The sequence below is a fragment of the Amycolatopsis sp. CA-128772 genome (assembly GCF_002904295.1).
In the GTDB taxonomy this organism is placed as follows: Bacteria; Actinomycetota; Actinomycetes; order Mycobacteriales; family Pseudonocardiaceae; genus Amycolatopsis.
The window spans coordinates 8,607-56,497 of record NZ_PPHG01000068.1 but is presented as its reverse complement, the minus strand read 5'-3'; the positions used below and the strand labels follow the sequence as shown (position 1 = coordinate 56,497).

The window sequence follows — 47,891 nt, the reverse complement described above, 5'->3', positions numbered from 1 at the left end:
GCCACCACCGCAAGCGTCCCGACCGCCTCCACCACCCCCGGCACCTGGCCGAGCAGGACGAACCCCATCACCCCCGCCGTCACCGGCAGCAGCGCCAGCAGCGTCGCGAACCGGGCCTGGCCCACCCGCCGCAGCACCACCTGGTCCAGCGCGTACGGCACCACCGTCGACAGCACCCCCACCCCGACCCCCAGCAGCAGCAACCGTGGCGAAGACCACACCTGTCCCGTCCCCCACGCCAGCGGCGACAGCACCAGCGTCCCCGCCGCGAAGCCGATCGCCAGGCTGTCGATGCCGTCGCCGCCCACCGCCACTCGCTTGCCCAGCAGGATGTAGCCCGCCCAAGCGGCCGCTGCGCCCAGGGCGAACGCCACTCCCCAGAAGCTGCCGTCGAGGCGGACGTCCGCGATCGCCACCACGCCCGCCGCCACCAGGAGGAGGGCCAGGACGTCCCGCAGGGTGCGGGAGCCCAGGGCCGCCACCACCACCGGGCCCGCGAACTCCATCGCCACCGCCGTGCCCAGCGGGAGCCTCGCGATCGCCTCGTAGAACAGCACGTTCATGCCCGCCGTCACCACGCCGAACACGATCGCCAGGAGCAGCCGCCTGCCCCGCCAGGCCGCGCGGCCTGGGCGGCGCCAGGCCAGCAGGACCACCGCCGCGCCCAGGCAGCGCAGCCAGGCCACCCCCGACGGCGTCGCGTGGCCGAAAAGCTCGACCGCGACCGCCGCGCCGGCGTACATCGAAATTCCGCTGAGAACGAACAAGAGCGGAGCGGGTACCGCGGAAAGCCGTCGCGGCGAAGTCACCGTACTCACAGCCCCATGGTGCCTGACCACGGAAAACGTAACTCTCCGGGTATTCGTCTCCTGGAATGCGGGATCCGGTTACGGCATCCGGGGTAAATCGACGTGACTCAGGTCCCACCGGCGCGGGAACACTTGCGAGCCGCGAAACGTCTGGAACAGTGGAAGCACGAACACGCGGAGCCGGAGGCGATCGCCGCCACCGGCAGCAGTCCCGAAGTGGGCGTAGCTGGATCGATGGCACCGGGCGACCGGTGCCGGGACGGAGGGAGACCCCCATGACATCGCCGACGCTCACCCGCCCCGAACTGACCGCCGCCGACCGCTGTGACCGGTGCGGCGCAGCAGCTCAGGTACGAGCCATCCTCTCGGGAGGTGGCGAACTGCTCTTCTGCGGACACCACGCCCGCGAGCACGAGGCCAAGCTCAAGGAACTGTCCGCCGACATCCAGCGGTAACCTCCGGACAACGAAAGGCGGCCGGTGCGCACAGGCACCGGCCGCCTTTCTGCATCTTGCAGATTGCGTGTCCGATATCACGTTATGGCCGCGAACCGCAGTGATTACGGACACGAAAGCAGACAGAAAATCAGACAGAATCCAGCACGACTTCGAACGCCACCTCGGCCGCACCCAGCAGTCGCCCGTCGGCCCCCAGTGCCGAGCTCACGATCCGGGTGCCGCCGACCGCGCGGCTCACCAGGCTCCGCCGCCGGACCTCCGCGCCGACGTGCCGCAGGACCGCCTCCGGCAGCACCGTCAGCAGGTCGCCGAGGATCACCAGCTGCGGCCCCAGCAGGTTGACGACGTTGATCAGCCCCAGCGTCAGCCACTCGGCGAACTCCGCGAGCCGCGTCATCGACGCCTCGGGGTCGCGGCCCAGCTCGCGCAGTTCGAACAGGATCGCCCCGCGCGCGGTGTCCTCGGCCAGCCCGAGCGCCCGGCACAACGCCGCTTCGCCGACCTCGGTCTCCCAGCAGCCGCTGCTGCCGCAGTAGCAGGCCCGGCCGTCCGGGCGGATCACCATGTGCCCGATCTCGCCGACGTACCCCGAGCCGCCGCGCAGCGCCGCCCCTTCGGCGATGACGCCGCCGCCGACGCCGACGTCCGCCGAGATGTACACGATGTCGGACGCCCCGCGGGCGGCCCCGCGCAGGTGCTCGGCCACCGCGCCGAACTCCGCGTCGTTGCCGACCAGGATCGGGATCTGCAGCACCCCGCCGAGCCGCTCGCCCAGCGCCACGTCGGTCCAGCGCAGGTTCGGGGCCTCGTGCACGTGCCCGTCCGCGCGCCGGACGACGCCGGGCACCGACACCCCGGCCGCCACCGGGGTCACGTCGAGGTCGCCGGCCAAGATGGCCGTCGACTCGATGATGTGGGTGATGACCTCCTCGGGCTGACCCATCCGGCCGCGCAGGTTCCAGCTGTTGCGGCCCAGGATCTGCCCGCCCAGCCCGACCAGCGCGATCGCGACGTGCTCGACCTGCAGGTCGACCGCGAGCACGACCGCCGCGTGGGGCTGGGGCAGGACCAGGAGCGAGGGGCGGCCCGCCCCTCGTCCCGGCCTCGGCACCTTCTCCTCGACGACGCCGGCTTCGGCGAGCCCGTCGACGAGGGTCTTGATCGTGCTCCGGTTGAGCCCCAGCTCGGCGGCCAGGGTCGCCCGGGTGCTCGGCCCGCTGACGTGCAGCAGGCGGAGCAAGGTAGTGCGGTTGTGCCGGCGCACCTCGTCCGGTCGTGCAACGGGTGTGCTGGTCACGGGCTTTATCATCCCATGCTGGTTCAGCGCGCCGACGCAGCCGCTCGGCGCCGGGACAGCGCGTCCACCGTGGCGGCGAGCAGCAGGACCAGACCGGTGACGATGTTCACCACCGCGGCGGTCTGCTTGAGCAGGCCCAGCCCGTTGATGACGACGGCGATCACGAGACCACCGACCACGGCGTCGGCCACCCGGCCCTTGCCGCCGAACAGCGACGTGCCGCCGATGACCGCGGCGCCCACCGAGAACAGCAGCGTGTTCAGGCCACCGGACTGCGGGCTGACCGAACCGACCTTCGACGCGGCGACGATGCCGCCGATCGCCGCGATCGCCGAGCCGATGACGAACACGCTCGCGCGGATCTTCGGCACGTCGATACCGGCGCGGCGGGCCGCTTCCTTGTTGCCGCCGACCGCGTAGACGTAGCGGCCGTAGCGGGTGCGGTTGAGCACGTAGGTCCCGGCCACCAGCAGCACCAGCATCAGCGGGATGACGTACGGGATGCCCTGGATGGTGACGACCGCCTTGTTCTGCGAGCGGTCGACGGTCAGCAGCCAGGTGCCCAGCGCCGAGAAGACGACGAGCGCGGCGACCTTGATCAGCACCAGCGACGTCGGCTGGACGACCAGGCCGCGCTGGAGCCGCTTGAAGTGGCTGAGCAGCGTCACCACGGCGAAGCCGCCGGCGGCGACGACGAAGAAGATCCAGCTGCCCAGGACGCTCAGGTTGCCGTTGGCGATCTTGTACAGGACGTCGGAGTTGGTGATGCCGATCGTGCCGCCCTCACCGATGAACTGCAGCAGGACACCCTGCCACACGATGAACAGCGCCAGCGTCACGACGAAGGACGGCATGCCGATCTTCGACACGAGGAAGCCGGTGATGCAGCCGATCGCGGTGCCGACGCAGATGGCGAGCAGGATCTCCAGCCACGCGTTGGCCGGGACCCCGATCGCGACGATCAGCAGGCCGACCAGCGACAGCGCGGAACCGGCCCAGATCCGCTGGTAGGCCGACAGCAGCATGGCCACCGCGAGGACCGCGATGAAGGTGATGAACACGCCGTTGCCCATCGAGCCCAGCAGGTTCCCGGCGTGCACGTAGTGCAGGGCCATCACCGACGCGGCGACACCGGAGGCCACCCCGGCGGCCAGGTCGATCTCGCCGAGGAGCAGCACGAAGACGATGCCCATCGCGATGATGATCACGCCGGCGCCCTGCGGGAAGACGTTCGCGATGTTCGCGAGGGTGAGGAAGTTGTCCGACAGCGCGGTGAACAGGATGACGAGCACGAGCAGGCCGAACAGCGACGGCAGCGCGCCGAGCTCGCCGGCCCGCAGGCGGGCGAAGTAGTCGCGGACCGCTTCGCCGGTTGACATCGATGTCGTGTCGATGCCGAAGTCGGAGATCGCCGCGGTGGGGTTCTGGGTGTGCGCCAGGGCTTCCGAGGCCGGGGTGGCCGCCTCGTGCTTGGCAGGGGTTTCAGTCATTTCCGGTTCTCTCTTCGCACTCACAGGACCACGGCTTCGGGCCGGGCCAGGCCGAGGTCACCGGAGCGACCGGCGGTGATGAGCTCCACGACCTGGCCGTGGGTGACGTCCTTCGTGTGCACCTCGGCGACGAGCCGGCCGAGGTAGAGCACGGCGATGCGGTCGGCGACCTCGAACACGTCGGCCATGTTGTGGCTGATCAGCACGACGCCCAGGCCCTGCTCGGCGAGCCGGCGGACCAGATCGAGCACCTGCCGGGTCTGCGCGACACCGAGCGCGGCGGTCGGCTCGTCGAGCACGACGACCTTGCTGTTCCACAGCACCGACTTCGCGATGGCCACGGTCTGCCGCTGGCCACCGGACAGCGAGGAGACGGGGGTGCGCACGGACTTGACCGTGCGGACCGAGAGGGAGGCCAGGGTTTCGCGGGCCGCCTTCTCCATGCTCGCTTCGTCCAGCTTCCACGAGCTGCCGCGCTCGCGACCGAGGAACATGTTCTGGACGATGTCGAGGTTGTCGGCGAGCGCGAGGTCCTGGTAGACGACCTCGATACCGAGGTCGGCCGCGTCCTTCGGCCCGCGGATGTGGGCGTCCTGCCCGTTGAACCGCACGGCCCCCGAGTCGTACGGGTGGATGCCGGCGATGCACTTGACGAGGGTCGACTTGCCGGCGCCGTTGTCGCCGACCAGCGCGGTCACTTCCCCCGCACGCACGTCGAAGTCCACGTCGTGGAGGACGTGGACGGGGCCGAAGCTCTTGTTCAGGCCCTTGATTTCGAGAATGGGCTCACTCATGGATGGGCTTTCTCCGAATTTCTCTTCCCTGTGCCGCCGCTCGGGTCAGGTGTGCGACGGGCCTTGCGCCCCGTGGGTCCGAACCCGACTGCGTCGGGTGGCTTCGCCTCCGTCGCAATCGGCTCCGCCGATTCTTGAAGCGAGGGGTGGGGACCGGGCCGGGACGCGCCGTCGGGGTGCGCGTCCCGGCCCGGCTGTTCATGGGTACTGCGGGCGGCTCAGGAGATGCCGAGCGAGCTGCACTTGGCGGCGAGGTCGCCACCGCAGATCTCGGACGCCTTCACGTAGCCCTGGGTGACGACGGTCTTGATGTCCTTCGCCAGGATCGTCGTCGGGTTCAGCAGCACGGACTTGATGTCCCGGTTGTTCTTCGGGTCGTGCAGCTTGCCCGTCGCGATGGCGTCGGCCCCGGCCTTGTCGCCCTTGGCCAGGGCGGCAGCCAGCTTCGCGCTCGCCTCGGCCTCTTCCTTGATCGGCTTGAACACGGTCATGTACTGCTCGCCGCGCATGACCGCCATCAGGCCGTCGGCGGTGGCGTCCTGGCCGGTGACCGGGATCTTGCCGTTCAGGCCGTTCTTCTTGAGGATGGTGATGACCGCGCCGGCCAGGCCGTCGTTCGCCGCGACGACGCCGTCGACCTTGCCGCCGTTGGCCTGGAAGATCTGCTCGAACGTCGTGCCGCCGAGCTGGTTGTCCCAGTCGTTGATCGGCTGCTTCTGGATCCGCTTCAGGGTGCCCGCCGAGAACAGCGGCTCGAGGACGGAGTCCTGGCCCTTGGTGAACAGGGTCGCGTTGTTGTCGGTCGGGGCGCCCTCGATCTGGACGACACCCGCGCCGGCCTTGTCCTTCAGCGCGTCCGCCATGGCCTGGCCCTGGAGCTGGCCGACCTTCTCGTTGTCGAACGAGACGTAGTACTCGGCGCTGCCGCCGAGGCTCGGGCGGTCGTAGTTGATGACCGGGATGCCCGCGGTCTTCGCCTTGGCCTCGACGGCGGCACCGACGGCCGGGTCGGACGGGGCGATGATCAGGACCTTGACGCCCGAGCTGATGAAGCCGTCGGCCAGGGTCGAGAACTTCTGGGCGTCGCCCTGGGCGTTCTGGACGTCGGCCTCGAAGCCCTGCGCCGAGAGGGCGGCCTGCAGCATCGGCTTGTCGAAGGCTTCCCAGCGGGCCGAGCTGGCGGTCTCCGGCAGGATGACGCCGACCTTGCCGGAGGCACCGCCGCCGGCGGCCGGGGCGGACGAGGAAGCGGAGCTGCTCCCCGTGCCCCCGCTGTTCGAACTGTTGGCACCGCAAGCGGTCAGCACCAGGCCGGTGCTCACCGTGGCGGCGAGGAGGGTAAGGGTTCTGCTGCGCATCCTCGTTCCTTCCGGATCCAAGCATTGGTGACGAGCGGCCGTCGGCGTGTGCGTCGGGCCTGCGTGGCGGTGATCCGGGGAGGCCCGGCGCACCGTCGCGCATATGTTGTGGGCGACAACATATGCCGCTGAGCGGCTGCGGGGAAGATAGCTGGATCGATTAAATGACACCAATTGGACACGGTTCGGCAACACGGGCTGAACCTCGCCCGGAAAGAGTAGATCCGCTGACGATGTGATCGTCAGCACTCACCCTTAGTTACATCGACGTTTCACCGGGGCACCGGGTTGCTCCGGTGGTGTGCACCGAGCGCAACCCGTGCCGAGTCCACGGCGCGCGTCCGTGATGGGTCGCCGGCTTGCGGGTTCCGGCCGTCATCGTGCCCGAAAGGTCCCGGAACGGGGGACGGGCGGGCAGCCCGGTGGTGACAGCGCAATACAGAGCGTCACAAGCTCGGCCGGGCGAGGACGACCGGCCCTGGGAACGGACGGTGATCACCGGAACTTCAGCCTCCCGGGCGACAGCGGGCGCCGTCCGGGAGGCGGGCAGCCCTACCAGGACCGCAGCGTGACGATCCGTTCCTCCAGCTGTTCGACGGTCGCCATCGCGGTCACCGGGCCGCCGCACACGCGCCGCAGCTCGTTGTGGATCGCGCCGTGCGGCTTCTTCGTCCGGTGGTGGTACATCCCCACCAGCGCGTTCAGCTCCTTGCGCAACGCGCCGAGCCGCTCGCTCACCGACTGGGGCCGGGCCACCGGCGGCGGCGCCTCCTCCTTGGCCGGCTTGCGGCGCTTCTCGTCCGCGATCTGCTCTTCCTGCCGCTTCCGCAGCAGGGCCCGGACCTGGTCCGGCTCCAGCAGGCCCGGCAGGCCGAGGTACTCCTGCTCCTCGTCCGAGCCCGAGAACACCGCCGTGCCGAACGAGTTGCCGTCGTAGATGACCTGGTCGAGCTCGGCCGAGGCGCCCAGCGAGGTGAACGCCTTCTCCTCCTCGCCCGGCTCGTCCTCGGTGCGGTTGGCCTGGGCCAGGAGCTCGTCCTCCCAGCCCTCCTTCTCGCGGTGCGGCTTGCCCAGCACGTGGTCGCGCTGCGCCTCCAGCTCGCTGGCCAGCTCCAGCAGCACCGGCACGGACGGCAGGAACACGCTCGCCGTCTCGCCCTTCTTGCGCGCCCGCACGTACCGGCCGATCGCCTGGGCGAAGAACAACGGCGTCGACGCGCTCGTCGCATACACGCCCACCGCCAGCCGCGGGACGTCGACGCCCTCCGAGACCATCCGGACCGCCACGATCCAGCGCTCGTTCGTCTCCGAGAACTCCTTGATCCGGCCCGAGGCCTTCGGGTCGTCGGAGAGGACCAGCGTCGGCATCTCGCCCGAGAGGCGTTCCAGGATCTTCGCGTACGCGCGCGCCGACTCCTGGTCCGTCGCGATGACCAGGCCGCCCGCGTCCGGCACGCTCTGGCGGACCTGCGACAGCCGCGTGTCGGCGGCCTGCAGCACCGCCGGGATCCACTCGCCCGACGGGTCCAGCGCCGTGCGCCACGCCCGGGCGTTCTGCTCCGCCGTCAGCGGCTCGCCGAGCCGGGCCGTGAACTCCTCGCCCGCGCTCGTGCGCCAGGACGCCTCGCCCGAATACGCCAGGAAGACGACCGGCCGGACCACGCCGTCGGCCAGCGCGTCGGCGTAGCCGTAGGAGTGGTCGGCCTTGCTGCGCTGGAAGCCGCCCGAGTCCGGCTCGTACGTCACGAACGGGATGGCCGAATCATCCGACCGGAACGGCGTCCCGGTCAGCGACAGGCGCCGCACGGCCGGGGTGAACGCCTCGCGGATCGCGTCACCCCAGGACTTCGCGTCGCCGCCGTGGTGGATCTCGTCGAGGATGACCAGCGTCTTGCGGTTCTCCGTGCGCACCCGGTGCAGCGTCGGGTGCGCCGCGACCTGCGCGTACGTCAGCGCGACCCCGTTGTAGTCGGACGAGGTGACGCCGGTGGTGTTGCGGAAGTTCGAGTCGATGGCGATGCCGGCCGCCGCGGCCGAGGCCGCCCACTGGTGCTTCAGGTGCTCGGTCGGCGTGACGATGGTGACCGCCTCGATCGTGCGGTCGCTGAGCAGCTCCGCGGCGATCCGCAGGCCGAACACCGTCTTGCCGGCGCCGGGCGTCGCCACCGCGAGGAAGTCCTTCGGCTTCTGCGTCAGGTACTTGGTGAGCGCCCGCCGCTGCCACGCCCGCAGCGGGCGCGCGGTCGAGTCCTTCTCCGCGGGAGGCGCCCCGAGCTGCGTCTCCGTCATGCCGGTCCTCCCCCTCGCTCATGCCTTTGACGTGCGAAAACCCTCACTGTGGTACCGACTTCTGCTGCATTGATCGGCCGGCGACTGCGGTGAGGGCACTGGACCGAGTCTACCGGCCGGGTCCGACAGTTCCGGGCACCGGCACGGGTGATGTCCGCCGACACGCCCGGCCGCAGGGGGTGTGACGAGCCAAATCAGCACGGATGGACCATGCTGGGACACGTCATGGGTGAGGTGCAGCCGTCCGCAGCGACGAAGGTGGCCCGCAAGGGGCCGTGGCGGCTCGTCACGCGCACCTTCGCCAAGGCTTGGGAAGGCAACGTCTTCTCCGAGGCCGCCGAGGCGGCCTTCTGGCAGACGCTGTCGCTGCCGCCGCTGCTGCTCGGCCTGCTCGGCAGCCTGGGCTTCGTCGGCGAGTGGTTCGGCCAGGACGTGGTCACCGCGGTGCACGACCGGATCATCGGCTTCTGCCGGACGGTCTTCAGCCAGAACGCGGTCCACGACATCATCGAACCGACCGTCAACAGCATCCTCACCGTCGGCAAGGGCGAGATCGTCTCGGTCGGCTTCCTCATCTCGCTGTGGGCCGGTTCGTCGGCGATGTCGTCGTTCGTGGACGCGATCACCGTCGCGCACGACCAGTACGGCGTCCGCAACGACGTCTGGCAGCGGATCTTCGCGCTGCTGCTCTACCTGTGCGGCCTGGTCATCCTGGTGGTCGGGCTGCCGCTGCTGGCGATCGGCCCGGACCTGCTGCCGGAGTTCTTCCCGGCCGCCTGGCGCCCGACCGTGACGTCGTGGGTGAGCGCGCTGTACTTCCCGGCGCTCGGCGCGATGATCACCCTCGCGCTGACCACGTTGTACAAGCTCGCGCTGCCGCGGAAGCTGCCGTGGCACCGCGGGCTGCCCGGCGCGGTGCTCGCCATGGTCGTGTTCCTGCTGTCCTCGGTCGGCCTGCGCGTCTACCTGAACTGGATCACCAAGACCGGCTACACCTACGGCGCGCTGGCCGCGCCGATCGCCTTCCTGCTGCTGATGTTCTTCATCGGCCTGGCCGTCGTCGGCGGCGCGTACTTCAACAGCGCCATCCAGGAACTGTGGCCGGCCAAGGCGACGCGGCGGCAGCGGCGCAAGTGGCGGCGGCTGGAGATGGAACGCGCGTCGGAGCGGCTGCGTTCGGAAGAGGGCCGCAAGCTGTGGGACCGCTCGACCACGCCGCTGCGGCGCCCGCACGCCGAAGAGGCCGCCGCCAACGGCGCCGGGCCCGAGCCGTCCGAAGAGGACACGTCGTCACCGAGCGCGCCGGAGCCGGCACCCAGCGCTGCCCCGGGTCGCGGGTCCTCCGAAGGTACGACCCGGAATCCACCCTCAGACTGAGTCGCTCCTCAGGTCGGGCATGGCACGCTTCCCCCGTCACTGACGCAGGCGTCGGTCGCCGCGTCATTCCCGAGGGGGTTTTCACGTCATGTCCGTGCTGGCCAGACTGAGCCTGCGCAACCGGAGCCTGATCGGCCTGCTCGCGCTGGTGGTCGTCGGCTTCGGCGCCTTCGCGCTGCCGCAGCTCAAACAGCAGCTCTTCCCGTCCCTGCAGTTCCCGCAGGCCCAGATCGTCACCGCGTACCCGGGGGCGTCGCCGGACGCGGTCGACCGGCAGGTCTCCGAGCCGCTCGAAGGCGGGCTCCAGGGGCTGAAGGGCCTCGAGCAGGTCACGTCGACGTCGTCGGACGGCGTCTCGCGGGTCGTCGCGCAGTTCGAGTTCGGCACGGACATCGACGCCGCCGTCTCGCAGATCCAGCAGGTGGTCAACCAGGTCCGGCCGCGGCTGCCGCAGAACTCCGAGCCCGCCGTGTCCGCGGGCAGCACCGACGACCTGCCGGTGGTGCTCATCGCCGCGGGCACCACCGGGGACCCGCAGGCGCTCGCGCCCGCGCTGACCGACCAGGTCGCGCCGGAGCTGCGGAAGATCGACGGCGTCCGCACGGTGACCGTCACCGGCGTGCAGCAGCCCCGGGTGACCATCGCGCTCGACTACGCGAAGCTGGCCGCCGCGGGCGTGGACCCGGCCTCGGTCGCGAGCACGCTGCAGACCGCGGGCGCCGCGGTGCCGGCCGGGACGCTGACCGAAAACGGCAAGACGCTGTCGGTGCAGGTCGGCGGCGGACAGACCACTGTGGACACGCTGCGCAACCTGTACCTGACGCCGAGCGCCGCCGGCCGCACCGCCACCCCGGCGCGGGGTCCGGTCAAGCTGGGTGACGTCGCCGACGTCCAGTCCGGGTTCGCGCCGCCGACGTCGATCACGCGCACCAACGGCAAGCCGAGCCTCGGCCTCTCGGTCACCATGGTGGAGAACGGGAACGCGGTCGCGATCTCCGACGCCGTCCGCGGCAAGCTGCCGGACCTGGCGAAGAAGACCGGCGCCGAGATGAGCGTCGTGTTCGACCAGGGCACCCCGGTGAAGGACGCGATCAGCGGCCTGACCACCGAGGGCCTGCTGGGGCTGGCGTTCGCGGTCATCGTCATCCTGCTGTTCCTGCTGTCGGTGCGCTCGACGCTGGTGACCGCGGTGTCGATCCCGCTGTCGGTGGTGGTCGCGCTGATCGCGCTGTGGACCGGCGACCTGTCGCTCAACCTGCTCACCCTCGGCGCGCTGACCATCGCGATCGGCCGGGTGGTCGACGACTCGATCGTCGTGCTGGAGAACATCAAGCGGCACCTCGCGTACGGCGAGGAAAAGGAACGCGCGGTGCTCGACGGCGTCCGCGAGGTGGCCGGCGCGGTCACTTCGTCCACGTTGACGACCGTCGCGGTGTTCCTGCCGATCGCGTTCGTCGGCGGCTTCGTCGGCGAGCTGTTCTCGCCCTTCGCGATCACGGTGACGGTGGCGCTGCTGGCGTCGCTGCTCGTGTCGCTGACCGTGGTTCCCGTGCTGGCGTACTGGTTCCTGAAGCAGCCGGCCGTCCCGGCGGACGCCGTCGAGGCCGAGCGGGCGCGCGAAGCGGCCGTCGAGAAGGAGCGTCGCAGCATCCTGCAGCGCGCCTACCTGCCGGTGATCCGGTTCGCGACGCGGCGGCGGCTGACCGTCGTGCTGCTCGCCCTGCTGATCTTCGCCGGCACGGTCGGGCTGGCGACGCGGCTGAACACGAACTTCCTGGACCAGTCCGGCGGCACCACGCTCAACATGACGCAGAAGCTGCCCGCCGGCACCAGCGTCGAGGCGAAGGAGAAGGCGGCCACGACCGTCGAGCAGGCCCTGGCGGCCGAGTCCGCGGTGCAGACGTACCAGGTCAGCATCGGCGGGGGTGGCGCCTTCGGCTTCGGCGGCGGGACCAACACGAGCATCTCCGTCACCGTCGCCAAGGGCACCGACCTCGACGCGCTCTCGGACCGGCTGCGGTCCAAGCTGACCTCGCGGCCCGAGCTGGGCGAGATCAAGATCGGCGCGGACGCGTCCGGGTTCAACTCCGACCAGGTCTCGGTGACGGTGACCGCGCCGTCGGAGGCCGCGCTGAAGCCGGCGTCCGACCAGGTGGTGCAGGCGCTGCGCGGGGTGTCCGGGCTGACCGAGGTGTCGAGCGACCTGGCCGTCGGTTCGCCGCGGGTGCAGGTCGAGGTGGACGACGCCGCGGCCGCCGCGCGCGGGCTGTCCGCCAGCACCATCGGGCAGATCGCCAACCAGGCGATCGCCGGGCGCACGGTGACGCAGCTGCCGGTCGGCGGGCAGCGCACGGACATCGTGTTGCGGGCCGGAACGGCTCCGGTCACGGTCGACCAGGTTCGCGGGTTGCCGATCCCAGGCCCGGGCGGCGTCGTCCGGCTCGACGAGGTGGCCAAGGTGTCCACTGTGGATGGACCGGCGTCGGTGCGGCGCACCGGCGGCGACCTGAGCACCACGGTGACGGCGAAGAACACCGGTGACGACCTGACCAAGACCACGGCGGACATCAAGTCCAAACTGGACGGTGTGGCGTTCACCGGCGGGGCGGCGTACTCGCTCGGCGGGGTGAGCCAGGACCAGCAGGAGGCGTTCTCGAACCTGTTCCTGGCGCTGCTCGCGGCCATCGCGATCGTGTTCCTGATCATGGTGGCGACGTTCCGGAGCCTGATCCAGCCGCTGATCCTGCTCGTGTCGATCCCGTTCGCGGCGACCGGCGCGATCGGGCTGCTGCTGGCCACCGGCACCGCGCTCGGCCTGCCGTCCCTGATCGGCATGCTGATGCTGGTCGGCATCGTGGTGACCAACGCGATCGTGCTGATCGACCTGATCAACCAGTACCGCGCGGAGGGGATGAGCGTCGCCGACGCTGTCACCGAAGGCGGCCGGCGCCGGCTGCGGCCGATCCTGATGACCGCGGCGGCGACCATCTTCGCCCTGGTCCCGATGGCGCTGGGCATCACCGGCCAGGGCGGGTTCATCGGCCAGCCCCTGGCGATCGTGGTGATCGGCGGCCTGGTCAGCTCGACCCTGCTGACCCTGGTCCTGGTCCCGACCCTCTACACGATGGTCGAGACCCGCAAGGAACGCCGCCGCGTCCGTCGCGAGGCCAGACGGACACCGGCGAAGGCACCGGAGTCGGAGTCCCTGGACCCCGCCCCGACCGCCTGAGTCACCCACGAAGGCCCGGCACTTTCACGTGAAAGTGCCGGGCCTTCGGCGTTCACGGCCTGAAGCGGTAGGTCTTGCTGTCCCAGAGGATGCAGATGCTCGGGGCCATGACCACCACGCGGAGCGTGTTGTCCCGCTCGTCGAAGTCGATGCCTTCGACCTCGAACGAGCCCGAGCAGCCGCTGCGGAGCGGAACCTGAACCCGGAACTCGCGTGATCTGAGCCGGAACTCGCGTGATTGGGGCCGTAACTCGCCGGTTACGGCCCCAATCACGTGAGTTACGGCTTCAATCACGCGAGTTACGGGTTACTGGCGGAAGCGGTAGGTCCTGCTGTCCCAGAGGATGCAGATGCTCGGGGCCATGACCACCACGCGGAGCGTGTTGTCCCGCTCGTCGAAGTCGATGCCTTCGACCTCGAACGCGCCCGAGCAGCCGCTGCGGAGGGGGAGCTGGCCCAGGGAGGTGACGTGGGCGGTGACGTCCGAGCCGGACAGCGGGCCGGCCAGGTCGACCTGGAGCAGGGGTTTCGTCGTGCCGAAGAGGCTGCCGTCCGGGTCGTCGGACGCGCAGAGCAGGCGGGTCGCGGTCTGGAAGTCGCAGCCCTGGACGTCGCGGACCGGGTGGTCGAGGCGGATCGCCGACGCGTACGGCAGGTTCTGCGCCGGGTCCTTGGCCACCACGCCGGGCATCGGGTGCACCAGGAGCCGGTCCATGGTGCCCCACTCCCCCGCCACCAGCCAGCGCACGTCGGGCGACACCGCGGCGAAGGAGTTGTTGTTCGCTTCCCACGACTCGAGGTTGTGCTTGTAGTTCGCCCACGAGCCGTCCGGGGCCTGGACGCGGAACAGCTTCGCGCCCCGGTCGTCACGCTGGTAGGGCTCGACGTACCAGCCCTGGGCCGAACCCGGGTCGCCGACGTGGTTCCAGCCCTGGGCGTTCAGGTCGGCCGGGATCGTGCCGATCCCGGTGTAGCGGATCGTCGTGCCCGACGGGCGCACGATCGTCGCGAGGCCCTGGCTCTCGTCGAGGGCCCGGGCGTTGTCGGAGCCGACCTCCGTCCAGCCGGTGACGGCCTGCGCCAGCGCGGGCGAGACCACGGCCAGCAGGGCGACGAGGGTGAGCACGATCCCGGTTCTGCGCATGTGCGACTCCGGTGGGTGAGGGAACCTGGTCCGGAGGATGTACCAGGACTCCCGCACCCGGCACACCCGCCGAATGAAGGTTTTTCACGTTTGTTCGACGACTTGTCCGATTCCGGACAGGTCGAAACCCCGGCGGGGACACCCCGCCGGGGCTCAGGCCCGGTTCACTTGCCCGGGCGGAGACTGTCGTAGATCTCCTTGCAGGCCGGGCAGACCGGCGACCCGGGCTTCGGCGACTTCGTCACCGGGAAGACCTCGCCGCACAGCGCCACCACGTGAGTGCCCATGACCGCGCTCTCGGCGATCTTGTTCTTCTTCACGTAGTGGAACATCTTCGGGGTGTCGTCGTCGGTGGTGTCCGTGCCCTCGGGCGTGGTCTCCGGCTTCGTCAGCGTCTCGGTGCTCACCCGGCCATTGTGCCCGAGACCCGCGCGAAGGGTCCCCGGCCTGGCAGGATCCCCGGCATGTTCCAGAAGGTGCTCGCGACGTTCGGCTCGGGCGGGGCGCGGATCGACGCCCGCCTGCTCGACCGCACCGCCGTCCCCGGCCGCCCGCTGCACGGCGAGGTGCTGCTCCTCGGCGGCGAGGTCGACCAGGAGATCAACGGGCTCGCGGTGACGCTGCTGGCCCGCGTCCAGGTGCCCGGCGGCGAGAAGACCGAAGACCTCCCGTTCGGCACCCAGCACCTGGTGGGTGCCGAGGTCATCCGGGCCGGGCAGCAGGTGCGCGTCCCGTTCGAGGTGCCGCTGCCCTGGGAGACGCCGGTGACCAGCGTCTACGCCAAGCCGCTGACCGGGATGGCGGTCGGCGTCCGGGCCGAGCTCGACCTGGCCGCCGCGGTCAGCGACCCGTTCGACGCCGACGCCGTCGCGGTCGAGCCGCTCCCCGCGCAGAAGCGCATCCTCGACGCGCTGAGCCGGCTCGGCTTCACCTTCCGCGAGGCGGTCCTCGAGCAGGGCCGGGTCGACGGCGCCCGCCAGCAGCTGCCGTTCTTCCAGGAGATCCGCTTCGCGCCTTCGCCGCGCTTCGCGAGCGCCTTCTCCCAGGTCGCGGTCACCTTCCTGACGTCGGCCGAGCGCACCGACGTCGTACTGGAGGTCACCAAGCGGGTCCGGGTCAGCAAGACCGGCGGGTTCGGCGGCCGCGGCCAGGACTTCCTCGGAATGTTCACGATGAAGCCGGACTTTGACTGGGAGAAGCAGCTCGAAGGGTGGCTCGACCTCCTCGCCCGGCCGCGCGGGATCTTCGACTGATGGAGTGGCCCGACGCCGTCGCCGCGCTGAACGGCACGTCCGCTGCGTGGCCGCGGCTGCAGGCCCGGTACGCCGAGCCCCACCGCCGCTACCACACGCTCACCCACGCGGCCGCCGTCGCGCGTGACTCGGCCTGGCTGGCCGGCGGCCTCGGCGACACCGATCGCGCGATCGTCGCCGTCGCGGCTTGGACCCACGACGTCGTGTACGACGCGAAGCCCGGCGAAGACGAACGCGCCAGCGCCGCCTGGGCCCGCGAAGCCCTGTCAGGAGTCTCCGAAGCGCACGTCGAGCGCGTCGAGGGCCTGATCCTCGCCACGATCAAGCACGACGCACCGCCGGACGACCTCTTGGCCACCGCCCTGCTCGACGCCGACCTCGCCGTCCTCGGCGCGTCCGAAGAGCGGTACGCGGCGTACGCCCGCGGAGTGCGCGAGGAGTACGCGAAGTACCCCGACGACGTCTGGCGCGAAGGCCGCATCGAAGTCCTGGAACGCATGCTCGCGCGCGAGCTCTACCGCAGCGAAGCCGCGCGGACACGCTGGGCGAGCGCCGCCGCGGAGAACCTCACCGCCGAGCTGACCCACTGGCGCCGGGCGCGGGGCGATCACCGATGATGGTCTCTCGTGACTACCGCACTCTCGCTGCACGAAGAGGTCGCCTCGGCGCTGCGTGACGGGCACCCCGTCGTCGCGCTGGAGAGCACCATCCTGTCCCACGGCCTGCCGCCGGGCCGCAACCTCGACGTCGCCCGCCGGCTCGAAGGCGTGGTCCGCGACGGCGGCGCCGTCCCGGCCACGATCGCGGTGCTCGACGGGCGGGTCGTGGTCGGCCTCTCCCCCGCCGAGCTCGAGCGCGTCTGCGCGCCGGACGCCGGCCTGGACAAGCTCTCGCTGCGCGACCTCGGCCCGGCCGTCGGCCTCGGCCGCTCGGGCGCGACGACCGTGGCGAGCACGTCGGCGCTGGCCGCCGCGGCCGGGATCGGCGTGTTCGCCACCGGCGGGCTCGGCGGCGTGCACGTCGGGGCGGCGCAGTCCTGGGACGTCTCGGCCGACCTCGGCGTGCTGGCGAAGGTGCCGACGGTGGTCGTCTGCTCCGGGGTGAAGTCCGTGCTCGACATCCCGGCCACCCTCGAGGTGCTGGAGACGAACTCGGTGCCGGTGCTGGGCTACCGCACCGACGACTTCCCGGCGTTCTACCTGCGCTCGTCGGGACACCAGGTCGGCTGGCGGGTCGACGACCCGAAGCAGGCGGCCGCCGTGATCGACGCGCACCGCGCCTACGCGAGTTCCGGTGTCCTGCTGGCGAATCCGATCCCCGCGGCGTCCGAAATGGACAAAGAACTGCACGACCGGCTGCTCGCCGAGGGGCTCGCGCTCGTCGAAGAGCAGGGCGTGCACGGCGCCGAGGTCACGCCGGTGCTGCTGGAGCACTTCCACACCGCGAGCGGCGGTGTGAGCATCGACGCGAACGAAGCGCTGGTGCTGAACAACGCCAAGCTGGCCACCGAGGTCGCGGTGGCGCTGGCATGAGTGGCATCGTGGTGGTCGGCGACGCGGCCCTGGACGTGATCGCCCGGCACGACAAGCCGTTGCCGCACGGCGGCGACGCCCGCGCGAAGATCCGGTTCACCGGCGGCGGCTCGGGCGCCAACACGGCGCTGTGGCTGCGGCACCTCGGCGCGGAGACGACGCTGCTCGCGCGGATCGGCGACGACCCGGGCGGCCGGCTCATCCGGGCCGAGCTGGAGGCGGCGGGCGTGCGGTGCGCGTTCGCCGTCGACCCCGAGGCGCCGACGTGCTGCGTCGTCGTCATGGTCGACGGGTCCGGGCAGCGCAGCATGCTGGCCGACCGGGGCGCGAACCAGCGCTTCGCGCCCGCCGACGTCACGCCCGAGGCGCTCGAAGGGGCGAGCCACCTGCACCTGTCCGGGTACGTGCTGCTCGACCCGCCGTCGCGCGCGGCCGGGCTCGCCGCGCTGGCCGCGGCGAAGGAAGCCGGGCTGACGACGTCCGTCGACCCCCAAGCAGCCGCGCACATCACCGACCCGGCCGCGTTCCTGGCCGACGTCCGCGGCGTCGACCTGCTGATGCCGAACACCGAAGAGCTGGTCGCGCTGACCGGTTCGGCCGACCCGGCCTCGGCGAAGGAACTGCTCGGCACGGTCGGCGCAGTCGTGGTCACGGCGGGCCTCGAAGGCGCCAGCTGGGTCGGCGCGGACGGCGTCACCAGCGTCCCGGCGGTCGAGGCGGAGTGCATCGACTCGACCGGTGCGGGCGACGCCTTCGACGCCGGCGTGCTCACCGGCTGGCTGGCCGGCGAGTCCACTGTGGACGTCCTACGGCACGGAACCCGCCTGGGCGCGCTCGCCGTCGGGAAGGTAGGCCCCCAGCCCGGGTGAGAGAAGCGGCACTTTCACGTGAAAGTGCCGCGTTTCAGCCGTCGATGACGCGGTGGCTGGTGCCTTCGATCGCCTTCGCCTCGTGCCGGTAGGTGTTCACCTGCTCGGACTTGCGGGGCGGGCGGTCGTTGGCGATCAGCACCGCGATCCACGGCAGCGGCACCGAGATCGCGAGGAACCCCAGCGCCAGCCACCAGGTGTGGTAGGTCAGCCCGGCGAGGATCAGGCACGGGATCCGGCAGGCCATCATGATCACGTACTTGCGCTTGCGCGCGGCGAACTGCTCTTCGTACGACGGGGCCGCCCCGGTGATCAGCACCGGGTCCGAGTCCTTGGCGGGCGTGGTCACTGCACCACCTCCGCTGTCCATCGTCCCACTTGCGCGGTTCATCCGACACCTGGGTGACGCATCTTGCTCAACGCCGCCACGACGAGGGTTTCGATGCCGGTGCGCAGGGTCGGGTGCAGGACCGGGGCGAACCGCGGCGAGTGGTTCGACGGGATGTCGCGCTCGAACCGGCCCTCGGTCATCGCCGTGATCACCGTCTGCGGGTCGTAGCCGCCGACCAGCCAGAACACCGACGGCACGCCGGCCGCGCGGCCGAACTCGCTGAAGTCCTCACTGCCGGTGATCAGGGGCGCCGGCAGCACGACGTCGGTGCCGAAGTGGCCGCGGAACGCCTCGGTGAGCGCGTCGTTGGCGGCTTCGTCGTTCTCGGTGATCGGGTAGGCGCCGGACCGCTCGACGTCCGGCGGCTTCGGCGCCCCGGCCGTGGCCGCCTCGCCGTGGACGATCCGCTCGACCGCGGCCAGCACCCGCTCGCGCACGGCCTGGTCGAACGACCGGACGTTGACCTCCAGGACGGCGTCGTCGGCGATCACGTTGGCCGCGGTGCCCACGTGCAGCGAACCGACCGTGACCACGGCCGAGTCGGTGGCGGCGATCTCCCGCGAGACGATCGTCTGCAGCTTGAGCACCACGGACGCGGCCAGCACGGCCGGGTCGACGGTGGTCTCCGGGCGCGAACCGTGCCCGCCGCGCCCGTGCAGGGTGACGCGCAGCGTGTCGGTCGCGGCCATGATCACGCCGGGCCGGGTGAGCACCCAGCCGGCCGGGCCGGGCACCAGGTGCTGCCCGAACACGACGTCGGGCTTCCCCGCGATGTCGAACAGGCCGTCGCGGACCATCGCCGACGCGCCGCCCGCGCTCTCCTCCCCCGGCTGAAACACCACCAGCAGCGTGCCGGACCACGTGTCGCGCCCCTTCGCGAGCAGCGCGGCGGCGCCGGAGAGCCAGGTGGCGTGCATGTCGTGCCCGCAGGCGTGCATCACCGGGACGTCGGTGCCGTGCTCGTCGGTGCCGCGGGCGGTGCTGGCGTAGGACAGCCCGGTCTTCTCCTCGACCGGCAGCGCGTCGATGTCGGCCCGCAGCAGCACCGCCGGTCCCTCGCCGTTGCGCAGCACGCCCAGCACGCCGGTGCCGGCGATGCCGGTGTGCACCTCGTAGCCGTCCGCCTCCAGCCGCCGGGCCAGCTCGGCCGCCGTGCGGGTCTCGGCGAAGGAGAGCTCCGGGTGCCGGTGGAGGTCGATGTACAGCGCTTCGAGTTCGGGCAGCGCCGCGTCGAGCGGGGCGAGGACGCGTTCAAGGGTCACGGGGGCCATCGTGGCAGCATTACCCACCGTGAGCACGCGAAGCGCATTGCCCGACCTGTCCGACGACGTCTGCGCGCGGCTGCGCGAGGCCTTCCGGCGCACCGCCTACGACGCCGACGGCGTGGTGGCGGCCCTCGGCGGGGCCGCGCACGCGGCGCTGGGCCGAGGCGAGCCGGTGCCGGCCGAACGCGCGAGCCGGGACGCGGGTGACCTCGGCACGCTGATCCGGCTGTTCCTGCTCGGCGGCACCGAGCCGGAGACCGCCGTCAAGGCCGCCTTCGCGCCCCTCTCCCCCGAAGACGCCGTCGCCGCCGGGGTGCTGGCGGGCGTCGACAGCGGCTACCGCGCCGCGCTGGACATCCGGCCGCACGGCGACGAGGAAGGCTCCTGGTGGGTCGTCTCCGACCTCGACGCCGACGTGCTGGGCACCACGGTGCCCGAAGACCACGTACTCGGCGTCGGCCACGCGTCGCTGTCGCTGATCCGCGCGACCAGCCGGCGTCCGGTCGGCACGCTGCTCGACCTGGGCACCGGCAACGGCGTCCAGGCGCTGCACGCGACCCGGCACGCCCAGCGCGTCACCGCGACCGACGTCTCGGCGCGGGCCCTGGCCCTGGCCGCGGCGACCTTCCGGCTCAACGAACTGGACGTCGAGCTGGTCCGCGGCGAGTGGTTCGCCCCGGTCGCGCGGCGGCGGTTCGACCAGGTGGTCTGCAACCCGCCGTTCGTGGTCGGCCCGGCGCGGGTCGACTACACCTACCGCGACTCCGGGCTGGCCGGCGACGACGCGAGCGCGCTGGTCGTGCGGCAGCTGCCCGGCTTCCTCAACGACGGCGGTACCGGCCACCTGCTCGCCTCCTGGCTGCACACCTCCCGCGAGGACTGGGCCGACCGGGTGAGCCGCTGGCTGCCCGCCGAGACCGACGCCTGGTTCGTGCAGCGGGACGTCGCCGATCCGGCGCTCTACGTCGGCACGTGGCTGCGGGACGCGGGCCTCGACCCGCGCTCGCCGGAGGGCCGGGCGAAGGCGGCGGCGTGGCTGGACTGGTTCGCCGCGAACGACGTCCGGGGCATCGGCTTCGGGTTCGTCACGCTGCGGCGGGCGGCCGGGCGGACGCCGACGGTGGTGTGCGAGGACCTGCGCCAGGCCTACGACGACCCGCTGGGTCCGGAAGCGGCCGGCTGGCTCGACCGGGTGGAATGGTTGCGCGAATCGGGTGATTCATTACTCGATGTCCGTTTTGTGGTCCCCGACACGGTTTTGCTGGAAAGCGTCGACGAACCCGGCGACGAGGGCTGGGCGACGACCATCCGGCGGCTGCACCGCACCGACGGGCCGGGCTGGCAGCACGAGGTCGACGAGCTGGCCACCCGGCTGCTGGCGGGCTGCCGCGGCGCCCTGCCCCTGGAGGACCTGATCGAGCTCTTGGCGGCCGCGCAGGGCCTTTCGTCCGAAGAGCTGGCCGCCGCCGCGCTGCCCGTCGTCCGCGAGCTCGTCCGGCACGGGATGCTCGTCCCGGCGGACCGGTGAGGGCGGTCGCGGCCCGCGTCACGCGGGCGGACGTGACGGTCGACGGCGCGGTCGTCGGCGCGATCGACGAGCCGGGTTTGCTTGTGCTGCTGGGAATCCACGTCGACGACGACGCCGCGAAGGCGGCCACGATGGCGCGCAAACTCCACGAACTGCGACTGTTGCGCGGCGAGGAATCATGCGCCACGGCGAATGCGCCACTGCTCGTGGTGAGCCAGTTCACCCTCTACGGCGACACGAAGAAAGGGCGCCGGCCGTCGTGGACACAGGCCGCCCGGCCGGAGGTCGCGGAGCCGTTGGTGGACACCGTCGTAGCCGAGCTGCGCGGCCGCGGCGCCGCCGTGGCGACGGGGCGGTTCGGGGCGATGATGGCGGTCTCCAGCGTGAACGACGGTCCGTTCACGGTTGTCGTAGAGGTCTAGACCACTGCCCTCCGGTTCGATTTCCGCCGGATTCATAGGGAATTCTCAGGTTTCCCCGTCACGGAACGTTCTCAGCAAAAGCTCAGCATTGGTTGAGCAACCGGATCGCTCCGGCAGCCGTCTTCTCCGGTGACGAGCCGGGAACGTTTTGGGAACCCGGAGCGTTGTGCCAGATGTCCAGCCAAGCCGGCCGGACCGGCGTCCCGGGATCCACAGGCCCCGGTGCGCGGGTACGCACCCGGTGGACGACCGCAGCAGCACGTTCAGCCCGTGACCGGGGAGGCAGAATGTCAGTCCAGACTCTCGAACGCGAGTCGCGCGGGATTCGCGAGCGCATCCCGGCTCAGGTGTCCGAGGAGCCGCCGCCGGTGAGCATGGGGATGCTCACCGACGCCGACCTCGACGCCCAGAGCCCCGCCGCCGACCTCGTCCGCGTCTACCTCAACGGCATCGGCAAGACGGCCCTGCTCAGCGCGGCCGACGAGGTCGAGCTGGCCAAGCGCATCGAGGCCGGGGTCTTCGCCCAGCACATGCTGGACACCGCGGAAGAGCTCACCGCGAAGCGCCGCACCGAGCTGGCCGCCCTGGTCCGCGACGGGCACGTGGCGAAGAACCACCTGCTGGAGGCCAACCTCCGCCTGGTGGTCTCGCTCGCCAAGCGCTACACCGGCCGGGGGATGCCGCTGCTCGACCTGATCCAGGAGGGGAACCTGGGTCTGATCCGCGCGGTGGAGAAGTTCGACTACTCCAAGGGGTTCAAGTTCTCGACGTACGCCACGTGGTGGATCCGCCAGGCGATCACCCGGGGCATGGCCGACCAGGGCCGCACCATCCGGCTGCCGGTCCACCTGGTGGAACAGGTGAACAAGCTGGCCCGCATCAAGCGCGACCTGCACCAGCAGCTCGGCCGCGACGCGACGCACGAGGAGCTGGCGGCCGAGTCGGGCATCCCGGCGCACAAGATCTCGGACCTGCTCGACCACTCGCGTGACCCGGTAAGCCTCGACATGCCGGTCGGCACCGAGGAAGACGCCCCGCTGGGCGACTTCATCGAGGACTCCGAGGCGACGGACGCGGAGAGCGCCGTGATCTCGGGCCTCCTGCAGGACGACCTGCGCCGCGTCCTCGCGACGCTGGACGACCGCGAGCAGCACGTGATCCGCCTGCGCTACGGCCTTGACGACGGCCAGCCGCGCACGCTCGACCAGATCGGCAAGCACTTCGGGCTCTCCCGCGAGCGCGTCCGCCAGATCGAGCGCGAGGTCATGTCGAAGCTGCGCCAGGGCGAGCGGGCGGACCGCCTCCGCGCGTACGCGAGCTGATTGTTTTTCGACTGAGGGCGGGTGCGGCGACGCACCCGCCCTCAGTCATTTCCCCGGCCCGCCACCGGCGTTCGGCCGGCCTCGAAAATCTTCCACGAAAAGCGGGTTTCACCGTTCACCACCGTGGGTAGCAAACCTCCGCCAGCACCCGTTCGGCGGCGTTGACTTATGACCTGCGTCACGCGAGCCTCGAAGTGTTCGGCGCAGGCCTCGCGACCGGGTGTGCACGCACCCGGAAGCTTCCCCCGGGAGGTCGGGTCCGTCGGGGTGGACCCGGCCTCCCGACCAGCTCCCCGCGCACACCCGGCTGAGGTCGCCACCCGGACGGTCGGCTCGCGCACCCAGGCGGTCGGTTCAAGCCTGTAGGACCCACCGCTTTCAAATGCCCAACCGGCAGCAGCGGCACCACCGTCCGTAGTGAACAATCGGGCTTCGGGGTGGTGGGCCCAGAAGAGCCGCGTGGGGTGGCCCACAGTGACCGGATGCCTCTTCGGCGTACCGTTCCCCGGCGCATAAGGTGGACCGATCCCGGAGCTGGCAAAGGAGCCTGGCAGTGCCGTCCACCACGTTTCAGCACACCGAAGTCCTCCCGCTGGGCAAGGACACGACCACCGAATACCGCCTGGTCACCGACGAGGGCGTCGAGACCGTCGAAGCCGCCGGGCGGAAGTTCCTGAAGGTCGATCCCCAAGCGCTGACCACCCTCGCGCGCACCGCCATCACCGACATCCAGCACCTGTTGCGCACGTCACACCTGCAGCAGCTGCGCGCCATCGTCGACGACCCCGAAGCCAGCGGGAACGACCGGTTCGTCGCCATGGACCTGCTGCGCAACGCCGCCATCTCGGCCGGCGGGGTTCTCCCCATGTGCCAGGACACCGGGACAGCCATCGTCATCGGCAAGCGCGGCGAGGGCGTTCTCACCGGCGGTGACGACGAGCGTGCACTCTCCCAGGGCATCTTCGACGCCTACCAGCAGCTGAACCTGCGGTACTCGCAGATGGCTCCGGTCACCTTCTGGGACGAGCGCAACACCGGCACCAATCTGCCCGCGCAGATCGAGCTGTACCACAAAGACGGTCAGCAAGACCCGGCCTACGAGTTCCTCTTCATGGCCAAGGGTGGCGGCAGCGCCAACAAGACGTTCCTCTATCAGGAAACCAAAGCCGTCCTGAACCCGAAGCGGCTCGCGCGGTTCCTCGACGAGAAGCTGCGCAGCCTCGGCACCGCCGCCTGCCCGCCGTACCACCTCGCGATCGTCGTCGGCGGGATGTCCGCCGAGTTCAACCTCAAGGTCGCGAAGCTCGCCTCCGCGCGCTACCTCGACACCCTGCCGCAGGAGGGCTCCGAGCTCGGGCACGCCTTCCGCGACCCCGACCTCGAGCAGCAGGTCCTCGAGATGACCCGGCAGTTCGGGATCGGCGCGCAGTTCGGCGGGAAGTACTTCTGCCACGACGTCCGGGTCATCCGGCTGCCGCGCCACGGCGCCAGCTGCCCGGTCGGCATCGCCGTCTCCTGCTCCGCGGACCGGCAGGCCAAGGCCAAGATCACCGCCGACGGCGTCTTCATCGAGCAGCTCGAGCGCGATCCCGCCCGCTTTTTGCCCGACGTCACCGAGGAAGACCTCTCCGACGACGTCGTCGCCGTCGACCTCAACCGGCCGATGGCCGAGATCCGGGCCCAGCTCGCGCAGCTGCCCGTCAAGACGCGGCTTTCGCTCACCGGGCCGCTCGTCGTCGCCCGGGACATCGCGCACGCGAAGATCGCCGAGCGTCTCGACGCCGGTGAGGAGATGCCGGACTACCTGAAGGACCACCCGGTCTACTACGCCGGCCCGGCGAAGACGCCGGAGGGCTACGCGTCCGGCTCGTTCGGACCCACGACGGCCGGGCGGATGGACTCCTACGTCGAGCAGTTCCAGGCCGCCGGCGGCTCGCTCGTCATGCTGGCCAAGGGAAACCGTTCGAAGCAGGTGACGAACGCCTGCCAGGCGCACGGCGGGTTCTACCTCGGCTCCATCGGCGGGCCGGCCGCCCGGCTCGCGCAGGACTGCATCAAGCAGGTGGACGTCCTCGAGTACGCCGAGCTCGGCATGGAAGCCGTCTGGAAGATCGAGGTCGAGGACTTCCCGGCGTTCATCGTCATCGACGACAAGGGCAACGACTTCTTCGCCAGCACCGGCGATCCGGTGCTGCAGATCAGCTTCCGCTGACGCACGGAAACGGGGACACCGGCCCGCCGCCGGTGTCCCCGTTTCCCACGCTCAGCCGACGCGCTCGATCCGCGCGCGCCGGATGAGGAACTTGCCGGGCTCCCGGACCTGCTCGAAGGCCGCGTTGTTCAGCAGCGTGCAGCTGCCCGACACCGAAGTCACCTCGACCGTCGTGGACTTCGAGTTGTCCAAATTGGTCACCTTGAGCTTCGTCCCGGCCGGGAACTGGTTGCTCGACGCGGCCGGGGCGCCGCCCTCGCCGGAGAGCGTCACCGTCGAACCGGGACAGACGACCTGGCCCACCGCGCCGCCGGCGGCGGCGTCCTGCTTCTTCTGCTGACCCGGCGCCTGCGCCTTACCCGGCGCGTTGCCGGAGTTGCCGGGCGCCGCCGCGGCCTGGCCGTTGCCGGCCGCCACGTTCGCCGTGCAGCCCGCCACCTGCCGCCGCTGCTGGATCAGGTCGACCACGGCCTGGCGGTTGGCGATCCGCGCGGCCGACTGCGCGTCCGGGGCCGCCTGCTGGCCCGCGATGAAGGTCAGGTTGTTCTGCAGCGCGGTGTCGAGTCCCGCGCAGTTCTCCTTGGGCGCTTCGGCCGCGTTGCCCGCGGGACTGCTCAGCGCGATGGCGGTCGCGGTGACGCCGGCGACGCCCAGCAACGCGGCCAATCCGACGGTCGCCTGCTTGCGGTGCCGGCCACTGCTCAACCGGGGCATGGGCCCCTCCTCTCTGATCGCCACCTCACTCCGGGACACGGCCCGGTCACGGCGGCGGTTCAGCGGGAGGCCCGACAATTTTCGACAACTTCGACGACAGCACCGTCGTGGTCCGGACCACTGGTCGTCGAATGTCCACACGGGACAGGCCGTGACCGCGGGCGATCCGGGGCCACGGCCTCGCGCTCACTTCGGCGGCGTGGTCTTCAGCACCACCGTGCGCTGGTCCAGCGGCGCGGCCAGGGCGACCGAGATCACCGGGTAGCGGATGTCCATCGTGCACATCTGCCCGGTCTGCGCCTTGGTCTCGCTCAGGTTGACGACGACGTGACCGGCCGTCTGCTCGGCCGCCTCGCCGAGCGCGTGGCCGCAGCCGCCTTCCTGGGCGCGGATGTCGAGGATCGTGCCGCCGTTGGACGTCCACACCTCGTGCGGGAACCCGGCGGGCAGCGCGGTCGCGTCGATCTTGGCCGCCGGCACCGGGGTGCTGCCCTCGGGCACGGTGAGCCGGGGCTTGCCCGGCGGGTTGGGCTGCGGCACCACCGGGTCACCCGGTGACGGCGGTACCGACGGCGAGGCCGGCGTCGACACGCTGCCCGTGGGCGCCGTGGAAACGCCGCCCGCGGCGGGCTGGCTGGTGGGCAGGTCCGGGCCGGCACAGGCCGTGGCCAGCAGCAGGAACGCTCCTGTCCCGACCACCTTCGCTGAGTACCTCATGCCCCGAAGACGGAACGCGGGCGCCGCGGGGTTGCACGGGACCCGGACCGCCGCGGGATCAGCCCTGGCGGAGGACGACCGTGCGGCTGCCGAGCGGCGCGGAGAGCACCAGGGGCACCTTGATCTCGCGGATGTAGTCCGGGCACATCTGCCCCTTGGGCGCCGACGTGACGGCGACCAGCACGACCACCTGCTGCGCGGTCTGGTCACCGACGTGGGCCGAGATGCGGCGGCAGCCGCCCTCCTCGGCCTGCAGGGTCAGCGTCCGCCCGTCGAGGCTGCGGACCAGGCTGCGCGGGTAGCCCTCGGGCAGCCCGCGGGCGTCGACCTGCGACTCGGCGATCACATCGTCGCCCGGCGCGATGCCCTGGGTCGGCCGCCCGACGGTTCGCGAGGGCGGCGGGCCGAGCGTCGGGGTCAGGGTCGCGGGAGCCGACGCCGACGCCGACGCCGTGGGCGGCTCGGACGATCCGGGGCCGCTCGCCGCCGGCGCCCCGGCGCCGGAATTCGCCGCGCAGGCCGTCACCGTGAGCAGCAGCAGGCCCGTGCCCAGCACTTTCACCGTGGTACGCATACCTGCCAGACGGAACGGACCCCCGCCGGGTTGCATCGCCGGCTCAGCCGACCCGGCCGAGGCGGGGTCCGACCCGGCCTCGGGTGGTGACCTTCCCGCCGCGGGAGCGACCGATCGCGTGCTCAAGCGGCTCGGTGCGCAGATCCGGGTGGCTCGCCCCAGCCACCGGCCTCGCCCGCCTCAGTCGACCCGGCCGAGGCGGGTCATGAAGCTGAGCCGGTCGCCGCGGTAGAGGGAACGGACACGCTCGAACGGTGCGCCGTCCGGGCCCCAGGCGATGCGGTGCGTGAGCAGCATCGGCAGGGCCGGGTTGGTGCCGATCAGCAGGGCTTCGCGCGGGGTGGCCAGCACGGTCTCCACGCGCTCCTCGGCGCCGTCGAACACCACGCCGAGCCGCTCGCTCAGGCACGCGTAGAGCGACTGGCCGGGGTCGAACACGTCCAGCAGGTCCGGGAACCGCTCGACGAGGAGATATGTCGACTCCAGCCCGACGCGTTCCTCGTCGGCCAGCAGGACCCGCTCGATGTGGTACACCTCGGCGTCCGACGTCACCTGCAGGTCGGCGGCCAAGGCGCGGCCGGCCAGGCGCCGCTCCAGCGTGATGACGTTGCGGCCGGGCCGGATGCCCTGGCGCCGGAGCCCCTCGGTGTAGCTCACCAGGGCCAGGGGCTGGACGAGCTTCGGGCCGGCGACGTAGGTGCCGCTGCCCTGGCGGCGGCTGAGCTTGCCCTCGAGCACCAGCTCGCCGACCGCCTGCCGTACGGTCGCCCTCGACACTTCGAACCGTTCGCACAGTTCGCGTTCCGTGGGCAGGGCCGCGCCTTCGCCGAGTTCCGCGATCACCGCCAGCAGCTCGACCTTGACCGCGTAGTACCGCGGGACACGGCCGTGTTCGGGAATCCCGTCGAGAACGGGGCCGTCGGCGGACAGGCGGTCATGACGCGAAGGGGCGGGCACGGAATCGACCCTATTCGGTTCCCCGTGCGCTGTGGTTCCCTGTGGCGCGCAACACGGCTCACCCCTTGGAGGATCACCCGGATGCGTCCGACCCCGCTGCTACGCCGGCTCGGCCTCGCCGACGCCGTTTTCCTGGGCCTGGGCTCGATGATCGGGGCCGGCGTGTTCGCCGCGTTCGCCCCGGCCGCGCGCGCCGCGGGGGCCGGTCTGCTCATCGCCTTGGTGCTCGCGGCCGTGGTCGCCTACTGCAACGCGACGTCGTCGGCGCGGCTGGCCGCGATTCACCCCGAATCCGGCGGAACCTACGTGTACGGCCGGGAACGGCTCGGTGAATTCTGGGGATTTCTGGCCGGCTGGGGATTCGTCACCGGGAAGACGGCCAGCTGTGCCGCGATGACGCTGACCGTCGTCGCCTACGCCGCCCCCGGGCTCGGGCAGCCGTGGCGGAGCGCGCTCGCCGTCGCGGTGGTCGCCGCGCTCACCGCCGTCAACTACTTCGGCGTGCACCGCTCGGCGCTGGCGACCCGGGTGATCGTGTCGTGCACCCTGCTCGTGCTGACCGCGGCGGGGGTGGCGATGGCCGCCGGGCCGTCCGCCGGCGGCCCGCTCGTCGCGTGGCCGGGTGGCGGGGGCGTGCTGGAGGCGGCCGGGCTGCTCTTCTTCGCCTTCGCCGGGTACGCGCGGCTCGCGACGCTCGGCGAGGAGGTCCGCGACCCGGCCCGGACCATCCCCCGCGCCATCCCGCTCGCCCTCGGCATCACCCTGGTGGTCTACGCCGCCCTGGCGGTGCTGCTGCTCGTCCGGCTCGGCCCGGCCGCCCTGGCCGCGAGCCCGGACCCGATCGCGGCGGCCGTCCCGGGGTGGCTCGCCCCGGTCGTCCGGGTGGGCGCGGCCCTCGCCGCCCTCGGCTCGCTGCTCGCGCTCATCCTCGGCGTCTCGCGCACGACGCTGGCGATGAGCCGCGACGGCCACCTCCCCCGGTTCCTCGCCGCCGTGCACCCGCGCTACCACGTGCCGCACCGGGCCGAACTCGCCGTCGGGCTCGTCGTCGCCGTGCTCGCCGCGTCGCTCGACCTGCGGGCCGCGATCGGCTTTTCGTCCTTCGCCGTCCTGACGTACTACGCCATCGCCAACGCCGCCGCGCTCACCCTGCGCGGGAAAGCGCTGCCGGTCGCCGTCCTCGGCCTGGCCGGGTGCGTGGTGCTGGCGTTCAGCCTGCCCCTGCCGTCGGTGCTGGCCGGTTTCGGCGCGCTGTTGCTGGGCAGTCTGGGCTACGGTGTTCGCCGGTTACGCCGGTGAGAAATCACCCAACTGCCCGAAACATCCGAAGAAAGTCGGTTGTCCCGGTCCTGCTCACCTGGTGTAGTCATGGGGCCGCTGACGGCAACGGTCTCCACTGTGGACACTGGAAGGACTGATCCCCTTGGCTCCCAAGCGCTGGTTCACCCTGCTCAGAAACGCCACCACCGCACTGGCCGCGGTCGCCGCGGCCGCGTCGTTCGCCACCCCGGCGATCGCCACCGCCGCCCAGCCGCCGTCCACGGACGTCGTCGGCGGCACCCGGGCGGCCCAGGGCGAGTTCCCGTTCATGGTCCGGCTTTCGATGGGCTGCGGCGGCGCGCTCTACACCAAGCAGATCGTGCTGACCGCAGCGCACTGCGTCAGCCGGACGGGTTCGAACACCTCGATCACCGCGACCGTCGGCGTCGTCGACCTGCAGAGCACCAGCGCGCAGAAGATCCGCTCCACCTACGTCTACCAGTCCCCCACCTACGGCAGCTCGACCGGCGGCGACTGGGCGCTGATCAAGCTGGCCAGCCCGGTGAGCGGGCTCTCGACCATGCCCATCGCGACGACCAGCGCGTACAACAACGGCACGTTCACCGTGGCCGGCTGGGGCGCGGCCCGCGAAGGCGGCGCGCAGCAGCGGTACCTGCTCAAGGCGACCGTCCCGTTCGTCGACGACGCCACCTGCGCCGCCCAGGGCGGCAGCTACCCCGACCTGATCCCGAGCGCGGAGATCTGCGCGGGCAACCTCGCCTCCGGCGGTGTCGACACCTGCCAGGGCGACTCGGGCGGCCCGATGTTCCGCCGGGACAACGCCGGCGCCTGGATCCAGGTCGGCATCGTCTCCTGGGGTGACGGCTGCGCCCGGGCGCACGCTCCCGGCGTCTACACCGAGGTGAGCACGTTCGCGTCGAAGATCGCCGCCGCGGCCGCCACGCTGTAACCGGTTCCGCACGAAGAGCGGGCCCTCCGCCGCGGCGGAGGGCCCGATCTTCGTTCAGCGGGTCTTGTCCAATCGGGACAGTGCTTCCTCGTAGCCGGTGACGAGCTCGGCGACGACGTCGGCGACCGGGCGGACCCCGCTCATCCGGCCGACGATCTGCCCCACCGGCATCGACACCACGCTGGGGTCGTTCGCCGCGTGGATCCGGTTGTGGGCGTGGGAAACCAGCAGGTTCTGCAGCGGCATCGGCAACGGCTCGGGCGCGTCGGCCGCGGCCCACGCCTCGGTCCAGCGGGTCTTGAGCAGCCGGGCCGGCTTGCCGGTGTAGATCCGCGTCCGCACGGTGTCGGACGACGACGCCGCGACGAGCGCCTGCTGCATCGCCACCGATTCGCCCATCGTCTGCAGGTACTCCTCGGTGGCGAGCCACATCGAGCCCATCCAGACGCCGGACGCGCCGAGCGCGAGCGCCGCGGCGACCTGGCGCCCGGAGCCGATCCCGCCCGCGGCGAGCACCGGCACGTCGACGGCGTCGACGATCTCCGGCACCAGCACCATGGACGCGATCTCGCCGGTGTGGCCGCCGGCCTCGTACCCCTGCGCCACCACGAAGTCGACGCCGTTTTCGACGTGCCGGACCGCGTGCTCGGCCTTCCCGGCCAGCGCCGCCACGGGCACCCCGCGATCGTGGCACTGGCCGATCACGTCCGCCGGCGGCGAACCGAGCGCGTTGGCGATCAGCTTGATCGGGTGGTTGAGCGCGACCTCGACGTGCGAGCGGGCGACCGAGTGCAGCCAGCCGAGCACGCCCGCGCGCTCGTCGGTGTCCTCCGGCAGCGGTGGGACCGACAGCTCGTCCAGCACGCGGTCGACGAACGCGCGGTGCCCGTCCGGGATCATCTTCGCCAGGTCGACCTGGGTGCCCTCGGCGGGCACCTTCGCCGGCATGACGATGTCGACGCCGTACGGTTTCCCGCCGGTGTTCTCGTCCATCCAGGTGAGCACCCGGTCGAGCTCGGCGGCGTCGTTGAACCGCACGCAGCCGAGCACGCCGAGCCCGCCGGCGCGGCTCAGCGCCGCGGCGACGTGCTCCGACGGGGTGAACCCGATGATCGGCAGGTCGATGCCGAGCCGGTCGCACAGGGATGTCCGCACGGTGTCTTCCCTCCTCCCGGAAGCGGCACTTTCACGTGAAAGTGCCGCTTCCGGATCAGTAGCCAGCGGGCTCAGACGGGCTGGGCCGCGGCCGGTTCGTGCTCGGCGGCGTAGCGCTGGGCCCACGGGTAGTCCGGCTTGCCGCTGGGCGAGCGGCCGATCTCGCCGGCCAGCCACACCGTGCGCGGCACCTTGTACCCGGCGATCCGGCCGCGGACGTGCTCTTCGAGCGCGGCGAGGTCGCCCTCGGCGCCTTCGCGCAGCTGCACGACGGCGGCGACGCGCTGGCCGAGCCGCTCGTCCGGGACGCCGATGACCAGGGCGTCGAAGACGTCCGGGTGCGACTTGAGCGCGCCTTCGACCTCTTCCGGGTAGACCTTTTCCCCACCCGTGTTGACGCACTGCGAGCCGCGGCCGAGCAGGGTGACCGTGCCGTCGTCTTCGTAACGGGCGTAGTCGCCCGGGACGACGTACCGGACGCCGTCGACCTCGACGAAGATCTTCTTGCTCTTCTCGGGGTCGTTGTAGTAGCCGAGCGGGACGTGCCCGCGGCGGCCGATCAGCCCGGTCGCGCCGGGCTTCTTCTCGACGATGTTCCCGTCTTCGTCGAGCAGGACGGCGTCCTGGCCGAAGGTCACCCGCGGGCCGGCGCTGTGGTCGGCCCCCTTGGCCACCGCGCCGATCCCGGTGAAGCCGCTCTCCGACGCGCCGATCGCGTCGGTGACCAGCGCGTGGGGCGGCACGAGCTCGACGAACTGCTGCTTCACCGTCTGCGAGAACAGCGCGGCGTGGCTGGACACCGCGACGATCGACGAAGCGTCGTAGTCGCCCTCGTGGTAGGCCTCGATGAGCGGCCGGGCCATCGCGTCGCCGACGATCGTGAGGACCTGGACCTTGTGCTTCTGCACGGCCTTCCAGATCTCGTGGGCGTCGAAGTGGGGCACGAAGACCACCGGGCTGCCGGTGAACAGCGCACCGAAGGCGGCCCACTGCGCGGCGCCGTGGATCAGCGGCGCGGCGGGCAGCCGGCTCAGGCTCCCGGCCTTGCCCTGCTCGGCGAGCGTCCATTCGTCCGGGACGTACTCGCCGGTGACGAAGTTGATCCCGCCGCCGAGCGCGCGCCAGACGTCCTCCTGCCGCCAGAGCACGCCCTTCGGGTAGCCCGTGGTGCCGCCGGTGTAGAGGATGTAGTGGTCGTCGCCGCTGCGCTCCCCGAAGTCCCGCTCGGGGCTCTGCGCTTCGAGGGCGGCTTCGTAGTCGACGCCGCCGTAGCTCTCGTAGTCGCCGTCGCTACCGTCTTCGATCACGACAACGTGTTTCAGTTTCGGCGTCTCGGGCCGGACGGCGGCGACCTTGCCGGCGTAGCTGCGTTCGTGCACGAGGGCGACGAGCTCGGCGTCGTTGAAGAGGTAGACGAGCTCGCCGTGCACGTACCGGTAGTTGACGTTGACGGCGATGGCGCGCAGCTTGTACGCCGCGATCATCGCCTCCAGGGCCTCGATCGAGTTGCGGGAGTAGACCCCGATGTGGGAGCCCCGTCCCACGCCGCGCGCGGCGAGGTGGTGGGCGAGCCGGTTGGCCCGCGCATCCAGTTCGGCGAAGGTGACCTGCCGGTCGCCGCACACGACCGCGACGCGCTCCGGCACGGCGTCGACGGCGTGCTCCAGAAGATCCGCGATGTTGAGTGCCACGCCCTCAAAGTAGAACATGTTATCGTTCCGGGCAATGGCACTGCTCCTTCAGGAGGTCTTCCGTGGGTGAACCGCACGCGCTGGTGACACAGGAGGGCCAGACCCTCGTCGTCACGATGAACCGGCCCGAGGCGCGCAACGCGATCACCGGCGAGATGATGTCGATCATGGTCGACGCCTGGGACCGCGTCGACGCGGACGATTCGATCCGCAGCTGCGTCCTGACCGGCGCGGGCGGCGCGTTCTGCGCGGGTGCGGACCTGAAGTCGATGTCCCGCAATTCGCCGTCGGAGTCGTTCGCGTCGGGCAAGTTCGACCCTTCGCGGATCCCCGGCCTCCTGAAGGGCCGCCGGTTGACGAAGCCGCTGATCGCGGCGGTCGAGGGCCCGGCGATCGCGGGCGGGACGGAGATCCTCCAGGGCACGGACATCCGGGTGGCGGGCTCTTCGGCACGCTTCGGCGTGTCGGAGGCGCGGTGGGGCCTGTTCCCGATGGGCGGCTCGGCGGTCCGGCTGCCACGCCAGATCCCGTACACGGTGGCGGCGGACATCCTGCTGACCGGACGCCATTTGTCCGCTTCGGAGGCGTTGGCGATCGGCCTGATCGGGCACGTGGTCCCGGACGGTTCGGCGCTGGCGAAGGCTCTGGAACTGGCTTCGCTCGTCAACGCGAACGGGCCGCTGGCCGTGCGGGCCATCCTGCGGACGATCCGGGACACCGAGGGGCTGCACGAGGAAGAGGCGTTCAAGCTGGACTCGCAGTACGGCATCGAGGTGTTCGCTTCGGAGGACGCCAAGGAAGGGCCGCGGGCGTTCTCGGAGAAGCGGAAGCCGGACTTCGAAGGTCGTTGAGTTCGCCGTTTTCGCGACCGCCGAACGGCGTCATGGAGCCAAGTGCGCCCCACCGACGGGCAACACACGTCACGGATGCCCTTCACAGAGCACCGAGGCGGCCGGTCCCGACACACCGTCGACATCATCACTCATTTGCTTGTCACCCATTGACGCTCCTTCCGCTGACGGATGTCGATCCCGACCCCGTCCCCGAGGATCGGTTCGCACCAAAGGGACAACGAGTGAAAGCCGCTCAAGCCCACGATGATGACTACAGTTGCCCTCCGAGCGCGAGGCACCCACGCTTCCCCCCACCCCGCTCCGCCGGCTCGGTCCGCGTCGCGCTGGTACGACTTACTAGAACGCGTTCCATGAAACAACTACGGCTCCTGTGGTGAACTTGCCCGCAGAACAAGAACATGTTTCACTCAAGGACGTGACCGAGACACCGCTTGCGGCACCGCTGAACGTCGGCTTCGACTACACCCGCTCGACCGGGCCCGTCCTCGGCCGGTTCGTCACCGCGCTGCGTGACCACCGCATCGAAGGCATCCGGGGCAGCGACGGGCGCGTGCACGTCCCGCCCGTCGAGTACGACCCCGTCACCGCCGAACAGCTCGGCGAGTTCGTGCCGGTCGCCGAAGAGGGCACCGTTGTCTCCTGGTCGTGGTGCCCGGAGCCGCTGGACGGGCAGCCGCTGAGCCGGCCGTTCGCGTGGGCGCTCGTCAAGCTCGACGGGGCCGACACCCCGATGCTGCACGCCGTGGACGCCGGCTCGCCGTCGAACATCCACAGTGGACAGCGGGTGCGGGTCCGCTGGGCCGAGGAGACCGTCGGGCACATCCGCGACATCGCCTACTTCCTGCCGGTGGACGCCGAGGACACCACGCCCACCGAGCCCGCTCCCCCGGTCGCCGAGCGCGAAGAAGGCGCGCCGATCAGCGTCGTCATCACGCCGGTGCACCTCAAGTACCTGCACTCCGCCTCCCCCGAAGAGAGCACCTACCTGCGCGGGCTCGCCGAAGGCAAGATGGTCGGCCAGCGCTGCCCGGCCTGCGAGAAGGTCTACATCCCGCCGCGCGGCGCGTGCCCGACCGACGGCGTGCCGACCACCGACGAGGTCGAACTGCCCGACACCGGCATCGTCACGACGTTCTGCATCGTCAACGTCCCGTTCTTGGGCCAGCGGCTCAAGCCGCCGTACGTCGCCGCGTACATCCTGCTCGACGGCGCCGACATCGCCTTCCTGCACCTCGTCCTCGGCTGCGCCGCCGAAGACGTCAAGATGGGCATGCGGGTGCGCGCCGCGTGGAAGCCGCGCGACGAGTGGTGGACGTCGCTGGAGAACATCAGCCACTTCGAGCCGACCGGTGAGCCGGACGCGGCTTACGAAACCTTCGCCCACCACCTGTGAGGTCCTGATGCCAGACGTCGCCATCGCGGGCTTCGCGAAGGCCCCCAACGTCCGCGAGACCGAGGGCACCACCAACGGCGTGGAAATGCTCGTCCCCATCTTCGCCGAGGTCTTCGCGCAGACCGGGCTGTCCAAACAGGACATCGGCTTCTGGTGCTCCGGCTCGTCGGACTACCTGGCCGGGCGGGCGTTCTCGTTCATCGCCGCGGTCGACGCGATCGGTGCGTTCCCGCCGATCCACGAGTCGCACGTCGAGATGGACGCCGCCTGGGCGCTCTACGAAGCCTGGCTGAAGATCAGGATGGGCGAGGTCGAGACCGCGCTCGTCTACGGCTTCGGCAAGTCCAGCGCCGGGCAGCTGCGCCGGGTGCTCGCCCTGCAGCTAGACCCGTACGTCGTCACCCCGCTGTGGCCGGACTCGGTGTCGATCGCCGGGATCCAGGCCCGGCTCGGCCTGGAGGCCGGGCTCTGGTCCGAAAAGGACCTCGCCGAGGTGGCCGCCCGCGGCTCGGGCCGGGACGTCGCCGAGCTGCTCGACGCGCCGTACTTCGCGGATCCCCTGCGCCGGCACGACATCGCGCCGATCACGGACGGCGCCGCCGTCATCGTGCTGTCCACTGTGGAACGCGCCCGCGACATCGTCGAGCGGCCCGCGGTGATCACCGGGATCGAGCACCGCGTCGACTCCCCCGTGCTCGGCGCCCGCAACCTGACGCGGTCGCCGTCCACGGAGGCGGCCGCGAAGGCCCTCGACCTCGACGGCGCCGACCTCGCCGAGCTGCACGCGCCGTTCACGCACCAGGAGCTGATCCTGCGGTCCGCGCTCGGGCTCGGCGACGGCGTGAAGATCAACCCGTCCGGGGGCGCGCTCGCCGCGAACCCGATGTTCTCCGCCGGTCTCGCCCGCATCGGCGAGGCGGCGGCCCGGATCCACAGCGGCGAATCCCGCAAGGCCGTGGCGCACGCGACGAGCGGCCCGGCCCTGCAACAGAACCTGGTGACCGTGCTGGAGGCCCGATGACCAAGCAGCTCACCGCCGTGCTCGGCACCGGCCAGACGCACCACCGCGCCAAGCGCCAGGACGTCTCGATGCCGGGACTGCTGCGCGAGGCGATCGACCGCGCCATGATCGACGCCCAGGTGGGGTGGGCCGACATCGACGCCGTCGTGCTCGGCAAGGCCCCGGACCTGTTCGAGGGCGTGATGATGCCCGAGCTGTTCCTCGCCGACTCCCTCGGCGCGACCGGCAAACCCCTGCTGCGCGTGCACACCGCCGGGTCGGTCGGCGGCTCGACGGCGCTGGTGGCGGCGTCGCTCATCCAGGCCGGCGTGCACCGGCGCGTGCTGACCGTGGCCTACGAAAAGCAGTCGGAATCGAACGCGATGTGGGGCCTGTCGATCCTGCCGCCGTTCCAGATGCCGGTCGGGGCCGGCGCAGGCGGCTACTTCGCGCCGCACGTGCGGTCCTACATCCGCCGTTCGGGTGCGCCCGAGCACGTCGGCGCGATCGTCGCGGCGAAGGACCGGCGCAACGGCGCCCTCAATCCGTACGCGCACCTGCGGCAGCCGGACATCACCGTGGAGTCGGTGCGGGCGTCGCAGATGCTGTGGGACCCGATCCGCTACGACGAGACGTGCCCGTCCTCGGACGGCGCGTGCGCGATGGTGCTCGGCGACGAGGCCGCCGGGGACGCCGTCGAAGGCGGTGCGGCCTGGGTCCACGCGACGGCGATGCGCACCGAGCCGACCACGTTCGCCGGCCGCGACCAGGTCAACCCGCGGGCCGGGCGCGAGGCCGCGGCCGCGCTGTGGGCGGAGGCGGGCATCACCGATCCGATGTCCGAAGTGGACGTCGCCGAGATCTACGTGCCGTTCTCGTGGTTCGAGCCGATGTGGCTGGAGAACCTGGGGTTCGCGCCCGAAGGCGAGGGCTGGAAGGTCACCGAGGCGGGCGAGACGGCGATCGGCGGCCGGCTGCCGTGCAACCCCTCCGGCGGGGTGCTCTCGTCCAATCCGATCGGCGCGTCCGGCATGCTCCGGTTCTCCGAAGCGGCGAAGCAGGTCATGGGCCGGGCCGGCGACTACCAGGTGGACGGCGCGCGCCGCGCGCTCGGCCACGCCTACGGCGGCGGGTCGCAGTACTTCTCGATGTGGCTGGTGGGCTCGGAGAAGCCCGCCTGAGCGGCACTTTCCCGTGAAAGTGCCGCTTTGCGGCGTAAACCGTAGCTTTCACGTGAAAGTGCCGGGTCAGCGGCGGGAGCGGCGCAGGCGGAGGGCGAGCAGGGTGCCGAGCACGCCGGTGACCACGCCGACCGTGGCCGGCACCGCCATCGGCGGGTCCACCACGACCACCGGCTTGAGCACCACCGGCGCCGGCGGCTGGACCGGCTTCGGGGGCGCGTCGGAGCCGGTCGCGGTCCACGCCGTGACGAACACGAGCAGCCGCGCGACGAGTGAGATGAAGAAGATCAGGCCGATGATCGACCCGAACGCGATCCCGGTCGGCGAGTCGCTGATGAGCCGCAGGTAGAACCCGCCGGCCAGCTTCAGCGCCTCGAACCCGATGGCGAGGGCGACCGCGCCGCGGACCGCGCTGCGCACGCCGACCTTCTGCCGCGGCAGCCGGGTCAGCACCCACAGGAACACCAGCCAGTCGGCGGCCAGCGACAGCGGCACCGAGGACGCGGACACGAGCTGGTGCCCCCAGCTCGTGTCGTCGAGGCCGGCGAGCCGGAGCAGGTAGCTGCCGAGCGCGGTGCCGGAGATGGTGAGCGTGAACGACACCAGCAGCGCCGCGCTCAGGCCGAGCAGCGCGAGCAGGTCGACGAGGACCAGCCGCAGCAGCGACTGGTCCGACCGGTTCTGCCCCCACAGCGCCGTCAGCGAGTCCCGCAGCGCGTTCATCCAGTTCCAGCCGGAGTAGAGGCCGATGGCCAGGCCGACCACGCCGACGCTGGTCCGCTGCTTCACGAAGCCGGTCAGCAGGTCGGTGGCCTTGCCGCCGAGCCCGCCGGGCAACGTCTTGACGATGGCGGCGACCAGCGTGTCGAGCAGGTGCGGCTGGGTGGCCAGCACGAACCCGCCGACCGACGAGGCGACCATCAGCAGCGGCACCAGCGACAGCAGGCTGAAGTAGGTGATCGAGGCGACGTAGTGGTAGCCGCCCGAGTCGATGTAGCGGTTGGTCGCGCGGGCGATGTGGTCCAGCCACCGGTACCGGGCACGTGCCCGGGCCCAGGGACTCGGCGCCTTGGGGGAACTCTTCACGGAGTCTGTCTACCCAGCCGCGGCCGTCTTCGCTCAGGCAACACGCGGATCAGCCCAGAACGACCAATCCGGACCCGTCGTCGGCGGGCAGCGCGGCGTCCGTCGTGGCGAAGACGGTGCTGCCCAGGAAGTCGAGTTCGCAGCCGAGGGTGGCGAGGAACGCGGTGTCGGCGGCGTCGCGGCCGGTGGCGATCCGGAGCATGGTCTGCCGCGGCGCGAGGCGGGTGGCGTCGAAGACGTACCAGTGGCCGTCGACGGCGGCCTCGAAGACGGCGTGGAAGTCCATCGGCGCGAGCCCCGGCGCGTAGACGCCGGTGTAGCGGGCGGGGATGTCGAGGAACCGGCACAGGGCGATGCAGACGTGCGCGAAGTCGCGGCAGACGCCTTCGCCCACGACCAGCGTGTCGACGGCGTCGTCGGTGGGCCGGCTGGCACCGGCCACATAGGACAGCCGGTCGTGGACGTGCCGCACGATGGCGGGGACCTGCTTTTCCGCGCCCTTGAGCTTGAGCAGCCCGGGCGGGACGAGCCCGGCGAGCCGGTCCGACGGGCAGTACCGGCTCGGCCGCGTGAACACGGCGACGTCGGCGAGGGTGACCGGCTCGGGTTCGGGTTCGGTCAGCGCGCGTTCGGCGTGGTAGGTGACGCGGTGTTCGCCGGCGGGCAGGTCGAAGACCTCGGCCCGGGTGCCGTGCTCGAATTCGACGGGCCGGCTGTCGCCGTGCCAGGACACGCGGAGCTCTTCGGTGTCGGCGTGCGCCGCGGCGACCGAGATCGCCGCGGGCCCGGGTTCGGTGACGCGGACGGCGAACTCGACGTCCACGGTCGATCGCGGCGCCATCGTCCCATGATGCCATCCCCAGGCAGAATCGCCGGATGACCGACGTCGTGGTGTTCCATTCCGTGCTCGGACTGCGGCCCGTCGAACTCGGCTTCGCCGAACGGCTGCGGGCGGCGGGGCACCACGTCACCACCCCGGACCTCTACGACGGCCGGACGGCCTCGACCCTCGAAGCGGGTTTCGCGCTGAAGGACGCCGTCGGCTGGGACACCATCGCGCGACGAGCCCGCGACGCGGTGCGCGACCTGCCCGCGGAGACGGTGTTCGTGGGCGTGTCGATGGGCGCCGGGGTTGTCGAGACCGTGCTGCCGCACCGGCCCGGCACCGCCGGCGTCCTGCTGCTCCACGCGGTGGGCGCGCTGCCGGCCGGGGTCCGCGCGGGCCTGCCGGTGCAGGTGCACGTCGCCGACCCCGACCCCCTCGCTCCGCCGGCGCAGATCGCGGCCTGGCGTGAGGCCGCGGCGCGGCTGGGCGCCGATGCCCGGGTGTACACCTACCCGGGCCTCGGCCACTTCTACACCGACGCCGGAGGCCCCGAATACGATCCGGCCGCGGCCGAGCTCACTCGGGAACGCGTCGAGGAGTTCCTCAGCCGTAGTTGACCGGGTAGTGCTTGATGCCGTTGATCCAGCTCGACCGCAGCCGCACGGGCGGTGCGGCCTCGGCGATGTCCGGCATCACGTCGGCGATGGCGTTGAAGATCAGGTCGATCTCCAGCCGGGCCAGGTTCGCGCCGATGCAGTAGTGCGAACCCGTGCCGCCGAAGCCGACGTGCGGGTTGTCCTCGCGGAGGATGTCGAACTTCTCCGGGTCCTCGAAGACTTCGTGGTCGAAGTTGGCCGAGCTGTAGAACATGCCGACGCGGTCGCCCTTGCGGATCTGCGCGCCGCCGAGTTCGGTGTCGCGGGTGGCCGTGCGCTGGAAGGCGACGATCGGGGTGGCCCAGCGGACGATCTCGTCGGGGGCGGTCTTCGGCCGCTGTTCCTTGAACAGCGCCCATTCGTCCGGGTGGTCCAGGAACGCCTTCATGCCGTGGGTGATGGCGTTGCGCGTCGTCTCGTTGCCGGCGACGGCGAGCAGGATGACGAAGAACCCGAACTCGTCGGAGCCCAGTGACTCCCCGTCGACGTCGGCCTGGATGAGCTTGGTGGCGATGTCGTCCATCGGGCACTTGCGCCGGTCCTCGGCCATGTTCCAGGCGTACCCGACGAGCTGCGCAGACGCCTCCAGGGGCGCGACCTCGTACTCGGGGTCGTCGTAGGCGACCATCTGGTTGGACCAGTCGAAGATCTTGCGCCGGTCCTCCTGCGGGATGCCGATCAGCTCGGCGATCGCCTGCAGCGGCAGCTCACAGGCGACGTCGGTGACGAAGTCGCCCGACCCCTTCTTCCGCGCCTCGTGCACGATCCGCTCGGCGCGGTCGCGCAGCGTGTCCTCCAGCTTCGAGATGGACCGCGGGGTGAAGCCCTTCGACACGATCCGCCGCAGTTTCGTGTGCTGCGGGGCGTCCTGGTTGAGCAGCACCAGGCGGTTCGCTTCGAGGTTGTCCTCGGTCATGTTCTCGTCGAAGCGGATGATGGCGGTCTTTTCCCGCGACGAGTACAGCGTGCTGTCGCGGGAGACCTCCTTGACGTCCGCGTGCCGCGAGACGACCCAGTAGCCGTCGTCGCGGTAGCCCGCGGTGTTGTGCTTCTGGGGGTTCCACCACACCGGGGCAGTCCGCCGGAGTTCCGCGAACTCGGCGACGGGGAGCCGTTCGGCCAGGAGATCGGGATCGGTGAAGTCGAACCCGGCGGGGATGAGCGGAGCGGCCACGTTGCCTCCCACGGTTCGCACTTGGAACACGTTCTAGGTTGGATTGAAGCATACGGTGTTAACCATGGGAAGAGCGTGAGTGAAACCTGTTTACTGAACCGATGACGCCAGGTGAGCGCCCGCTCACCTGACAAAGATCAAGAACCCGCCACGCCTGGGCGGACTTGCGATAAACAATAACTTGTTCTAGTTTTTGGCCCAGTGAACAGTGTTTCCCGACGAAGGGGACGACATGGGCGTGCCGGTCATCGTCGAAGCCGTGCGAACCCCGATCGGTAAGCGGGGCGGGCTGCTGGCCGGCCTGCACGCGGCCGAGCTGCTGGGCGCCGCGCAGCTGGCCCTGCTGGACCGGGCCGGGATCGACCCCGGGCTGGTCGAGCAGCTCATCGGCGGCTGCGTCACGCAGGCCGGTGAGCAGTCGAACAACGTCACGCGCACGGCGTGGCTGCACGCGGGCCTGCCGGAGACGGCGGGCGCCACGACGATCGACGCCCAGTGCGGCTCGGCGCAGCAGGCCACCCACCTGATCGCCGGCCTGATCGCGGCCGGCGCCATCGAGACCGGCGTCGCCTGCGGGGTCGAGGCGATGAGCCGGGTCCCGCTGGGCACGAACCGCGCCGGCGCGTCACCGCGGCCCTCGTCGTGGTCGATCGACTTGCCCGACCAGTACGGCGCGGCCGAGCGCATCGCGGTCCGGCGCGGGCTGACGCGCGACGACGTCGACGCGTTCGGCGCGGCCTCCCAGCACAAGGCGGCGGCCGCCTGGGCGGCCGGCCACTTCGACCGCGAGGTGGTGCCGGTGAAGGCGCCGGTCCTCTCCCCGGACGGGGCGCCGACCGGGGAAACCCGCTTGGTCTCCCGCGACCAGGGCCTGCGCGAGACGACGGTGGAAGGTCTCGCCCGCCTCAAGCCGGTGGTCGAGGACGGCGTCCACACGGCGGGCACGTCGTCCCAGATCTCCGACGGCGCGGCGGCGATCCTCCTGCTGGACGCGGACCGGGCGGCGGCGCTGGGCCTGCGTCCGCGGGCCCGGATCCTGGCGCAGGCGCTGGTCGGCGCCGAGCCGTACTACCACCTCGACGGCCCGATCCGCGCGACCGAGCGCGTGCTGGCGCGGACCGGGATGACGGTGGCCGACGTGGACCTGTTCGAGGTGAACGAGGCGTTCGCGTCGGTGGCGTTGTCCTGGCAGCAGGTGCTGGCGCCGGATCCGGCGCGGGTCAACGTCAACGGCGGCGCGATCGCGCTCGGCCACCCGGTGGGCAGCACCGGAGCCCGGCTGCTGACGACGGCGTTGCACGAGCTGGAGCGCCGGGACGCGTCGACGGCCCTGGTGACGATGTGCGCGGGCGGCGCGCTCGCCACCGCGACGATCATCGAGCGGCGCTAACCCGGTAGGTGGGCGTCGACCTCGATTTCGATCTTCATGCGCGGGTCCGCCAGGCCGCATTCCAGCATCGTCGCGGCCGGGCGGACCTCCGCGAACGCCTTGCGCAGCACCGGCCAGCACGGCTCGAAGTCCGCGCGCGAGGGCAGCAGGTAGCGCACGCGGACCACGTCCGCGAACGTGCAGCCCGCTTCCGCCAGCGCCGCGTCGATGTTGCGCAGGCACTGGGCGGCCTGCTCGACGACGTCGTCGGAGATGGTCATCGCCGCGTAGTCGAAGCCGGTCGTGCCCGAGACGTACACGCGATCGCCGTGCACCACGGCGCGGGCGTAACCGATCCGTTCCTCGAACGCGGACCCGCTGAGGATCGCTCGCCGTTCCGTCATACCGCGCACATTAGCTTGCGGCCCTTGTGCTTCACTTCGGTGCATGATCTCGGAGAGCCGCTGCCCGGTGGAGGACGGTGAGCTCCTCGTCCGCCGCGGCGGCGAGGGCCCGGCGCTGCTGCTGATCGCCGGCGGCACCGGATCGGGCGACTCCTACCGCGCGCTGGCCAAACAGCTGTCCGCGGACCACACCGTGATCACCTACGACCGCCGCGGCCACTTCGGCAGCACGGACACGACGACGGGCCCGGTCCCGGTTTCGCTGCAGGCGGACGACGCACTGGCGGTCCTGGACCACGCGGCGGACGGCCCGGCCCGGGTGTTCGGCTCGAGCGCGGGCGCGCTGATCGGCCTCGACCTGGTGGCCCGCCACCCGGACCGCGTGACGACGCTGGTCGCCCACGAACCCCCGGCGGTCCACCTGATGCCGGACGCGGGCGGCTGGCTCGAAGCGGCGGCGGAACAGGTCCGCCTGGCCCGCTCGGGCGAGCTGATGACGGCGGTGACGCGGTTCGCGGACGCGATCGCGGGCGCGGCGCTGCCGAACCTGCCGAACCTCCGCCTGCCGCACGAAGCGGACTGGATCCGCCTGTTCGACCGCGAGCTGACGGAATTCTTCGACTACCTGCCGGACCTGCGGGCCCTGCGGAAGGCGAGCACGGAGATCTTCCCCGTGGCGGGCGAAGGCAGCCGCGGGCGTTATCACTACCAGCCGGCGAAGATCCTGGCCCTGGAGCTGGGATTGCCGTTCACCGAGCTGCCGGGGGCCCATCTGGCGCCGCAGCGGAACCCGGCGAAGTTCGCTGCGGCGCTGCGGGAACTGCTGAGCCCGGAGCTCTGAGGCGTCAGACGACCCGGATGCCGTCCTTCCAGACCTCCCGGATGTTCGACGCCAGCGCCGGGAAGTCGTACGGGTTCCCGTTCACCACCACGACGTCCGCCCGCAGTCCCGGCTCCAGCCGGCCCAGTTCGCCGTCCAGGCCCATCAGCCGCGCCGCCGAGGACGTCGTTGCCTCCAGGACGTCTCCCGGGGTCATCCCGCACGCCGCCATCAGCGCCAGTTCCTCGAGGTTCGTGCCGTGCGGGCCCACGCCGCTGTCCGTGCCCATCGCGATGCGCACCCCCGCCGCGTACGCCCGGCGGACCGAGTCGCGGTGCGCCTCCACCACTTCGCGGGCCTTCGCCACCACCGCCGCCGGGAGGTCGACGCCCGCGTCCGCCGCGCGGACCACGTTGACCGGGGCGATCAGCGTCGGGACCAGCCAGGTTCCGTGGCCCAGCATCAGCTCGATCGCCTCGTCGTCGAGGTGGATCCCGTGCTCGATCGAGCGGACGCCGGCGCGGACCGCGTTCTTGATGCCCGCCGCGCCCTGGGCGTGCGCCATCACCGGGCGGCCCTGCATCGCCGCCTCGGTGACCAGGACGTCGAGCTCCTCCGGCGTGAACTGGGCGTGGCGCGGGTCGTCCCGCGGGGAGAGCACGCCGCCGGTCGTGCACACCTTGAGGACGTCGGCGCCCGCGCGCAGCAGCGTGCGGGCCACCCGCCGCACCTCGTCGGGGCCGTCGGCCGTCGCGTCCGGCCGGCCCGGGTGCGGCAGCAGCAGCGGCACGCAGAGCCCGGACGGGTGCCACGAATCGCCGTGACCGCCGGTCGGGCTGATCAGCCCGACCGAGATCTGCAGCCGCGGCCCCGGGATCAGCCCGTCGTCCACCGCCTGCTTGATGCCGAGGTCGGCGCCCGCGGCGTCGCGGACCGTCGTGATGCCCAGCCCCAGCGTCGCCCACAGGTTCCGCGCGGCTTCGTAGAACTGGTAGGAAAACGGCTTCTGCACCCGGGCCAGCAGCCCGATGTCCGACACCGTCACGTGCACGTGGCAGTCGAACAGCCCGGGCAGCAGGACCGTGCCGGTGCAGTCGACGCCCTCGTCGCCGTCCAGGTCCGTTCCGACGTCGACGATCCGGCCGTGCTCGACGACCACGTCGGCCGGGGCGGGGTCCGCGCCGGTCCCGTCGAACACCGAGCCGCCGGTGAACACCGTGCGCGTCACGCCGCCTCCACGAGAGCAGGTTGTCGCGGCGCCACCGCCGCAGCGAGTGCGAGCACGACGACCGTGCCCACGAGCCCCCGCAGGTTGGCCGGCGGATCCGGCCGGAAGATGCCGGGCACGAGGGCAAGGGTACTCGCGAGCACAACCGTGCCGTGGTTGATCCGGAACCGCTCCCGGACGTGGTCATCCGGTCCACTGTGGACCATCAGCTTCTCCGGGTGCGCCGGCGCGACCACGCGTTGCGGAGCACCGGCCTCACCCGGCCAGGAGCGCGAGGCGGCGGACGGCGAGTTCGGCCAGCAGCGCGGCGCCGTCGCCGAGCACGCTGTCGTCGAAGCGGGCCCGCGGCGAGTGGTTGTCCGGGGCGGTCGCCGGGTCGGCCGGGCACGCCCCGAGGAAGAGGTACGCACCCGGAACCCGTTCCAGGACCCGGGAAAAGTCCTCCGAACCGGTGATCGGATCGGCCATTTCGGTGAAGCGTTCCTCGCCGAAGACGTCGCGGATCGTGTCGGCGACGAAGGCGTACGCCCCGGCGTCGTTGACCGTCGCGGGGTACTCGGGTTCGTAGCTGACTTCGACGTCGAGCCCGTGCGCCTGGGCGATGCCGCGGCAGACCTGCACCGCGCGCTCCCCCACCCGCGCGGCGACCTCCGGGGAGAACGACCGCAGCGTCGCCTCGAACACCGCGTCGTCCGGGATGATGTTGCGCCGCGTGCCGGCGTGGAACGAGCCGACGGTGATCACGACCGGGTCGAAGACGTCGAAGGTGCGCGTGACCATCGTCTGCAGCGCGGTCACCATCTCGCAGGCCGCCGGGATCGGGTCGCGGGCGTCGTGCGGTGACGAGCCGTGGCCGCCATCGCCGACGACGCGGACTGCGAGGGCGCCCGACGCCGCCATCAGCGTGCCCGGGCGGGCGACGAAGTGACCCTTCGCGTAGCTGGCGGCGGAGACGTGCAGGCCGTAGGCGGCGTCGACGGGCCGGCCGGACGCCGTCAGGACGCCTTCCTCGATCATGTGGCCGGCGCCGTCCCAGCCTTCTTCGCCGGGCTGGAACATGAACACGACGTCGCCGGGGAGGTCCTGCCTGCGCGCGGCGAGCAGGCGGGCCGCGCCGACCAGGCCCGCGGTGTGCAGGTCGTGGCCGCAGGCGTGCATGGCGCCGTCGATGGTGGAGGTGAACTCCTCGCCGCTGGCCTCGGTGACCGGGAGCGCGTCCATGTCGCCGCGCAGGAGGACGGTGCCGCCGGGTTTGCCACCGCGCAAGACGGCGGTGATCGACGACAGGTTCTTGCCGAGCGTCACCTCCAGGCCCAGGCCGTCGAGGGCCGCGAGGACCCGTTCCTGGGTGCGCGGCAGGTGCAGCCCGATTTCGGGGATGCGGTGCAGGTCGCGGCGGAGGGTGACCAGGTCGGCGAGCAGGGCGGCGGCATCGGAACGCAGGGTCATCCGCCGATCATGCGAGAGTCGAGCACAATGACCGGGGAAAATCGCGAGAACCACCGATGCGGGGTCCGATGAGCGAAGAATCCGCCATGTTGGCCGAGCAGGACCTCAAGTTGGTCGACGCACTCCAGGCGGCGCCGCGGGCGTCGTGGTCGACCCTCGGCCACGCGCTGGGCCTGGGCGCGGTGACGGCGGCCCGGCGCTGGGACGCGCTGGTCGAGCGCGGCGACGCCTGGCTCACCGCCTACGCCGGCGGGGAACTGACTACGCAGCTGGCGTTGGCCTTCGTCTCGATCGACTGCGCGCCAGGAGCGGTCCTCGACGTCGCTTTCGCGCTGGCGGCAGACGTCCACGTGGCGACGGTCGAGCACGTGGCGGGCCCGGGCGACCTGCTCGTCCACGTCGTGGCGCCGTCCCTGCGGGAGCTGGGCGCGCACGTGGCGGGCCGGCTGGCGGCGGTCCCGGGCGTGACGCGGATGAGGACGGTGCTGTCCCCGCGGATGTTCACCGAGGGCAGCCGCTGGCGGGTTCGGGCGATTTCACCGGGGCAACGCGAGGCGCTGTCCGCGAAGCCGGTCCGCCACCGCGTCCCGGTGCGGTTCGACGCGGCGGACCGGGCGCTGATCCTGGCGTTGGGTGCGGACGCCCGCGCGTCGGCGGCGGCCCTGGCGGGCGACCTCGGCATCGGCGCGACAACGGTCCGGCGCCGCCTGGACGCGTTGCTGGGCCGGGGCGCGATCCGCGTCCGCTGCGAGATCGCGCGGTCGGTGTCGCCGGCGCCGGTCACGGTGACGTTGTGGCTGCGGGTCCCGCCGGACAAGCTCGAGACGACGGCCCGCTCGCTGGCGATGGTCCCGGAGGTCCGCATGTGCGCGGCGCTGTCGGGGGCGGCGAACCTGATGCTGGTGGTCTGGCTCCCGGCCCAGCACGACGTCCTGGCGCTGGAGGCGGGCCTGGCGGCGAAGCTGCCGTGGCTGGAGGTCGTCGACCGGGCGGTGACGCTGCGGAGCGTCAAGCTGATGGGCCGGCTCCTCGACGCGGCGGGCCGCGGGTGCGGACGCGTGCCGCTGGACTTCTGGGCCGCGGTCCCCGCGCCGGAGCACGGGGACCGCAGCGTTGACCGGCCCGGGGGATGAGGGGGGTGAGGTGGAGGGAAGCATCCCCCGGGACCGGGGTTCGGTGGGTGCCGCGGAAGCGGACTTTTCGGGGAGGGGCCGGCCGGGTGACCAAGGGGCGGTTACCGGCCGGGGCCTTGGGAGCGGGACTCGCGTGATTGGGGGCGGGACTCGCGTGATGCGCGGCGGGTCCGGCGTGATCGGGGACGGGACTCGCGTGATTGGAGGCGGATCTCGTGTGATGGGCGGGCATCTTGTGGGG

Annotated in this window: 45 protein-coding genes; 21 read left to right on the top strand and 24 right to left on the bottom strand. The window is 71.4% G+C overall.

The window, feature by feature from the left end:
* Nucleotides 1–743 (bottom strand): DMT family transporter (locus C2L59_RS23945; protein ID WP_103351753.1); only part of this gene is annotated, 743 nt, incomplete at its 3' end.
* 341 nt (nt 744–1,084) lie between these two features.
* On the opposite strand from C2L59_RS23945, the gene C2L59_RS23940 reads away from it, so the two are divergent.
* Nucleotides 1,085–1,264 carry a hypothetical protein gene (locus C2L59_RS23940; RefSeq protein ID WP_086674396.1) on the top strand — a complete coding sequence of 60 codons (180 nt, stop codon included), beginning with the start codon at nt 1,085–1,087 and terminating at the stop codon, nt 1,262–1,264.
* A 130-nt stretch (nt 1,265–1,394) separates the two neighbouring features.
* Here the strand turns inward: C2L59_RS23940 and C2L59_RS23935 are convergent, their stop codons facing one another.
* The 5 genes from C2L59_RS23935 to C2L59_RS23915 all read right to left on the bottom strand — a co-directional run bounded on the left by C2L59_RS23935 (nt 1,395) and on the right by C2L59_RS23915 (nt 8,495).
* Nucleotides 1,395–2,576: an ROK family transcriptional regulator gene (locus C2L59_RS23935; RefSeq protein ID WP_103351752.1), complete on the bottom strand. Its 1,182-nt coding sequence runs from the start codon at nt 2,574–2,576 to the stop codon at nt 1,395–1,397.
* Nucleotides 2,577–2,587: 11 nt separating this feature from the next.
* Entirely contained in the window at nt 2,588–4,054 is a 1,467-nt protein-coding gene (locus tag C2L59_RS23930) for a sugar ABC transporter permease (protein ID WP_103351751.1), read from the bottom strand.
* A gap of 20 nt (nt 4,055–4,074) precedes the next feature.
* Nucleotides 4,075–4,848, bottom strand: a complete 774-nt coding sequence (locus tag C2L59_RS23925) for an ATP-binding cassette domain-containing protein (RefSeq protein ID WP_103351750.1) — start codon at nt 4,846–4,848, stop codon at nt 4,075–4,077.
* A 218-nt stretch (nt 4,849–5,066) separates the two neighbouring features.
* On the bottom strand, nt 5,067–6,206 hold the full coding sequence (locus tag C2L59_RS23920; protein WP_103351749.1) for a sugar ABC transporter substrate-binding protein: 1,140 nt from the start codon (nt 6,204–6,206) through the stop codon (nt 5,067–5,069).
* Between the two features lie 552 nt (nt 6,207–6,758).
* Entirely contained in the window at nt 6,759–8,495 is a 1,737-nt protein-coding gene (locus C2L59_RS23915; RefSeq protein ID WP_103351748.1) for a DEAD/DEAH box helicase, read from the bottom strand.
* Nucleotides 8,496–8,720: 225 nt separating this feature from the next.
* Between C2L59_RS23915 and C2L59_RS23910 the strand changes: the two genes are divergently transcribed.
* Nucleotides 8,721–9,872 (top strand): YihY/virulence factor BrkB family protein, encoded by a 1,152-nt coding sequence (locus C2L59_RS23910; protein WP_103351758.1) that lies wholly within the window; start codon nt 8,721–8,723, stop codon nt 9,870–9,872.
* An 88-nt stretch (nt 9,873–9,960) separates the two neighbouring features.
* A complete protein-coding gene (locus tag C2L59_RS23905; RefSeq protein ID WP_103351747.1) occupies nt 9,961–13,101 on the top strand; it encodes an efflux RND transporter permease subunit in 3,141 nt (1,046 codons plus the stop codon).
* Nucleotides 13,102–13,153: 52 nt separating this feature from the next.
* Here C2L59_RS23905 and C2L59_RS48190 read toward each other — a convergent pair whose 3' ends face one another.
* The 3 genes from C2L59_RS48190 to C2L59_RS23895 all read right to left on the bottom strand — a co-directional run bounded on the left by C2L59_RS48190 (nt 13,154) and on the right by C2L59_RS23895 (nt 14,652).
* Nucleotides 13,154–13,396: a hypothetical protein gene (locus tag C2L59_RS48190; protein WP_199199225.1), complete on the bottom strand. Its 243-nt coding sequence runs from the start codon at nt 13,394–13,396 to the stop codon at nt 13,154–13,156.
* Nucleotides 13,397–13,408: 12 nt separating this feature from the next.
* Nucleotides 13,409–14,245: a hypothetical protein gene (locus C2L59_RS23900; RefSeq protein ID WP_199199222.1), complete on the bottom strand. Its 837-nt coding sequence runs from the start codon at nt 14,243–14,245 to the stop codon at nt 13,409–13,411.
* A gap of 164 nt (nt 14,246–14,409) precedes the next feature.
* The gene (locus C2L59_RS23895; RefSeq protein WP_034284335.1) at nt 14,410–14,652 is read right to left on the bottom strand and encodes a DUF3039 domain-containing protein; all 243 of its coding nucleotides are present in this window, start codon (nt 14,650–14,652) and stop codon (nt 14,410–14,412) included.
* 57 nt (nt 14,653–14,709) lie between these two features.
* Between C2L59_RS23895 and C2L59_RS23890 the strand changes: the two genes are divergently transcribed.
* From C2L59_RS23890 to C2L59_RS23875, 4 genes are read left to right on the top strand one after another with little or no spacing between them, the layout of a single operon-like run.
* Entirely contained in the window at nt 14,710–15,498 is a 789-nt protein-coding gene (locus C2L59_RS23890) for a sporulation protein (RefSeq protein ID WP_103351746.1), read from the top strand.
* Entirely contained in the window at nt 15,498–16,115 is a 618-nt protein-coding gene (locus C2L59_RS23885) for a hypothetical protein (protein WP_103351745.1), read from the top strand. The genes C2L59_RS23890 and C2L59_RS23885 overlap by 1 nt, the downstream gene beginning before the upstream one ends.
* A 9-nt stretch (nt 16,116–16,124) precedes the next feature.
* Nucleotides 16,125–17,030 carry a pseudouridine-5'-phosphate glycosidase gene (locus C2L59_RS23880; protein WP_103351744.1) on the top strand — a complete coding sequence of 302 codons (906 nt, stop codon included), beginning with the start codon at nt 16,125–16,127 and terminating at the stop codon, nt 17,028–17,030.
* A complete protein-coding gene (locus C2L59_RS23875) occupies nt 17,027–17,899 on the top strand; it encodes a carbohydrate kinase family protein (RefSeq protein ID WP_199199221.1) in 873 nt (290 codons plus the stop codon). The genes C2L59_RS23880 and C2L59_RS23875 overlap by 4 nt, the downstream gene beginning before the upstream one ends.
* A 34-nt stretch (nt 17,900–17,933) precedes the next feature.
* Here the strand turns inward: C2L59_RS23875 and C2L59_RS23870 are convergent, their stop codons facing one another.
* Nucleotides 17,934–18,269, bottom strand: a complete 336-nt coding sequence (locus C2L59_RS23870; RefSeq protein WP_199199224.1) for a DUF3099 domain-containing protein — start codon at nt 18,267–18,269, stop codon at nt 17,934–17,936.
* A 17-nt stretch (nt 18,270–18,286) separates the two neighbouring features.
* Nucleotides 18,287–19,552, bottom strand: a complete 1,266-nt coding sequence (locus tag C2L59_RS23865; RefSeq protein ID WP_103351742.1) for an amidohydrolase — start codon at nt 19,550–19,552, stop codon at nt 18,287–18,289.
* Between the two features lie 28 nt (nt 19,553–19,580).
* Between C2L59_RS23865 and C2L59_RS23860 the strand changes: the two genes are divergently transcribed.
* The 4 genes from C2L59_RS23860 (at nt 19,581) to C2L59_RS23845 (ending at nt 25,039) form a co-directional block, all read left to right on the top strand.
* Nucleotides 19,581–21,083: a methyltransferase gene (locus tag C2L59_RS23860; RefSeq protein ID WP_199199220.1), complete on the top strand. Its 1,503-nt coding sequence runs from the start codon at nt 19,581–19,583 to the stop codon at nt 21,081–21,083.
* Nucleotides 21,080–21,505, top strand: a complete 426-nt coding sequence (gene dtd / locus C2L59_RS23855) for a D-aminoacyl-tRNA deacylase (RefSeq protein WP_103351740.1) — start codon at nt 21,080–21,082, stop codon at nt 21,503–21,505. The genes C2L59_RS23860 and dtd overlap by 4 nt, the downstream gene beginning before the upstream one ends.
* Nucleotides 21,506–21,792: 287 nt before the next feature.
* Nucleotides 21,793–22,827 (top strand): sigma-70 family RNA polymerase sigma factor, encoded by a 1,035-nt coding sequence (locus C2L59_RS23850; RefSeq protein ID WP_103351739.1) that lies wholly within the window; start codon nt 21,793–21,795, stop codon nt 22,825–22,827.
* A gap of 553 nt (nt 22,828–23,380) precedes the next feature.
* The gene (locus C2L59_RS23845) at nt 23,381–25,039 is read left to right on the top strand and encodes a fumarate hydratase (protein WP_103351738.1); all 1,659 of its coding nucleotides are present in this window, start codon (nt 23,381–23,383) and stop codon (nt 25,037–25,039) included.
* 51 nt (nt 25,040–25,090) lie between these two features.
* Here C2L59_RS23845 and C2L59_RS23840 read toward each other — a convergent pair whose 3' ends face one another.
* The 4 genes from C2L59_RS23840 to C2L59_RS23825 form a co-directional block, all read right to left on the bottom strand.
* Nucleotides 25,091–25,753 (bottom strand): hypothetical protein, encoded by a 663-nt coding sequence (locus tag C2L59_RS23840; RefSeq protein WP_103351737.1) that lies wholly within the window; start codon nt 25,751–25,753, stop codon nt 25,091–25,093.
* A 186-nt stretch (nt 25,754–25,939) separates the two neighbouring features.
* Nucleotides 25,940–26,452: a hypothetical protein gene (locus C2L59_RS23835; RefSeq protein WP_103351736.1), complete on the bottom strand. Its 513-nt coding sequence runs from the start codon at nt 26,450–26,452 to the stop codon at nt 25,940–25,942.
* A gap of 76 nt (nt 26,453–26,528) precedes the next feature.
* A complete protein-coding gene (locus tag C2L59_RS23830) occupies nt 26,529–27,044 on the bottom strand; it encodes a hypothetical protein (RefSeq protein ID WP_233223648.1) in 516 nt (171 codons plus the stop codon).
* A 180-nt stretch (nt 27,045–27,224) separates the two neighbouring features.
* Entirely contained in the window at nt 27,225–28,001 is a 777-nt protein-coding gene (locus C2L59_RS23825) for a GntR family transcriptional regulator (protein ID WP_103351734.1), read from the bottom strand.
* Nucleotides 28,002–28,082: 81 nt separating this feature from the next.
* Between C2L59_RS23825 and C2L59_RS23820 the strand changes: the two genes are divergently transcribed.
* Together C2L59_RS23820 and C2L59_RS23815 are read left to right on the top strand one after the other, a co-directional pair.
* Nucleotides 28,083–29,300, top strand: coding sequence for an APC family permease (locus C2L59_RS23820; RefSeq protein ID WP_103351733.1), 1,218 nt, complete (start codon nt 28,083–28,085; stop codon nt 29,298–29,300).
* A 124-nt stretch (nt 29,301–29,424) separates the two neighbouring features.
* A complete protein-coding gene (locus C2L59_RS23815; RefSeq protein ID WP_103351732.1) occupies nt 29,425–30,231 on the top strand; it encodes a trypsin-like serine protease in 807 nt (268 codons plus the stop codon).
* A 54-nt stretch (nt 30,232–30,285) separates the two neighbouring features.
* Here C2L59_RS23815 and C2L59_RS23810 read toward each other — a convergent pair whose 3' ends face one another.
* Together C2L59_RS23810 and C2L59_RS23805 are read right to left on the bottom strand one after the other, a co-directional pair.
* Nucleotides 30,286–31,386: a nitronate monooxygenase family protein gene (locus C2L59_RS23810; protein ID WP_103351731.1), complete on the bottom strand. Its 1,101-nt coding sequence runs from the start codon at nt 31,384–31,386 to the stop codon at nt 30,286–30,288.
* 71 nt (nt 31,387–31,457) lie between these two features.
* Nucleotides 31,458–33,077, bottom strand: a complete 1,620-nt coding sequence (locus C2L59_RS23805) for an acyl-CoA synthetase (RefSeq protein WP_199199219.1) — start codon at nt 33,075–33,077, stop codon at nt 31,458–31,460.
* A gap of 62 nt (nt 33,078–33,139) precedes the next feature.
* Here C2L59_RS23805 and C2L59_RS23800 point away from each other — a divergent pair, with 62 nt between their 5' ends.
* The 4 genes from C2L59_RS23800 to C2L59_RS23785 all read left to right on the top strand — a co-directional run bounded on the left by C2L59_RS23800 (nt 33,140) and on the right by C2L59_RS23785 (nt 37,505).
* Nucleotides 33,140–33,928: a crotonase/enoyl-CoA hydratase family protein gene (locus C2L59_RS23800; protein WP_103351729.1), complete on the top strand. Its 789-nt coding sequence runs from the start codon at nt 33,140–33,142 to the stop codon at nt 33,926–33,928.
* 418 nt (nt 33,929–34,346) lie between these two features.
* Nucleotides 34,347–35,324, top strand: coding sequence for a Zn-ribbon domain-containing OB-fold protein (locus C2L59_RS23795; RefSeq protein WP_103351728.1), 978 nt, complete (start codon nt 34,347–34,349; stop codon nt 35,322–35,324).
* A gap of 7 nt (nt 35,325–35,331) precedes the next feature.
* Nucleotides 35,332–36,345 carry a thiolase domain-containing protein gene (locus tag C2L59_RS23790; protein ID WP_103351727.1) on the top strand — a complete coding sequence of 338 codons (1,014 nt, stop codon included), beginning with the start codon at nt 35,332–35,334 and terminating at the stop codon, nt 36,343–36,345.
* Nucleotides 36,342–37,505 carry a thiolase domain-containing protein gene (locus C2L59_RS23785; protein ID WP_103351726.1) on the top strand — a complete coding sequence of 388 codons (1,164 nt, stop codon included), beginning with the start codon at nt 36,342–36,344 and terminating at the stop codon, nt 37,503–37,505. The genes C2L59_RS23790 and C2L59_RS23785 overlap by 4 nt, the downstream gene beginning before the upstream one ends.
* A gap of 66 nt (nt 37,506–37,571) precedes the next feature.
* Here C2L59_RS23785 and C2L59_RS23780 read toward each other — a convergent pair whose 3' ends face one another.
* Together C2L59_RS23780 and C2L59_RS23775 are read right to left on the bottom strand one after the other, a co-directional pair.
* Nucleotides 37,572–38,591 (bottom strand): YhjD/YihY/BrkB family envelope integrity protein, encoded by a 1,020-nt coding sequence (locus C2L59_RS23780; protein WP_103351725.1) that lies wholly within the window; start codon nt 38,589–38,591, stop codon nt 37,572–37,574.
* A 49-nt stretch (nt 38,592–38,640) separates the two neighbouring features.
* Nucleotides 38,641–39,432 (bottom strand): transglutaminase family protein, encoded by a 792-nt coding sequence (locus C2L59_RS23775; protein ID WP_103351724.1) that lies wholly within the window; start codon nt 39,430–39,432, stop codon nt 38,641–38,643.
* Nucleotides 39,433–39,467: 35 nt separating this feature from the next.
* On the opposite strand from C2L59_RS23775, the gene C2L59_RS23770 reads away from it, so the two are divergent.
* A complete protein-coding gene (locus tag C2L59_RS23770; protein WP_103351723.1) occupies nt 39,468–40,034 on the top strand; it encodes a dienelactone hydrolase family protein in 567 nt (188 codons plus the stop codon).
* Here C2L59_RS23770 and C2L59_RS23765 read toward each other — a convergent pair.
* Nucleotides 40,021–41,247: a cytochrome P450 gene (locus C2L59_RS23765; protein ID WP_199199218.1), complete on the bottom strand. Its 1,227-nt coding sequence runs from the start codon at nt 41,245–41,247 to the stop codon at nt 40,021–40,023. The two genes, C2L59_RS23770 and C2L59_RS23765, sit on opposite strands and share 14 nt — an antisense overlap.
* Before the next feature lie 232 nt (nt 41,248–41,479).
* Here C2L59_RS23765 and C2L59_RS23760 point away from each other — a divergent pair, with 232 nt between their 5' ends.
* Nucleotides 41,480–42,637 (top strand): steroid 3-ketoacyl-CoA thiolase, encoded by a 1,158-nt coding sequence (locus C2L59_RS23760; RefSeq protein WP_103351722.1) that lies wholly within the window; start codon nt 41,480–41,482, stop codon nt 42,635–42,637.
* Here the strand turns inward: C2L59_RS23760 and C2L59_RS23755 are convergent.
* The gene (locus C2L59_RS23755; RefSeq protein WP_103351721.1) at nt 42,634–43,020 is read right to left on the bottom strand and encodes a RidA family protein; all 387 of its coding nucleotides are present in this window, start codon (nt 43,018–43,020) and stop codon (nt 42,634–42,636) included. The two genes, C2L59_RS23760 and C2L59_RS23755, sit on opposite strands and share 4 nt — an antisense overlap.
* A 43-nt stretch (nt 43,021–43,063) precedes the next feature.
* Here C2L59_RS23755 and C2L59_RS23750 point away from each other — a divergent pair, with 43 nt between their 5' ends.
* On the top strand, nt 43,064–43,861 hold the full coding sequence (locus tag C2L59_RS23750; RefSeq protein WP_199199217.1) for an alpha/beta fold hydrolase: 798 nt from the start codon (nt 43,064–43,066) through the stop codon (nt 43,859–43,861).
* 4 nt (nt 43,862–43,865) lie between these two features.
* On the opposite strand, the gene C2L59_RS23745 is transcribed toward C2L59_RS23750, so the two are convergent.
* From C2L59_RS23745 to C2L59_RS23735, 3 genes are all read right to left on the bottom strand, one after another.
* Nucleotides 43,866–45,068, bottom strand: a complete 1,203-nt coding sequence (locus C2L59_RS23745) for an amidohydrolase family protein (RefSeq protein WP_103351719.1) — start codon at nt 45,066–45,068, stop codon at nt 43,866–43,868.
* Nucleotides 45,065–45,187 carry a hypothetical protein gene (locus C2L59_RS49885; RefSeq protein ID WP_255410284.1) on the bottom strand — a complete coding sequence of 41 codons (123 nt, stop codon included), beginning with the start codon at nt 45,185–45,187 and terminating at the stop codon, nt 45,065–45,067. Before C2L59_RS49885 ends, C2L59_RS23745 begins: the two co-directional genes overlap by 4 nt.
* Nucleotides 45,188–45,323: 136 nt before the next feature.
* Entirely contained in the window at nt 45,324–46,517 is a 1,194-nt protein-coding gene (locus C2L59_RS23735) for a M20 family metallopeptidase (protein ID WP_103351718.1), read from the bottom strand.
* An 86-nt stretch (nt 46,518–46,603) separates the two neighbouring features.
* Here C2L59_RS23735 and C2L59_RS23730 point away from each other — a divergent pair, with 86 nt between their 5' ends.
* On the top strand, nt 46,604–47,650 hold the full coding sequence (locus C2L59_RS23730) for an Lrp/AsnC family transcriptional regulator (RefSeq protein WP_103351754.1): 1,047 nt from the start codon (nt 46,604–46,606) through the stop codon (nt 47,648–47,650).
* Nucleotides 47,651–47,891: the final 241 nt, after the last annotated feature.

Excerpts from the sequence above, each read along its gene's own strand:
- C2L59_RS23820 (WP_103351733.1), top strand. The coding sequence starts at position 28,083 with ATGCGTCCGACCCCGCTGCTACGCCGGCTCGGCCTCGCCGACGCCGTT.
- C2L59_RS23850 (WP_103351739.1), top strand. The coding sequence starts at position 21,793 with ATGTCAGTCCAGACTCTCGAACGCGAGTCGCGCGGGATTCGCGAGCGC.
- C2L59_RS23790 (WP_103351727.1), top strand. The coding sequence starts at position 35,332 with ATGCCAGACGTCGCCATCGCGGGCTTCGCGAAGGCCCCCAACGTCCGC.
- C2L59_RS23900 (WP_199199222.1), bottom strand. The coding sequence starts at position 14,245 with ATGCGCAGAACCGGGATCGTGCTCACCCTCGTCGCCCTGCTGGCCGTG.
- C2L59_RS23935 (WP_103351752.1), bottom strand. The coding sequence starts at position 2,576 with ATGATAAAGCCCGTGACCAGCACACCCGTTGCACGACCGGACGAGGTG.
- C2L59_RS23920 (WP_103351749.1), bottom strand. The coding sequence starts at position 6,206 with ATGCGCAGCAGAACCCTTACCCTCCTCGCCGCCACGGTGAGCACCGGC.
- C2L59_RS23930 (WP_103351751.1), bottom strand. The coding sequence starts at position 4,054 with ATGACTGAAACCCCTGCCAAGCACGAGGCGGCCACCCCGGCCTCGGAA.
- C2L59_RS23890 (WP_103351746.1), top strand. The coding sequence starts at position 14,710 with ATGTTCCAGAAGGTGCTCGCGACGTTCGGCTCGGGCGGGGCGCGGATC.
- C2L59_RS23775 (WP_103351724.1), bottom strand. The coding sequence starts at position 39,432 with ATGGCGCCGCGATCGACCGTGGACGTCGAGTTCGCCGTCCGCGTCACC.
- C2L59_RS23875 (WP_199199221.1), top strand. The coding sequence starts at position 17,027 with ATGAGTGGCATCGTGGTGGTCGGCGACGCGGCCCTGGACGTGATCGCC.
- C2L59_RS23915 (WP_103351748.1), bottom strand. The coding sequence starts at position 8,495 with ATGACGGAGACGCAGCTCGGGGCGCCTCCCGCGGAGAAGGACTCGACC.
- C2L59_RS23910 (WP_103351758.1), top strand. The coding sequence starts at position 8,721 with ATGGGTGAGGTGCAGCCGTCCGCAGCGACGAAGGTGGCCCGCAAGGGG.
- C2L59_RS23750 (WP_199199217.1), top strand. The coding sequence starts at position 43,064 with ATGATCTCGGAGAGCCGCTGCCCGGTGGAGGACGGTGAGCTCCTCGTC.
- C2L59_RS23735 (WP_103351718.1), bottom strand. The coding sequence starts at position 46,517 with ATGACCCTGCGTTCCGATGCCGCCGCCCTGCTCGCCGACCTGGTCACC.
- C2L59_RS23830 (WP_233223648.1), bottom strand. The coding sequence starts at position 27,044 with ATGCGTACCACGGTGAAAGTGCTGGGCACGGGCCTGCTGCTGCTCACG.
- C2L59_RS23840 (WP_103351737.1), bottom strand. The coding sequence starts at position 25,753 with ATGCCCCGGTTGAGCAGTGGCCGGCACCGCAAGCAGGCGACCGTCGGA.
- C2L59_RS23905 (WP_103351747.1), top strand. The coding sequence starts at position 9,961 with ATGTCCGTGCTGGCCAGACTGAGCCTGCGCAACCGGAGCCTGATCGGC.
- C2L59_RS23755 (WP_103351721.1), bottom strand. The coding sequence starts at position 43,020 with ATGACGGAACGGCGAGCGATCCTCAGCGGGTCCGCGTTCGAGGAACGG.
- C2L59_RS23870 (WP_199199224.1), bottom strand. The coding sequence starts at position 18,269 with ATGGACAGCGGAGGTGGTGCAGTGACCACGCCCGCCAAGGACTCGGAC.
- C2L59_RS23730 (WP_103351754.1), top strand. The coding sequence starts at position 46,604 with ATGTTGGCCGAGCAGGACCTCAAGTTGGTCGACGCACTCCAGGCGGCG.
- C2L59_RS23770 (WP_103351723.1), top strand. The coding sequence starts at position 39,468 with ATGACCGACGTCGTGGTGTTCCATTCCGTGCTCGGACTGCGGCCCGTC.
- C2L59_RS23885 (WP_103351745.1), top strand. The coding sequence starts at position 15,498 with ATGGAGTGGCCCGACGCCGTCGCCGCGCTGAACGGCACGTCCGCTGCG.
- C2L59_RS23760 (WP_103351722.1), top strand. The coding sequence starts at position 41,480 with ATGGGCGTGCCGGTCATCGTCGAAGCCGTGCGAACCCCGATCGGTAAG.
- C2L59_RS23785 (WP_103351726.1), top strand. The coding sequence starts at position 36,342 with ATGACCAAGCAGCTCACCGCCGTGCTCGGCACCGGCCAGACGCACCAC.
- C2L59_RS23925 (WP_103351750.1), bottom strand. The coding sequence starts at position 4,848 with ATGAGTGAGCCCATTCTCGAAATCAAGGGCCTGAACAAGAGCTTCGGC.
- C2L59_RS23940 (WP_086674396.1), top strand. The coding sequence starts at position 1,085 with ATGACATCGCCGACGCTCACCCGCCCCGAACTGACCGCCGCCGACCGC.